This window comes from Lujinxingia vulgaris (genome assembly GCF_007997015.1).
Taxonomy (GTDB): domain Bacteria; phylum Myxococcota_A; class Bradymonadia; order Bradymonadales; family Bradymonadaceae; genus Lujinxingia; species Lujinxingia vulgaris.
On sequence record NZ_VOSM01000003.1, the window covers coordinates 458,349 to 516,019 of the forward strand.

41 protein-coding genes and 2 tRNA genes (2 of these 43 cut by a window edge) are annotated in these 57,671 nt (G+C 64.5%); 25 read left to right on the top strand and 18 right to left on the bottom strand.

What is annotated here, in order from left to right; translation table 11 throughout:
* The 4 genes from FRC98_RS08835 to galE all read left to right on the top strand — a co-directional run.
* Window positions 1-1,006, top strand: partial view of a M16 family metallopeptidase gene (locus FRC98_RS08835; protein WP_146980932.1) — the 3' portion only. The gene continues 539 nt to the left of window position 1, outside the view; the window shows 1,006 of its 1,545 coding nt (coding positions 540-1,545); the start codon falls outside the window, past its left edge; it ends in the stop codon at window positions 1,004-1,006.
* Window positions 1,007-1,117: 111 nt separating this feature from the next.
* Window positions 1,118-2,377 (top strand): glycosyltransferase family 4 protein, encoded by a 1,260-nt coding sequence (locus FRC98_RS08840; protein ID WP_230467443.1) that lies wholly within the window; start codon window positions 1,118-1,120, stop codon window positions 2,375-2,377.
* Window positions 2,378-2,390: 13 nt separating this feature from the next.
* Window positions 2,391-3,521 carry a hypothetical protein gene (locus tag FRC98_RS08845; protein WP_146980934.1) on the top strand — a complete coding sequence of 377 codons (1,131 nt, stop codon included), beginning with the start codon at window positions 2,391-2,393 and terminating at the stop codon, window positions 3,519-3,521.
* The gene (gene galE / locus FRC98_RS08850; protein ID WP_146980935.1) at window positions 3,518-4,495 is read left to right on the top strand and encodes a UDP-glucose 4-epimerase GalE; all 978 of its coding nucleotides are present in this window, start codon (window positions 3,518-3,520) and stop codon (window positions 4,493-4,495) included. Before FRC98_RS08845 ends, galE begins: the two co-directional genes overlap by 4 nt.
* A gap of 83 nt (window positions 4,496-4,578) precedes the next feature.
* Here galE and FRC98_RS08855 read toward each other — a convergent pair whose 3' ends face one another.
* Entirely contained in the window at window positions 4,579-5,814 is a 1,236-nt protein-coding gene (locus FRC98_RS08855; protein ID WP_146980936.1) for a glycosyltransferase, read from the bottom strand.
* A gap of 281 nt (window positions 5,815-6,095) precedes the next feature.
* Between FRC98_RS08855 and FRC98_RS08860 the strand changes: the two genes are divergently transcribed.
* From FRC98_RS08860 to FRC98_RS08885, 6 genes are all read left to right on the top strand, one after another.
* Window positions 6,096-6,713 carry a P-loop NTPase family protein gene (locus FRC98_RS08860; protein WP_146980937.1) on the top strand — a complete coding sequence of 206 codons (618 nt, stop codon included), beginning with the start codon at window positions 6,096-6,098 and terminating at the stop codon, window positions 6,711-6,713.
* Entirely contained in the window at window positions 6,691-8,139 is a 1,449-nt protein-coding gene (locus tag FRC98_RS08865; RefSeq protein ID WP_230467444.1) for a Y-family DNA polymerase, read from the top strand. The genes FRC98_RS08860 and FRC98_RS08865 overlap by 23 nt, the downstream gene beginning before the upstream one ends.
* Window positions 8,140-8,153: 14 nt before the next feature.
* Complete coding sequence (locus FRC98_RS08870) at window positions 8,154-11,249, top strand: error-prone DNA polymerase (protein ID WP_146980939.1); 3,096 nt, start codon at window positions 8,154-8,156, stop codon at window positions 11,247-11,249.
* A 280-nt stretch (window positions 11,250-11,529) separates the two neighbouring features.
* Window positions 11,530-15,186 carry an amidohydrolase family protein gene (locus FRC98_RS08875; protein ID WP_146980940.1) on the top strand — a complete coding sequence of 1,219 codons (3,657 nt, stop codon included), beginning with the start codon at window positions 11,530-11,532 and terminating at the stop codon, window positions 15,184-15,186.
* Between the two features lie 368 nt (window positions 15,187-15,554).
* Window positions 15,555-18,443, top strand: coding sequence for a sensor domain-containing protein (locus tag FRC98_RS08880; RefSeq protein ID WP_146980941.1), 2,889 nt, complete (start codon window positions 15,555-15,557; stop codon window positions 18,441-18,443).
* 248 nt (window positions 18,444-18,691) lie between these two features.
* Window positions 18,692-20,671, top strand: a complete 1,980-nt coding sequence (locus FRC98_RS08885; RefSeq protein ID WP_230467445.1) for an Ig-like domain-containing protein — start codon at window positions 18,692-18,694, stop codon at window positions 20,669-20,671.
* Window positions 20,672-20,782: 111 nt separating this feature from the next.
* On the opposite strand, the gene FRC98_RS08890 is transcribed toward FRC98_RS08885, so the two are convergent.
* From FRC98_RS08890 to FRC98_RS08935, 9 genes are all read right to left on the bottom strand, one after another.
* On the bottom strand, window positions 20,783-20,998 hold the full coding sequence (locus FRC98_RS08890) for an RNA polymerase sigma factor region1.1 domain-containing protein (RefSeq protein ID WP_146980943.1): 216 nt from the start codon (window positions 20,996-20,998) through the stop codon (window positions 20,783-20,785).
* A 96-nt stretch (window positions 20,999-21,094) separates the two neighbouring features.
* Window positions 21,095-22,390 carry a bifunctional folylpolyglutamate synthase/dihydrofolate synthase gene (locus FRC98_RS08895; protein WP_146980944.1) on the bottom strand — a complete coding sequence of 432 codons (1,296 nt, stop codon included), beginning with the start codon at window positions 22,388-22,390 and terminating at the stop codon, window positions 21,095-21,097.
* On the bottom strand, window positions 22,387-23,019 hold the full coding sequence (locus FRC98_RS08900) for a Crp/Fnr family transcriptional regulator (RefSeq protein ID WP_146980945.1): 633 nt from the start codon (window positions 23,017-23,019) through the stop codon (window positions 22,387-22,389). The genes FRC98_RS08895 and FRC98_RS08900 overlap by 4 nt, the downstream gene beginning before the upstream one ends.
* Window positions 23,020-23,082: 63 nt before the next feature.
* Window positions 23,083-23,823, bottom strand: a complete 741-nt coding sequence (locus FRC98_RS08905; RefSeq protein ID WP_146980946.1) for a TIGR04282 family arsenosugar biosynthesis glycosyltransferase — start codon at window positions 23,821-23,823, stop codon at window positions 23,083-23,085.
* A complete protein-coding gene (locus tag FRC98_RS08910; protein WP_146980947.1) occupies window positions 23,820-24,578 on the bottom strand; it encodes a glycosyltransferase family 2 protein in 759 nt (252 codons plus the stop codon). The genes FRC98_RS08905 and FRC98_RS08910 overlap by 4 nt, the downstream gene beginning before the upstream one ends.
* A 167-nt stretch (window positions 24,579-24,745) precedes the next feature.
* Complete coding sequence (locus FRC98_RS08915) at window positions 24,746-25,234, bottom strand: hypothetical protein (RefSeq protein WP_146980948.1); 489 nt, start codon at window positions 25,232-25,234, stop codon at window positions 24,746-24,748.
* A 435-nt stretch (window positions 25,235-25,669) separates the two neighbouring features.
* On the bottom strand, window positions 25,670-26,650 hold the full coding sequence (locus FRC98_RS21435; RefSeq protein ID WP_230467447.1) for an energy transducer TonB: 981 nt from the start codon (window positions 26,648-26,650) through the stop codon (window positions 25,670-25,672).
* Window positions 26,640-27,068 carry an ExbD/TolR family protein gene (locus FRC98_RS08930; protein ID WP_146980950.1) on the bottom strand — a complete coding sequence of 143 codons (429 nt, stop codon included), beginning with the start codon at window positions 27,066-27,068 and terminating at the stop codon, window positions 26,640-26,642. The genes FRC98_RS21435 and FRC98_RS08930 overlap by 11 nt, the downstream gene beginning before the upstream one ends.
* A gap of 14 nt (window positions 27,069-27,082) precedes the next feature.
* Window positions 27,083-27,706: a MotA/TolQ/ExbB proton channel family protein gene (locus FRC98_RS08935; RefSeq protein ID WP_146980951.1), complete on the bottom strand. Its 624-nt coding sequence runs from the start codon at window positions 27,704-27,706 to the stop codon at window positions 27,083-27,085.
* A 165-nt stretch (window positions 27,707-27,871) separates the two neighbouring features.
* Between FRC98_RS08935 and FRC98_RS22285 the strand changes: the two genes are divergently transcribed.
* The 3 genes from FRC98_RS22285 to FRC98_RS08950 all read left to right on the top strand — a co-directional run bounded on the left by FRC98_RS22285 (window position 27,872) and on the right by FRC98_RS08950 (window position 29,179).
* Entirely contained in the window at window positions 27,872-28,867 is a 996-nt protein-coding gene (locus tag FRC98_RS22285) for a hypothetical protein (protein WP_230467448.1), read from the top strand.
* A gap of 141 nt (window positions 28,868-29,008) precedes the next feature.
* A tRNA-Ala gene (locus FRC98_RS08945) sits at window positions 29,009-29,081 on the top strand.
* A gap of 25 nt (window positions 29,082-29,106) precedes the next feature.
* A tRNA-Ala gene (locus FRC98_RS08950) sits at window positions 29,107-29,179 on the top strand.
* A 171-nt stretch (window positions 29,180-29,350) separates the two neighbouring features.
* Here the strand turns inward: FRC98_RS08950 and FRC98_RS08955 are convergent.
* Complete coding sequence (locus FRC98_RS08955; RefSeq protein ID WP_146980952.1) at window positions 29,351-30,070, bottom strand: Bax inhibitor-1/YccA family protein; 720 nt, start codon at window positions 30,068-30,070, stop codon at window positions 29,351-29,353.
* Between the two features lie 241 nt (window positions 30,071-30,311).
* Here FRC98_RS08955 and FRC98_RS08960 point away from each other — a divergent pair, with 241 nt between their 5' ends.
* The 10 genes from FRC98_RS08960 (at window position 30,312) to FRC98_RS09005 (ending at window position 46,228) form a co-directional block, all read left to right on the top strand.
* Window positions 30,312-31,076, top strand: a complete 765-nt coding sequence (locus FRC98_RS08960) for a DUF4159 domain-containing protein (protein ID WP_146980953.1) — start codon at window positions 30,312-30,314, stop codon at window positions 31,074-31,076.
* A gap of 24 nt (window positions 31,077-31,100) precedes the next feature.
* Window positions 31,101-33,434 (top strand): glutamine amidotransferase, encoded by a 2,334-nt coding sequence (locus FRC98_RS08965; RefSeq protein WP_146980954.1) that lies wholly within the window; start codon window positions 31,101-31,103, stop codon window positions 33,432-33,434.
* Between the two features lie 196 nt (window positions 33,435-33,630).
* On the top strand, window positions 33,631-37,314 hold the full coding sequence (locus FRC98_RS08970; protein WP_146980955.1) for a hypothetical protein: 3,684 nt from the start codon (window positions 33,631-33,633) through the stop codon (window positions 37,312-37,314).
* Window positions 37,315-37,336: 22 nt separating this feature from the next.
* The gene (locus FRC98_RS08975; protein ID WP_146980956.1) at window positions 37,337-38,026 is read left to right on the top strand and encodes a hypothetical protein; all 690 of its coding nucleotides are present in this window, start codon (window positions 37,337-37,339) and stop codon (window positions 38,024-38,026) included.
* A 532-nt stretch (window positions 38,027-38,558) separates the two neighbouring features.
* Window positions 38,559-39,020, top strand: coding sequence for a hypothetical protein (locus FRC98_RS08980; protein WP_146980957.1), 462 nt, complete (start codon window positions 38,559-38,561; stop codon window positions 39,018-39,020).
* Between the two features lie 44 nt (window positions 39,021-39,064).
* Window positions 39,065-39,244: a hypothetical protein gene (locus FRC98_RS08985; RefSeq protein WP_146980958.1), complete on the top strand. Its 180-nt coding sequence runs from the start codon at window positions 39,065-39,067 to the stop codon at window positions 39,242-39,244.
* Window positions 39,245-39,601: 357 nt separating this feature from the next.
* Entirely contained in the window at window positions 39,602-41,836 is a 2,235-nt protein-coding gene (locus FRC98_RS08990) for a hypothetical protein (RefSeq protein ID WP_146980959.1), read from the top strand.
* Window positions 41,837-41,977: 141 nt separating this feature from the next.
* A complete protein-coding gene (locus FRC98_RS08995) occupies window positions 41,978-42,979 on the top strand; it encodes a galactose-1-phosphate uridylyltransferase (RefSeq protein WP_146980960.1) in 1,002 nt (333 codons plus the stop codon).
* An 11-nt stretch (window positions 42,980-42,990) separates the two neighbouring features.
* On the top strand, window positions 42,991-44,526 hold the full coding sequence (glgA, locus tag FRC98_RS09000; RefSeq protein WP_146980961.1) for a glycogen synthase GlgA: 1,536 nt from the start codon (window positions 42,991-42,993) through the stop codon (window positions 44,524-44,526).
* Between the two features lie 151 nt (window positions 44,527-44,677).
* Entirely contained in the window at window positions 44,678-46,228 is a 1,551-nt protein-coding gene (locus FRC98_RS09005; RefSeq protein WP_146980962.1) for an acyl-CoA carboxylase subunit beta, read from the top strand.
* Window positions 46,229-46,442: 214 nt separating this feature from the next.
* On the opposite strand, the gene FRC98_RS09010 is transcribed toward FRC98_RS09005, so the two are convergent.
* Window positions 46,443-47,708, bottom strand: coding sequence for a citrate synthase (locus FRC98_RS09010; RefSeq protein WP_146980963.1), 1,266 nt, complete (start codon window positions 47,706-47,708; stop codon window positions 46,443-46,445).
* Between the two features lie 204 nt (window positions 47,709-47,912).
* Window positions 47,913-50,201: an ArnT family glycosyltransferase gene (locus FRC98_RS09015; RefSeq protein WP_146980964.1), complete on the bottom strand. Its 2,289-nt coding sequence runs from the start codon at window positions 50,199-50,201 to the stop codon at window positions 47,913-47,915.
* A gap of 272 nt (window positions 50,202-50,473) precedes the next feature.
* Here FRC98_RS09015 and FRC98_RS09020 point away from each other — a divergent pair, with 272 nt between their 5' ends.
* Window positions 50,474-51,175 (top strand): lytic transglycosylase domain-containing protein, encoded by a 702-nt coding sequence (locus FRC98_RS09020; RefSeq protein ID WP_146980965.1) that lies wholly within the window; start codon window positions 50,474-50,476, stop codon window positions 51,173-51,175.
* On the top strand, window positions 51,172-51,807 hold the full coding sequence (gene pgsA / locus FRC98_RS09025; protein ID WP_146980966.1) for a CDP-diacylglycerol--glycerol-3-phosphate 3-phosphatidyltransferase: 636 nt from the start codon (window positions 51,172-51,174) through the stop codon (window positions 51,805-51,807). The genes FRC98_RS09020 and pgsA overlap by 4 nt, the downstream gene beginning before the upstream one ends.
* A 28-nt stretch (window positions 51,808-51,835) precedes the next feature.
* Here the strand turns inward: pgsA and FRC98_RS09030 are convergent, their stop codons facing one another.
* The 5 genes in view from FRC98_RS09030 to FRC98_RS09050 are tightly spaced (at most 4 nt apart) and all read right to left on the bottom strand, a layout consistent with a single transcriptional unit that may run on beyond the window.
* A complete protein-coding gene (locus FRC98_RS09030; protein ID WP_146980967.1) occupies window positions 51,836-53,431 on the bottom strand; it encodes a DUF58 domain-containing protein in 1,596 nt (531 codons plus the stop codon).
* A gap of 4 nt (window positions 53,432-53,435) precedes the next feature.
* On the bottom strand, window positions 53,436-54,494 hold the full coding sequence (locus FRC98_RS09035) for an AAA family ATPase (RefSeq protein WP_146980968.1): 1,059 nt from the start codon (window positions 54,492-54,494) through the stop codon (window positions 53,436-53,438).
* A complete protein-coding gene (locus FRC98_RS09040; RefSeq protein WP_146980969.1) occupies window positions 54,427-55,839 on the bottom strand; it encodes a DUF4350 domain-containing protein in 1,413 nt (470 codons plus the stop codon). The genes FRC98_RS09035 and FRC98_RS09040 overlap by 68 nt, the downstream gene beginning before the upstream one ends.
* Window positions 55,836-57,656, bottom strand: a complete 1,821-nt coding sequence (locus FRC98_RS09045) for a hypothetical protein (protein ID WP_146980970.1) — start codon at window positions 57,654-57,656, stop codon at window positions 55,836-55,838. Before FRC98_RS09045 ends, FRC98_RS09040 begins: the two co-directional genes overlap by 4 nt.
* A protein-coding gene (locus tag FRC98_RS09050; RefSeq protein WP_146980971.1) for a tetratricopeptide repeat protein crosses the window boundary here: on the bottom strand, window positions 57,653-57,671 show its end. Its footprint extends 2,957 nt past the window's final position; only the last 19 of its 2,976 coding nucleotides appear in the window; its start codon lies off the right edge, out of view — the gene reads right to left on this strand; its stop codon occupies window positions 57,653-57,655. The genes FRC98_RS09045 and FRC98_RS09050 overlap by 4 nt, the downstream gene beginning before the upstream one ends.

The window sequence follows — 57,671 nt, forward strand, 5'->3', positions numbered from 1 at the left end:
GCCGGCCTTCCCCGAAGAGGAGGTCGAGCTGCAGCGCACCCGCCAGATCGCCTCGATTGAGAGCATCAAAGATGATCCCGATGCCCTGGTCGGTGAGCTTGTGAGCGACCTCTATTTTCGCAACCACGCCTACGAAAACCGTCAGATCGGCACGGTGGAGTCGGTCAGCGCGCTGAGCACCGACGAGCTCAAAGCCTGGCAGCGCAGCCTGCTTGAGCCCGAGCGTATGCTGCTTGTGGTGGTGGGCAACATCGACCACGACCTGCTGGTCGAGCGCGTCGCGGAGAGTTTCGGGCGCCTGGCGCCCGCCGAGGGCGACGTGCCCGGGGTGGCCGAGGTGGAGCATACCGAGCCTGCGCTGGAGGTGATCGCGCAGGAGCTTCCCACCAACTACATCATGGGCTACTTCGAGGCGCCGGCGCTCAACGAAGCCGATTATCCGGCGATGCTGCTGGCCACGCGTTATCTGCGCGATCGCCTCTTTGAGGAGGTCCGCACCCGTCGCAACCTGACCTACGCCGTCTCGGCGGGCATGGCCTCGCGTAAAGAGAATTTTGGTTATCTCTACGTGACCGCCACCGACCCGGCCGCCACCCTGCCGGTGATGTTCGCCGAGGTGGAGCGGCTGCAAGACGAGATGGTCAGCGACGCGGCGCTCGAGAAGATCCGCAACGTCTTTTTGACCAGCCACTACATGAACCTGCAGACCAACGCGAGCCAGGCTGGCATGCTCGCCGACCACGAGCTCCTGGGTGGCGGCTGGCAGGAGGCCGACGCCTTCCTCGACGCCATCAATGCGGTGACCCCGGCCGATATCCAGCGTGTGGCGCAGGTCTACATGGGCGACTACCAGTTTGCGGTGGTTGGTAACCCCGAGGCCGTCCCCGGCGAGCTCTTCGGCGTGGAGGACGACGCCGTGGAGGAGACGCAGACCGAAGAGGTGGTGGGCGAAGAGGCCGATACCTCTGACGAGTCCGCTCCTGCGGAGGCCGAGCCCGAGTCCTGATGTAACACTTTAAAAACAAGCGCCACCCCCGACGATGACGGGGGTGGCGTTTTTTGTTTTTTTCGCTTTTGTTTCATGCGCTTCGGCGTCTCCTCCCTCCCCCATCGTGCCATGCCTTTCTCCCCCGCTCATGCCATTCGCCAGCGCGTTCCGCTGGGACTTGATTCGCCCTCATCGGCCGACGTGCTCATCGACGCCACCGCCCTGGACACCGGTCACCGCGACCGGGGCATCGGGCGCTACGTTCACGGCCTGGTTCAGGCCATGGGAGCGCTGGAGCCTTTGCCAGAGGCCGCGCTCCTGAGGCTGCACCCCGAGGCCACTCCCCTGCCTCAGAAAGCCGAGAGCAAGGCCCGGGGGCCCTCCGACGGCGAGCTCGCCACGCCATTTGCGACCTGGAAGCTGCGCCGCCCCCGCACCACCCACCTCGGGCGGTTTTTGATCAATGAGCTCCGGCTGGCCCGGGAGCTGCGCCAGTCCGGCGCAAAGCTCTACCACGCCACCGAGCCCTGGTCGGCGCCGGTGGGGCCGGGCTTTAAGACGGTGATCACCTGCCACGACCTGATCCCGCTGCAGTTTCCAGAGCATTATATGGGCAAGGGGCATCGCTACTGGCAGGTGTATCACCACTACATGAGGCTGCGGGAGCGGTGGGGTGCGCTCGACCACATCATCGCCATCAGCGAGGCGACAGCCACAGAGCTAAAGCAGCGCTTTAACGTAGCCGATGAGCGTATCACGGTGGTGCCCAATGGCATCGATCACGGCCATTTTAAGCCCTCTGCGCCGGAAACGATCAAAGCTCTCAAGCAGCGCTTTAATTTAGAAAACCCATTCGCGCTCTATGTGGGGGGCTATGATTTTCGCAAAAACACCGAGCTTTTGATCCGCGCGCTGGCCCAGCTTCCCTCCTCCACCGAGCTCACGCTGGTGTTGGCCGGGGGGGGCGACGCACAGGCGCGTAAGGCCCACGACGCGCTGGCGGAAAAACTCGGCCAGGCCCACCGGCTGCGCTGGCTCGGCTTTGTCGATGATCGCGATCTTCCGGCGCTCTACGGCGCGGCCGAGTTTTTCGTATACCCCTCGCTGGCCGAAGGGTTCGGGCTGCAGGCTCTGGAGGCGATGGCCTGTGGCTGCCCGGTGATCGCCAGCGAGCGCTCCAGCCTTCCGGAGGTCGTGGGCGATGCGGCGCTCCTGGCCAACCCGGGCTCGGCCTACGGGTGGGGTGAGTCGATGAGCGCGCTCTTGAAAGACGACGCACTTCGCGAGAGGCTGCGCCGGGCCGGGCTTGAGCGCGCGCAGAGTTTTTCCTGGGAGCGCTGCGCCCGAGAGACCGCCGCGGTCTATGAGCGCCTGCTGGCCTCCACCTAATGAGCTGTAGACGATGACTTCTTCAACGATGGCGCTTCCCCCCGAGGCCCGGGTGGCCTTTGTGGCCGACCAGTTCGCCGACGCCCCGCGCACCCCCGATGAGCCCTACCCGGGCGGGGCCGAGCTCACCGACGCCGCCGCGCTGGAGGCCGCGCCGGTGGAGGTGACCTGCCTGCGCAGCGCCGAGCTTGAACCTGAGCAGGTTGGCGAGTTTGATCTTTTGATCCTGGGAAACACCGAGGCCCTGGGAGCAGCCCAGGTGCAGGCGCTGGTCGCCCATGGCCGCCACGTGCTCTTTGAGCATGACCTGCGTCTGTGCCGCTGGCGTGGCAATTTTCCGTCTGCCCCCGACCGCATGCATCGGCTGGGCGCGACCTGCACCTGCCCCCACCCGGTGGCACACGCCCTTCTTGACTCGGCGCTGGGCGCGATCTTTTTGACCGAGAGCCAGCGCCGCCATTACGCGAAAAATCCCTATTATAAAGGCGTGCCCTACGCCGTGCTGGGGAGCTCGCTGATGAACCGGGATTTTTTCGATGAGGTAGACCGCCGTCGCGCGGAGGGCAAAAAGGAGCGCGAGCATCGGGTCACGGTGTGTTATTCGGGCTCGGCGTCGAAGGGTTTCGAGGAGGCTCGGGCCTTCTGCCGGGAGCAGGGCGAAGAACCCTTTGTGATCCGCCACCTTCGCCCCGATGAGGTGCTGGAGGTCCTGGCGAACTCCAGAAACTTTGTGTACCTGCCCCAATCCTTTGAGGCGGCCGGCCGCCTGCCCCTGGAGGCCCGTTTTCTGGGGGCGAACGTGATCACCAACCGGGTCACGGGCATCGCCCGAGAACCCTGGTGGCAGCTGGATGACGCCGCGGCGCTGCAGCATGTGCGCCGGGCGCCGGAGCGTTTCTGGGAGCACGTGGCGCGTTTCTACCAGCGTCCAGCGCGCGCCGGGCGGCCGGCAGAGACGCTGGCCGCACTCACCATAAAAAGCGTGGCGCGGCGCCCCCTGGCCACCCTGCTTGCGGCCAGCCGCGCCGCCCTGGAAGCCTCACCCCTCTATCCCAATCTGGGCCTTGCTGCAGAGACGCTGGAGCGTGCTCAGGCAGACCACCGCCGCGCGCTGGCCCCCCTGGAACCCTCGGAGCTCGTATGACCATGCTCGTCACCGGCGGCGCCGGCTATATCGGAAGTCACGTGGCCTGGGCGCTGATCGACGCCGGCCATCAGGTCTTAATTCTCGACAACCTCTCCACCGGCGTACGCGAGAACATCCCACCTGCGGCCGAGCTCATCGAGGGCGATGTGGGCGACGCGGCCCTGCTCCGGAAGATCTTTTCGGAGCACGGCATCGAGGCAATCCTGCATTTTGCCGGCAGCATCGTGGTGCCCGAGTCGGTCGAAAATCCGCTCAAGTATTACGATAATAACACCGCCCGCACCCGCACGCTGATCGAGGAGGCGGTGCGCGCCGACGTGCCCCGCTTTATCTTCTCGTCGACCGCCGCGGTCTACGGCTCCCCCGATGAGCTTCCGGTCACCGAAGACTCACCGGCACAGCCCATCAACCCCTACGGGCGCTCCAAGCTGATGACGGAGTGGATGCTCAAAGACGTGAGCGCGGCCCACCCGCTGAACTTCGTGGCGCTGCGCTACTTCAATGTGGCCGGGGCCGACCCGGCCGGGCGCACCGGGCAGTCCACCCCTCAGGCCACGCATCTGATCAAAGTGACCTGCCAGCTTGCCAGCGGTCAGCGCGAGTCGATGGCGATCTTTGGCACCGACTACCCCACCGCCGACGGCACCTGCATCCGTGACTACATCCACGTCAGCGATCTGGCCGACGCCCACCTGCGCGCGCTCGACTATCTCTCCGGGGGCAACCCCAGCGCGATCTTCAACTGCGGCTACGGCCACGGCTACTCGGTGCGCGAGGTGATCGGGGCGGTGGAGAAGGTCGCCGGCACCCCGCTTAACGTGCGCGAAGAAGGCCGCCGCGCCGGAGACCCCGCCGAGCTCATCTCCGACCCCACGCGTCTGCGAGACGCCACCGGCTGGACGCCCCGCTACGACGACCTGGAGCTGATCGTGAAAAGCGCCCTGGCCTGGGAAGCCAAAACCTCCCCCTGATCTTTTCAACCAGAAAACAAGAGCGAAGCTGTGGTGGAGAGGGGGTCTGGGGGCTTTTTGCTCCGACACGCCCCCCCACTGCTTCAGCTGGCCGCGAGGGCTTCGAGGCGTTCTTTTAAGTGATCGTTGAGCTTTTCGATCGAAAACTCCGCCTCGACGATCGCGCGCCCCTGCTGGCCGAGCGTCTCCCAGAGGTCGGGATCTTCAAGCAACACTTCAAGGTTTTGAGCCAGCCCCTCCACGTCGCGCTCCTCGGCGATGAGGCCGGATTCGCCGTGGCGCACAAGCTCCGGGATGCCACTGTGGCGCGTGCTCAAGACGGGCATTCCCGTGGCCAGCCCCTCCATCAGCACGACCGGCAGGCCCTCTTTATCACCGTTTTTCGCGGTGACGCTGGGGGTGAGCAGGATGTGGTGATCGAGCAAAAGCGCGATGATCTCATCCTGATGTTTCCAGCCTAAAAACTGCACCGAGTCGCCCAGCCCCAGGGCCTGCGCGCGGGCTTTGAGCTCGTCGCTTAAGGGCCCGTCGCCGGCGATATGGTAGCGCGCGTCCGGAAAACGCTCGCGGACCCGGGCGAAGGCCTCCAGCCCGTAGGCGATGCCCTTCTTTTCGACCAGGCGCCCGATGGTCAGCAGGCGCACCTCGCCATCGGCCTCGGGCCGGCGCACCTTGAACTCAAAACGCGTCGTGTCGATGCCCATCCGGTGCACGGCGATCTTCTCGGGGGGCGCGCCAAGCTCAATGAGCCGCTCTTGCCAGTGCTCGCTGATCGGCAGAAGCAGCTCCGCGCCTTTAAAGAGCTCGCGGTAGACGCCGGGGCCGCGTTCGATGGGAAAGACGCTCATGTCGTAGCCGTGAAAGAAGACGGCGAGTTTGCCGCGCAGCGCGCCCATCTCCCTCAAGATCTGGCACTCGCGGCCCAGGTTGCCGAAGTGGCAGAGCACCACATCAAAAGGCTCAAGCCGGCTTAAGTGCGCGGCCTTGACCATCAGCGAGGCCGAGAGGGTTTCGTCGTGGCGGCGGGCGGCGCCCACACCCTTGATCATGCCCGGGAGCAGGCGGCGCTTTTTGGTGCGCAAAAACGCGCGCACGCCGTCCAGGGCCTGCTCTTTTGCCGGGCGGCCGTGGCGCGTCCAGTACACGGTGCGCGTCATCAGGCCGTAGCGCTCCACATCCGGGTGCACCTTCTCGGCGCGGGCGGGCGGATCGGCCAAAATCGTCACATCGCAGCCCCGATCGATGAGGCCGGTGATCTGGTTGAGCACAAAGGTCTGACTTAAGGCCGGGAACTGCCCGGTGACAATGGCAACGCGCATACAAACTCCTGGGTGAATCGCCAGGGCCTACCTACCAACCGGACCGTCGGCGGCAAAGTCCAAAGCGCGGGCTTTTTGAAGATCCGGCGATCGCCGCAGCAGCAAAGGGCGAGTCGGGGAGGAGGGATCTTTTTGCGAAAAAGACGTTGCCAGAAACCTGAAAGCACCTACAGTTACTGAACACCTGTAGCGCACCCTGCAGGATGTCGATGCATGCCGCCAGGCATGTCGAATGCCGTGTTTTTCGCTGATGCAACATCTGAAATGAATGGGGTCGTGTAATGGCCAGCCTGACATCGCTTCCACATATTCAACGCGCCACCGATCTGGAGCGCCCCGAGCACGAGGCGCGCTGGGAGCTGAGCACGCTCAAGGGCAAGCTCAGCGAGTTGAGCGGGCACTCTGCGGCCGGGGTCTCGGTGGCGCTACGCCTGATCGCCCAGACGCAGCGGGGCGGCGAGCCTGCGGCGTGGATTGGGTCGACCTCGCGCTTGTTTTATCCGCCGGATGCGGTGGGCTGGGGCATCGACTGGGAGGCTTTGCCGATCATCGGGCTTGGCGACGCAAGGCAGGCAGCGCGCGCCGCGGATAAGTTGCTGCGCAGCGGGGCGTTCGGGCTGGTGGTGGTCGATCTTCCGCCCCGCGCCTTTGTGCCCGCGCCCCTCCTGGGCCGGCTGATGCATCTGGCCGAGACCCACAACAGCGCGCTGCTCTTTCTGACTCAGAAATCGCCCACCGAGGACTCCTTAAGCTCGCTCATCGCGCTGCGCGCTCAGGCCCGCTGGGCCAGCCTTGATGCGCGGCGGCTGCGCGCGCAGCTCGACATCATCAAAGACAAACGACGCGGCCCCGGCCACCAGATCCTTGAGGACTATCATGGACCGCTGGGCCTGCATTAACGCCGCCGACTTCGCGCTGCAGGTCCTGTTGCGCGCGCATCCGGACTGGCGCGAGGAGCCGGCCGCGCTCCTCGATCGCGACCACCCTCAGGGGAAGCTCGTGGGGCTGAACCTGGTCGCGCGCCAGGCCGGGCTGCGCTCCGGGATGCGCTACGGTGAGGCGCTGGCGCTGATCCCGGCGTTGCGCGCCGGCACCATCGCCCCGGAGGAGGTCGAGGCGGTGGCCGACGCCATCGCCCGCGCGCTGATCGACTATGCCCCCCAGGTGGAGCGCCACGAGGAGCTCGCCGGGCTCTTCTGGCTCAACGCTTCGGGGCTGAGCAAGCTCTACCCGAGCTGGCGGCTGTGGGCCGAGCCCCTGCGCGATCGTTTGATGGAACGCTTTGAGATCCGGGTTACCCTGGTGGTGGGTTTTCGCAGAGCGCTGACGTATGTGATTGCGCGGACATCGCGAACCTCCGGGGCCTTTGATACGCCGGAGGCTGAGGCCCGGGCTGCGGGAAAGGCCCCCTTGAGCGAGCTCGACTTAAGCCGCTCCGACCGCGATCTTCTGGCGCACCTCAACCTGCGCACCCTCTCCGATCTTCTAGCGCTCCCGGCGCACGGGCTGGAGCGGCGCTTGAGCCCGGCGCTGGTGGCGCTCTACCACCAGGCCCGCGGCGATCGGGAGCTTCCTATCCGCCCCTTTCGCGTCGAAGAGCCCACGCAGAGCTCCCAGCACCTCGACTACGCCGAGCGCGACACCCACCGCCTGCTCTTTCTGATCAAAGGCCACCTTCACCCCCTTTTAAGGCGGCTGGAGGAGGCCAACGACAAGCTCATCGCCCTGGAGCTGCACCTGGAGCTGGAGCGTCACCCTGCGCTGACCGAGCGCATTGAGCCGGCCCAGCCCACCCTCGACGCGCTCACCCTCTCGGACTTGATCCGACTTCAGCTCGAGCGGCTGGATCTTCCCGCCGGGGTCACCCAGCTCACGCTGACGGCGCATAGCGAGAAGACGCGCACCGAGCAGCTTCGTTTGTTTCTGGGGGGTGACGAGCCGCCTGCGCGTGACATTGAGGCAGCCAATCGCGCGCTGGCCCGCCTGCGCGCGCAGTTTGGCGTGGAGGCGGTCCAGCGCGTGCGGATGCGGCAGGCCCACCTGCCGGAGGGCCGCTTTCTCCTTGAACCTTTTGATGCGCTGCCCCTGCCGACCCCCACAGCGCTGAAGACCTCTCAGGCGGTGCGTCGCTTCTACCCTACTCCGCTGCGCCTCCGCGGGCTGCCGCCGGCCCGCGAGCGCGAGGGGCCCCACACCATCTGCGGCGGCTGGTGGGTACGCGAGCTTCACCGCGACTACCACCTCATCGCCACCAACGACCACCGCCTGATCTGGGTCTTCTACGACCACCGACGCCACCGCTGGTACGTGCACGCCGAGTTCTAAACTCGCCACTCGCCATGACCTACGTCCCCCTCTTCAACAAATCCAACGGCTCCTTCCTCGAAGGGGCAAGCCACCCCGAGGAGCTCGTCGATCAATGCGCCGAGCTCGGCCTCCCAGCGCTGGCGATCTGCGACCGTGACGGAGTCTACGGCGCGGTACGTGCTTTTCAGCGCGCTCAACAGCTCAACATCAAACTCATCGTCGGCTCGCAAATCACCCTCGACGACACAAGCACCATCATCCTCCTGGCCCAGACCCGGCAGGGCTACGCCAACCTCGGCGCGCTCATCACCCGGGGGCGCCTCCGCTCCGAGAAAGGCAAAAGCCAGGTCAGCTGGCAGGAGGTCGCCGACCACGCCGAAGACCTCATCGCGCTCTGGGGCGGCCCCGAGAGCCTGATCTGGCAAAACGAGCTCCCCGACGCCGTAGCCTCACTGCTGCGCGAAGCCTTTGGCGATCGCCTCTACGCGCTCATCACCCGCCACCAGACCGAAGACGAACACGCCCGCGAGCCCCTCATCCTCGCCAGGGCTGAGCGCTACGGCTTGAGCTGCGTCGGCGCCACCGAGGTGCTCTACCACCGCCCCGATCGCCGCCCCCTCCAGGACATTCTGACCTGCATCCGCCACACCACCGAGCTCTCAAAGGCCGGCAACCTCCTGCGCCCCAACGATCTCTATACCTTGACTCCGCCGACCGATATGGCGCGGCGCTTTGCCGACCGCCCCGACCTCCTTGAGCGCACTCTGGAGGTCGCCCGCCGCTGCACCTTCAGCATGGGCGAGCTGCGTTACTCCTACCCGATTGAGGAGCTCCCCGAGGGTCACACCCCCGACTCCTGGCTGCGCGCCCTCACCCTGCGAGGCGCCCGCCAGCGCTACGACGGCATCATCCCCCACGAGGTCCTCACCCAGGTGGAGCGCGAACTGGGCATCATCGCGCAGCTCCACTACGCCGGTTATTTTCTGACGATGAAAGAGATCGTCGAGTTCTGCCGCGCGCACAACATCCTCTGCCAGGGCCGCGGCTCAGCGGCCAACTCCGCGGTCTGTTTCTGCCTGGGCATCACCGCGGTCGACCCGGTGCGCATGGGCCTTCTTTTTGAGCGCTTTATCTCCCCGGAGCGCGCCGAGCCCCCCGACATCGACCTGGACATCGCCCACGAGCGTCGCGAAGAGGTCATTCAACACGTCTATGCCCGCTACGGCCGCCAGCGCGCGGCCATGGTCGCCAACGTCATCCGCTACCGCCCCCGCTCGGCGGTTCGCGATGTTGGCAAAGCCCTCGGACTCCCGGAGGCCCTCGTCGACAGGCTCGCCCGCCTTCTCGGCCACCGCGGTCAGCTCGGCACCGAGACCTGGGAGCAGGCCGAGCTCGACCCCACTCTCCCCCTTCACCGCCACCTGGAGACACTCACCAACGCCATCCTCGACTTCCCCCGCCACCTCTCCATCCACCCCGGTGGCTTTATCTTGGCGGAAGAGCGCGTAAGCGACCTCGTCCCGGTCGAAAACGCCTCCATGGAAGACCGCACCGTCATCCAGTGGGATAAATACGACGTCGAGGCGCTGGGCCTCTTTAAAGTCGATCTTCTGGGCCTGGGCGCGCTCACCATGATCGACCGCGCCTTCAAACTTCTGGAGCGCCACCACCAGCGCTACCTCGATCTGGCCAGCATACCCACCGAAGATCCGGCAACCTTCGACATGATCTGCCGCGGCGACACCCTGGGCGTCTTCCAGATCGAGAGCCGCGCCCAGATGGCCATGCTTCCTCGCCTCAAACCCCGCACCTACTACGATCTGGTCATCGAGATCAGCCTGGTGCGCCCCGGCCCCATCACCGGCGACATGGTCCACCCCTACCTTCGCCGCCGCCAGGGGCTTGAGCCCGTCGACTACCCCCACGAGAGCCTCGTGCCAGTGCTTGAGCGCACCCTCGGCATCCCCCTCTTCCAGGAACAGGTCATGAAGCTGGCCATCGTCGCCGCCGACTATACCCCTGGCGAAGCCGACCAGCTGCGCCGCGACATGGCTGCCTGGAAGCAGCATGGCCGCATCGAGCGCCACCGCGAACGCCTCATCACCCGCATGATCCAGAAGGGCATCGAGCCGGACTTCGCCGAGCGCGTCTTTAGCCAGATTCAGGGCTTTGCCGACTACGGCTTCCCCGAGAGCCACGCCGCAAGTTTCGCGCTCCTGGCCTATGCAACCTCCTGGCTGCGCTGCCACCACCCGGTGGTCTTCGCCGCCGCGCTGCTCAATTCCCAGCCCATGGGCTTCTACAGCACCTCCACCATCGTCGAAGACGCACGCCGCCGCGGCGTGGAGGTTCGTCCCATCGACGTGCACCTCTCCGAGTGGGACTGCACCCTGGAGCCCACCGACACCCCGCCCTTTGCCTTCGCCCTGCGCATGGGGCTTCGCCAGCTACGCGGCTTCTCCCGTCAGGCCGCCGAGCGCCTCATCGAAGCCCGGCGAGTCAAACATTTTGAGAGCGTCGAAGATCTGATGCGCCGCGCCAACCTCGCCACAAACGACCACCAACGCCTCGCCCGCGCCGGCGCCCTCTCCACCATCGGGGTAACCCGCCGCCAGGCCCTCTGGGAGATCACCGGCCGCCCCACAGAACTCGACACCCTCTCACTACCGATCGACGCCCGCGATCCCGTCCCCACCTTCGAGAAGCTCAACCGCCTGGAAGCCATCGAGTGGGATCACCGCACCTCCTTTCACAGCACCCGCGGCCACCCCCTCCAGGAACTTCGTCCCCTGCTCCGCGCCCGCGGCCTCCCCAGCGCCGAGCAGCTCAACGATCTGCCCCACAAGACACGCACGCATTTCGCCGCACTCGTTATCTGCCGCCAGCGCCCCTCCACCGCCTCCGGCGTCGTCTTCATGACACTCGAAGACGAGACCGGCCTGGCCAACATCGTCATCTACCCCCGCGTCTTCGAGCGCTTCGCCGTGCTCGCCAGGACCACACCCTTTATCGGCATCTCCGGCACCATCCAACACGAGCAGGGCGTCACTCACCTGATCGCCGACCAACTCTGGCGCCCTCGCCTGGAGAGCGGTCCTCCCAAAGTCCGCTCGCGGGACTTCCACTGATCGTATCTCCCGCGATTTAACCCCGGCGCCCTCCCCTTGATCCTTCGACCTCAACTCGCTACAAGTCACCTCGCAGGCTGCAGCCCGGCCTCCCTCCCACCCCTTCACCCCACCCAGTTCACACAGCTGTGACAGCAAAAGCCCCCCGCTTGCGCTACACACCCCCCGTTCACCTGCGAGCCAGTCGAGCTCCCTGATATGAACTTCGACTGAGATTTCGCTAAGTTAACATCAGCAAAACGCGTCGCCCCACGGAATGACTCACTTGAGGTATCTCCCCATGTTGAATGCCCGGTCCGTACGCTCACCGCTGCTCTTTCCTCTAACGCTGCTGCTCGCAGCCTCACTGGCCCTGGGTGCCTGTGGCGACGATCCCGAACCCGAGGATCGTCCCGACGTCGAAACCGACGCAGGCCCCGACGCCGATGTTGGCCCTGACGCAGACGTCGACCCGGATCCCGACGCTGACGTCGATCCCGATCCCGACGTCACCGACCCGACCGATCCCCCCGAAGGCGCCGTCGCCTGCGACGAGCGCATGCCCGCTCCCCCCACCGGTGAGCGCTGCATCGTCATTCCGGGTAGCTCCGACAACATCCTGATCCGCGGCACCATCCTGGCCGGCGGCGAAGTCTACCACGAGGGCTCCCTGCTCCTCGATGACCAGAGCCCCAACCGCCAGATCACCTGCTCCGGCTGCGGCTGCGCCGATGAGCCCGAGGCCCAGGACGCCACGATCATCTCGTGCCCCACCGGCGTCATCTCCCCCGGCCTCATCAACCCCCACGATCACATCACCTACTCCCTCTCGCGCCCCCAGCCCCACGGCGAAGAGCGCTTTGACCACCGCCACGACTGGCGCCGTGGTCTTCGCGGGCACGACCAGATCGACACCAGCCCCGGCTCCGACAACAGCCACGAGGGCATCCTCTATGGCGAGCTGCGCATGCTCTTTGGCGGCGCCACCAGCATCGTCGGCTCGGTGGGAAGCGGCGACGCCGACGGCATGCTGCGCAACCTCGACAACACCAGCTACACCGAGGGCCTGAGCGGCGTTGACGTCCTCTACCGCACCTTCCCCCTGGGCGACGTCAACGGCACCCTGCGCGCCTCCGGCTGCGACTACCCCGGCATCGACGACGAGAGCCGCCTGAGCGCCGGCACCTACCTGCCGCACGTCTCCGAGGGTATCGACCCCGAGGCCCAGAACGAGTTCCGCTGCCTCTCCGGCGGCTCCGGAAGCGATCTTATCCAGGACAACACCGCCATCATTCACGGCATCGGCCTCTCGGCCCGCGACGTCGCCCTGATGGCCCAGCGCGGCTCCACGCTCGTCTGGTCGGCCCGCACCAACGTCGACCTCTACGGCAACACCGCCCAGGCCCCCCTCTTCAAGAAGTTCGGTGTCCCCATCACGCTCGGCACTGACTGGTCCGCCAGCGGCTCGATGAACATGCTCCGCGAGCTGCAATGCGCCGACTACCTCAACCGCCTCTACTTCGATGAGACCTTCACCGAGCAAGAACTCTGGGAGATGGTCACCGCCAACGCCGCCGACGCCATGGGCGCCGGCGACCAGATTGGTCGTCTTGAAAACGGCTACATCGCCGACATCACCATCTTCGACGGCGCCGACCGCCTCCCCTATCGCGCGGTCATCGACGCCGAAATCGCCGACATCGTGCTCGTGATGCGCGGCGGCGAGCCCCTCTACGGCGACGCCGAACTCATTGAGGAGCTTGTCGACAGCGCTGAACTCGACGGCTGCGAGATGATCGACGTCTGCGAGCGTGACCGCCGCCTCTGCGTCGAACTCGACGCCGGCAAATCCCTGAGCGACATCCGCTCCGCGGTCAGCTCCAACGCCTACGAGCTCTTCTTCTGCGGTGAACCCGAAGATGAGCCCAGCTGCATGCCCTTCCGTCCCAACGAATACACCGGGCTCAGCGACACCACCGACACCTCCGGCGACGGCATCCCCGATGCGGTCGACAACTGCCCGGCCTTCTTCAACCCCATCCGTCCCATGGACGGCTCAACACAGGCCGACACCAACGGCAACGGCCTCGGCGACATCTGCGATCCCTGCCCCTTGAGCGAAGATCCCAGCTGCACCGGCATCGACCCCGACGACCTCGACGGCGACGGTCAGGCCAACGACGTCGACAACTGCCCGGTCCACTACAACCCCGACCAGGAAAACTCCTCCGGTGATGAGTTCGGCGACGCCTGCAGCCCCTGCCCCGACACCTTCCTGGGCGACGGCGCGGCCTGCCCCGGCTCGATCTATAGCCTCAAAGACGGCAGCGTCGCCCCCGGCGCCCTCGCCACCTTTGAAGGTGTTATCGTCACCGCCGTAGCCGAGGGTGAGAGCTTCTTCGTCCAGGTCGACCCCAACAACGAAGACGACTACGAAGGCGCCGAGTACAGCGGTATCTACGTCTTCAACCGCGGTGGCACGGTTGAGCCCCAGGTGGGCGACCGCATCAACCTCACCGGCTCCACCTCGCTCTTCTTCGGCCAGATTCAGGTCGCCAACGTCGCCAACATCGAAGTCCTTGAGAGCGACTACCCGCTGCCTGAGCCGGTCGTCGTGTCCCCGGCCGACGTCGCCAACGACGGCCCCCTTCAAGAAGCCCTCGAAGGCGTGCTCGTCCGCGTCGAAAACGTCACCGTCACCGACAACGCGCCCGCCGCCGGCCCGGGCCAGGGCGACAACGCCTTTGAGTTCGTGATCGACGGAGAGGTCCGCGTCAATAACCTCATCTACACCATCAATCCCAAGCCGGACGTCGGCGAGGAGTTCGCCAGCATCACCGGCGTGCTTCGCTGGGCCAACGAGAACTCCAAGATCGAGCCCCGCTCCGAGCTGGATGTCATCTCCGGTCCGCCCTACCTGGCCTCCATCGAGCCCTCCCCCATCTTCGTTTCCACAGACGAGGGCGACGTCACCACCGTCACGCTCACCTTGAATCGCCCAGCCGAAGCCGACACCGATGTCACGGTGAGCTACTCCGACGAGAGCATCATTGCCGGTCCGGTTGGGGTTGTTTTCACGGAAGGCGCAGATCGGCTGGAGATTGAGCTTATGTCCATTACCCCGGACACCGAGACGACCATCAGCGCCACAGTCGATGACGTCACCCTCACCGCGCCGGTCTTCACCTACAACAGCGCGAGCCCCCGTCAGATCGAGTCCTTCTCAGCCTCCACCGAGACCGCCTTCATCGGCGACCAGGTGCAGTTCGACCTCGCGCTCAACATTCCTGCGGGCGATGCTGGCGAGACGGTGAGCATCAACCTGCTCCCCATTGAGACCACGCTGACCTACCCGGCCGATGTCACCATCGCCGCCGGCGAGCGCAACGCCAGCTTCTCGCTGACCTTCGATGAGGGCGCTGGCGACTACACCGTCGAAGTCACCCTGGGCGGCGACACCCTCAGCATACCGGTCTCCATCGTTGAGCCCCCCAACGAGCTCACCGAGTCCTTCGACAACTTCGACGGCCCGGGCAACACCTATGCCTCCGGAAGCTTCGAAGGCGATGCAGGGTTTATCTGGAACTACACCGAATCACGCCTGACCGATGACATTGTTAATGCTGATGAGAGCATCGACGGCACGGGCGTCATGTTCGCTCGCTCCGGCGACAGAGCCCTGAGCGCCGAGGGTATTGAAGGCGGCATCAGCTCGATTCGTTTCGACATGCGCAAGGCTTACACCGGCCAGGGCGCGCGACAGGTTGAAGTCTTCATCAACGGTGCCTCGATTGGCACCTCCGAGACCTTCGGAAGCGGCAGCGGCGCCGACCCCACCATCGTTGAGTTCTTCGTTGAAGACATCAACGTCTCCGGAGACTTCGATCTGGAGATTCGCTCCATCGGCAGCGGGCAGCTCACCATCGACAACCTCGTCTGGACCGCCTACCTCCCCTGAATCTTCAGCCGGCTCGCCAGCAGGCGGGCCGGCTTCAGGGGTAGCATCATCGAAAAAGGCCACGCGAACATCGCGCGGCCTTTTTCTATTCCCCCATCAAGAAAGAAAGTTGCACCGCGCTCACATCGGCGTTAAGACTCACCCGGCGGTCCGCTGTTTCCAAACTCGATGGGATACCTCTCATGGCCATGACCTGAATTGCTCCCGACCGCTCTAATTTGCGATGGTGTTGATTGTATAAACCCGGCCCTCGCCGGGTTTTTTTGTTCTGAAGCCCACCTGCGCAGCCGCTCGCGAGTTGACCGCACGCCGGCTTTCCTTGCTATGCTGCAAGTGCCCTCTGAGCCTACCCGCACCGGCCCGCCCCGATGAACGCTAAAGACCCCGCGCCCACCCCCGATTCGCGCTCCCCGCGCGATCCTCGCGCCACCGGTCGACTCAGCGCGCTCACGTCTCCTGCCGAAGCCATCAGCTCCCCCCAGCCTCGCGAGACATCGCGGAGGTTCAATCGCCGCCTGGCACTGGCCTATATCCTGCTCGCGGCCCTCTGGATTCTCTTAAGCGACGCCCTGGTCAACGCCCTCTTCACCGCCCCGGCCTCCCGCGAACTCGCCCAGACCCTCAAGGGACTCTTCTTCATTATCTCCAGCGGGCTTCTCCTCTACGTCCTACTTCGTCGCCACCTCGCCGCACTCCACACCGTCGAACGCCAGCTCGTCACCCGCGACGCGCACATCGGGCGAATCATCGACACCATGGCCAACGGCGTGGCGCTCATCGATCTCAATGGCGCCCTGGTCGACGTAAACCCCGCCCTCTGCCGCCTGCTCCACCAACCTGCCGACGCGCTCCTCGGGACCACACTGGGTCCGCTGATACTTCTTGAGAGTCGCGACACACTGACACTAAATCTCGCGCTCGAGCGCGCGCGTTCCCGGGGCACCTTCGCCGCTGAGCTCGCCTACCCCTCCGACAACGACCGTCACGTCGAAGTCCACCTCACGCTCGCTCCCCTCTTTGATGATGACGGTCAGCTCACCGGCTACGTCGCCGACTTTCTCAACATCGGCGAAGTCCGCCGCGCCGAGGCCCACCTCGAGGGCATCGGCGCCGTCATCGAAGAACTCGCCAGCGAAAACGACATCGCCACCCTCGGCGACAAAGCGCTCCGCGCCGCCTCCGACCTGACCGAGTTTGAGCTCGGCGAGATCGCGCTCTTTACCCCCGACTCGCCGACCTTGCGCGTGTTCTGGAGCCGCGGTCTTACGCCTTCCGGCGACGCATCCGCCCGGAGCGCCCTCGACTTCGCCACACACCTTGTCGAACGCGGCACCTTCGCCTCGCGCGACCTGTCCGACCTCTCCAGCACCTACCGCGATCAGGGCGTACGCCACATCGCGGGCGTCCCCATCGTGCGTGACGAAAAAGCCTGCGGAGCGCTCATCGTCGCCACGCGCGATCCCCGGCGCCAGCTCGCGCCGCGCCACATCACCATGCTCAACGCGGTAGCCCGTCAGCTCGGCGTCGCCCTGCACCGCCACGCCCTCCTGCTGGAAGCACGCACCTCCGAGGCCCGCTTCCGCGACGTCATCGACACCGTCCCGGACATCCTCTACCGCACAAGCCTCCCCGACTTCGCCACCACCTTCATCAGCCCGGCCACCGAGCGCCTGCTCGGCTACCCCGCCCGCGCCTTCTACGAAGACACCCAACTCTGGCGTTCCCGCATCCACCCCGACGACCGCGACGTCATCACCCACACCATCGAGCACGCCATCGACCACGACGAGACCTACGTCGTGCGCTACCGCAGCATCCACCGCAACGATGAGCGCACACGCTGGTTCGAAGACCGCGGCCACGTCGAACGCGACGCCAACCACAATCCCATCGCCATCACCGGCGTCATCTCCGACATCACCGCCCAGAAGATCGCCCAGGATCGCCTCACCTTCCTGGCCTACAACGACAGCCTCACCACCCTGCCCAACCGCCACGGCCTCATCGAAGCCATCGAGGCCCACATCGCCCGAAATCCCGACGCCAGCGCCGCTCTCTTCTACGTCGACCTGGACCGCTTCCACCTGGTCAACGACATCCTGGGCCATGACGCCGGCGACGCGCTACTCCTCGATGCCCGCGACCGCCTCCAGTCGCTGCTGCCCGCCGACGCCGTCCTCGCCCGCATCGGCGCCGATGAGTTCGTCGTATTTATGCCCTCCTCAGACGACCTCTCCCTGGAGTCCCACGCCCACACCATCCAGAGCGCCTTCAGCCGTCCCTTCAGCATCAAAGGCCAGGACTCGTTCCTGAGCGCCAGCATCGGCATCGCCTCCTACCCCCGCGACGCCGCCGACGCCACCACGCTGCTCAAGCAGGCCCACCGCGCCCTCTCCCACGCCAAAGACACCGGCCCGGCCAACTTCTCGCTCTACGCCGGCGAACTTGCCGAGCGCCAGCAACGCCGCCTCGCGCTGCAATCCCAGCTCCACGGCGCCGTCGAACGCGGCGAACTCCGTGTGGCCTACCAACCCATCATCGATCTTCAAAGCGGACGCATCACCGGCGCAGAAGCCCTCCTGCGTTGGACCGACGCCCACGGCCAGCATATCTCGCCAGCCGAGTTTATCCCCGCCGCCGAAGAATCCGGGCTCATCGTTCCCCTGGGCGACTGGGTTCTTGAGCGCGTCTGCCGGCAGATTGCCACATGGCACGGCCGGGGCCTCGACGTCTCCGTCGCCGTCAACCTCTCCCCCCTGCAGTTTCTGCGAAGCGACATCGTCGACCGCATCCTCGCAGCCATCGCCAACGCGAAGATCCCCGCCCACCGACTCGCCTTGGAACTCACCGAATCGGCCATCCTCGCCGACCCGGAGCACACCGCACGGGTCGTGCGCCAACTTCGCGACCACGGCCTGCGCGTGGCCATCGACGACTTCGGCACCGGCTACTCCTCCCTGGAGCGCCTCAAGCAGCTCCCGGTGCAGACCCTCAAGATCGACCGCTCCTTCGTCAAAGACCTCCCCGGCGATGAGCGCGACACCAGCATCGTTCGCTCCATCGTCACCCTCTCCCAGAGCTTCTCCATGCACTCTCTGGCCGAAGGGATCGAGACCCTGGAGCAGTGGCACCTGCTCCGCGAGATGGGCTGCCACTACGGCCAGGGCTTCTACTTCAGCCCGGCCATCCCGCCGGAGCGCCTCTTCGAGCAGGCCACCTCTCCTCCGGCCTGGGCTGCGCTACCCGAGCCCCTCTAACCATCTCATTTTCAAGACGATCCTCGTCTCAACAAGGTTTTACGCGAACCTCATCGCCGCCTTGACCGCCGACACCCCCTCGGTATACTCACGGCTAACCTACAGTATAAGCTCAGCAGGCAGCGACCTTTTCTGCCCGCGCTATGCTTCGCTGCTGCACTTGCACCTGGATTTACGTTTGCGCGTCGTACGACGCGCCAATTCACCACGAACAACACGCCGCTCGCGGCGCGTTGCGGAGGAAAGAGATGATGGGAAGCTACACAACAAAGTTGCTCGCGTTGCTGGCCGCCGGCGGCCTCTCGCTGACAATGGCCTGCGGTGAGAGCACGGTAAACGTGCCCACCGACGAAGATCCTCGCGATCACGAGCAACCGGACATCCCCGGCACCAGCCGCCTGGAGCACGTCGAGCCCTGCGACCCCGCACAGCTCGCCTGCACCCGCACCCTGGCGGTGGAGGACTCGGCCACCATCTCCGTGCGCCTGGTCGACGCCGACGGCAACCCCATCCGCAACGCCATGGTCGGCTTCGCCCTGGAGACCGTCGTCGGCGCTCAGGGAGCGACCCTCTCGGCCGCCAACGACATCACCGACGACAACGGCATGGCCTCGACCACCGTGCGCACCGGCGGCGACCCCAACACCGCCACCGGCACCATCCGCGTCGAAGCCACCGTGGACCAGGAAGGCGTCAACGCCCTTGAATTCAACATGGGCATCAACGCCAAAGACTCCGCCTCCTACATCGTAGAGTACGAGCACGCCGGCTCGGCCGTGCTCGACACCGTCGAGACCCTCTTCCTCCCGCCCACCGTCACCTGTGACGCGGCCGAGGAAGCCTTCAACCGCGACGGCCTCTGGCCCAGCGCCGACTTCGTGCGCAACGCCACCGTCAACGCCGATGGCTCCATCAACGACGTCATCCTGCCCTCGGTCGCCAACAACACCGCCTACACCATCATTGGTTCGGCGATTCAGAACGTCGGCACCCGCGAAGTCAGCGTCGCCGTCGGCTGCTCCGAGAACAACCCGCCCGTGCAAAACGGCGTGAGCACCGTCGTCGAGATCGAGCTCTTCGACTACTTCCCCACCATCGCCGGCACCTACCAGGTCACCCACGCCTTTGACCTGCGCAGCGGACTTCCGCCTTCAGTGCGCGACGTCATCGACCTTATTGGCACCCTGGCGGAGAGCCCCGCTCGCTTCATCCTGGGTTGCCCGGCCACCATCGATTACTGCGAAGGTGGTACCCGCGGCCTGCTCGACTTCCTGCTCGACTTCGCCGGCGATTCGCTGGGCGGCTTTGCGGACACGCTTCGCGACTTCCAGAGCAACGGCACCCTGCTGGCGCTCGCGCTCGACTTCCTCGACGATACCCTCGAAGGCCTCCTGCCCCAGTGGGCCGTGGATGGTCAGCAGATCATCGGTGACGTTGTCAGCATGCTCGAAGCCTTCGTCGTTGAAGGTTCCATCATCATCGACGAGCAGCCCGTCATCGACCTGGCCAGCGGTCAGGCCACCGCGGTCCTTCTCCCCGAGAACAACCGCCAGCTCTGGAACGACATCGTCCTGACCTGGAGCCGCGGCTGCGAAGGCCAGCCCGCTTCCTGCTCCGAGGTCCGCATCCGCTCCTTCGATGTGGGTGAAAACGGCAGCGCCGTCTTCGGCAACTTCGGCGCGACCATGATCGGCGCCACTGCCCTCGAGATCGACAAGCACCCGCTCACCCTTCAGTACGGCAACCTCATCCTTGCCGTCATCGAGAAGGTTCTGCTCCCCCGTCTCTTCGCCGACGCCCCGACCCCCATCGACTCGCTTGAGGCGATGCTCGGTGAGCTCATCGACTGCGAGGGTCTCGCTGATAAGGTCTCCAACCCGGGCGACACCATGTACAACGCCATCGTCCAGGCCTGCGAAGTCCTCCAGGACGAAGCGGCTGACACCGTCCGCGACTACGTCAACGACAGCCTGGTTGCCGACTCCGAAGACAACTTCCGCATCGGCACCCCTGCCGGCGAGCCCTGCGAGATCTACCAGCCCGCCGTCTACCCGCCCGGCTCCTCGGCGAGCAGCGGCTGGCCTGGATACCCGCTGCCCTTCATCCAGACCCTGGGCACCCCCGAGCTTCGCTGCAAGTGGGAAGCTGAGTTCCGCTTCAGCACCGAGAGCCAGCCCTCCATCCTGGACGGCACCTTCTACGGCAACCGCTCCGACAGCGGGAACTGAACGCATCACACCCACAACCTCCTGAACAGGAGGTTGTGAACCCAACAAAAAAGCCGGCCCTCTCGGGCCGGCTTTTTTGCTCTGAGATTAATCGAGATTTCAGCAGCGCGCTCAGCTCGGCGCGCCCTTCACCTCAATCCCCATCTGACGGCAGGTGAACAAAAAGACCTCCATCTCCACCTCACCGAGATGCTCCTGGGGAAGCGCCTCCAGAATCTCACTCCAGGTCAGCTCGCCCTTCTCACGACCACGCCGCAACAACTCACGCTTGTTATCGTGGTAGGCGGTCTTCTCGGGATTCGACTCAAACTCGCTCTGCTCAACCATGGGACACTCCTTTAGGGCGAGCACGAAGGGTGGCTCATGCTCTCCGCTGCAATCCAACTGTGGACTTGGGCGAAGATAAGCACCGGAACTCCCTGTTCAATCACCCGCCACAGCGCGCTCGGTGACCATATCGGCTGCCCCCAGTCCCAGCGCCTCATAGAGCTCGCCGAGCAGGTAAATCGACCCGAAACAAAGCACCGTTTTGCCCGCTTTACAGCTGGCCATCGCCTCGCGCAGACACCACCCGGCATCCCCCACGCCCCGCAAATGCAACTCCGGCACACGAGCCCGAAGCCCGGCCTCATCAAGCGCCCGCGGCGTAGCGATCCTCACAGCCCAGACCCCCACTCCCAGCTCCGAGAGCAACGCCTCCAGCCCCTCCTGCTTCTTATCTTCGAGAGCCCCCCACACCACAGCCCCCACCTCCCCGGTGCTCCCCGCCCCCAGCTCCGAGCGCAACGCCGCAATCCCGGCCGGGTTATGCGCCGCATCCAGCAGCAGGTCGTTCACGCGACCGTCCGACCCGACGATCCTGCGCCGCTCCATGCGTCCCGGCCACTGCCAGCGCTCTAAACCTCGCTGCGCGACGTTTTCATTGTACGCTTCCCCCAGAAACACCTGCGCCGCGCATCGCGCCGTCACATGATGCCGACGCGCCACCCGCGAGCGACCTTCGTGTGTGACCTGGCCCGCGTCCCAGGCCAACGTCGGCGCATAACGCGACCCTTCTGAGGCCCGCGCCCACAGCACCTCAAAGGCCTCCGAGTGCTCCTGCTCCCCGATCACCACTGGCACCCCCGCCCGCATCACCCCGGCTTTCTCGCCAGCGATGGCCTCGAGCGTATCTCCCAGATACGCCTCATGATCGCGGTCGATGGTCGTGATGATACTCAGCGCCGGCTCAATCGCGTTGACCGCATCAAGCCGCCCGCCCAGGCCCACCTCGTAAATCGCCACATCAACGCGCTGCGCCTCAAAGAGTCGAGCGGCCATCAACGTCGTCAGCTCGAAAAAGGTCAGCGCATCTTCCCCAACGTGCGACACGTCGCCGTAGCGCGCATACACATCCTCCAGCACCGGCATCACCTGCGCCGGTGTCAGCGGCACCCCACCCACTCTGAACCGCTCTTCAAACCCCACAAGATGCGGGCTCGTATACAACCCCACCCGAAGCCCGTGCGCCCCCAGAATCGCGCTCAACGAAGACGCAACCGTACCTTTGCCGTTGGTCCCGGCCACCACGATCGCCGGCGCACAACGCTCTGGATGCCCCTCGGCCTCCAGCGCCGCGCGCATGCGCTCCAACCCCAGCTTGATCGTAAAGCGATTCTGCTCAAAAAGGCGTTGCTTTAACGCCTCCCAGCGCTGCAAATCGCTGCCTGCGTCGCTCAATGGAACGCGAAGCGGTCTTGCAACTCCAGATAGCGCAGGTAGCGGTCGTAGGCCTCGCAATCCAGAATCTCAAAATACCCGCGGCGATCGATGAGGATCAGCTCATCACGCACCAGCTCGTTGAGGATCTGCTTAACCTCACCGATCTCCAGGGCGAGCACGTCGGCCAGGTTCGCAGGAATCGGCGCCGACTCCCCGGCCCCCTCCACGCGCTTAACCCGCTGAGTCTCCGCACGAAGCTGATGCAACACACGCGCCTTATTGGTGCGCAGCACAAGGTTCGAGACGCGGTACTGCGCCTGGGTAAGACGCTGGGTCAGCTTCTTGAGCATCCGCAGGGCGATGTCGGAGTTGCCCTTGATCATCCCCTCGAATTGCTCCGTATCCACCTGAATCACGGAGGCATCTTCGGTCACCACCGCGCTCACCGGCCGACGCGGCTCACCGAGCATCGCCAGCTCTCCACAAAACTCGCCAGCGCCGAGGTCTTCAACCACAACCTCGGTGTCATGAATCCGCTTGGTCAGGCGCACACTCCCGGACTTAATGACATACATCCGGTTGCCCTCCTCGCCTTCACGAAACAAGACCGTCCCTGCGGCGCACTGACGAACACCTTTTTCACTCACGAGCTACCCTGACCGATGGAGGAAGTTGAAAAGCCTGCTGACTCAGGACAGCCAACGCGTATCTCAGCGCGTTAACCGACCGCTTTTACGCCACGTTAAAAGCACCTCTCGGGTATGTCGAGCCCCTTCAAACCCCTGGCGCTCTAAGTACTCCAGGAGATGAAATTCGAGCATTTTGACGTCCTCGAAGGTGTCGACATCGTACCAGAAGCCCAACAAATCCGACAAGAGACCCGCCTCGCTGGCCCGCTCCCAACTCTCGGAGAGCACCGACGCTGTACTCCAGGAAACATCCTCAAAGATAACGCGCTCCGCATGCCCCCCTCCCGGCTTATCCTCGGTGTTCACGCCCACCAGATAATAGCCTCCGTCAAACGACGGCCCCCACACCACCTGCCGCCGCCCGAGCACATCAAACGCCAGTTCGAGATGCTCCCGCGAGAGCGTCGGTGAGTCTGTGCCCACAATCACCACTCGCCCCGCGCCCCGCGCCCGCGCACCTTCCACCGCGCGCCGCATCCGCGCGCCCAGATCCCCCTCCCCCTGAGCGACGGTTGCGATGCCGAGCTGCTCGGCCCACCGGAACGTCGCGCCATCATCCGCTCCGCTCCACGCCAGCGTCGCACGCCGACGCTCCGCTTGAGTTGCCCAGCCGCCCACCATCTCAAGCACGTCGTTTAAGAACGCCCGGTACACCACCACGCTCTCATCCGCGCTGAGTTCGGGCTGCAACCTCGTCTTTACTCGCCCCGCGATCGGTGACTTTGCAAAGATCACCACCTCGTCGTGCATCACCTCACTCATCGCTTCCTCCTACGCTCGACCGCGCTGACCTCTAGCGCATACTGCGCAAAGAGCGTGTAGAGGATCTTGTAGCTCGCGAGCACGCTCCCCTTAAGCGTCCCGGTGACCTTCGACACGCCGATACGCTTGCGATAACTCACCGGCACCTCCACCGCCCCGATGCCCTGGCGTGCGGCCTTGATCTGCATCTCCACCGTCCAGCCAAAATCCTCATCGCGCATCCGCAGCGCCTGCAGCGCCTCCCAGGTGATCGCGCGAAAAGGCCCCAGATCTGAGAAGCGGTAGCCGTACATCAGCTCCATCAGCACGCAGGCGAGCTTGTTGCCCACCACCGCCTGGACAAGCAACGCGCCCTGCTCTTGCGCCCCCAACGTACGGCTGCCAATCACAAGCTCGGCTTCCCCCGTCAAGATGGGCTCAACCACCCGCGGAAGCTCCGCAGGAAAGTCGCTAAAATCACCATCGAGAAACACCACAATCTCGGGCGGATCCTCGGCCATATAACGAAGTCCCCTCAGACACGCCGCCCCGTAACCCCGCTGTGGCTCCTCGACAACTTCAGCGCCGCGCTCCCGCGCGCGCTCCGCGCTGCGATCATTGCTGCCGTTATCCACCACCACCACCCGACGCACCCACGCTCCGGGGATCGCATCGAGCACGAGGGGCAGACTCTCTTCCTCGTTGAGCACCGGGATCACCACATCGATCGTCGGAAGCTCCCGGGGGCGCTCTACCTCGCGATGCGGCCACCACACCCCGCCCCGCCGCAACCGTTCATTCTCTCCCGCAACGCGTGCCACTGTCTCACCTCATCTTCGGAAACTCAGGCGCGGCACCCTGCCGCGACCCGGCGCATCCTAGACGCGAGACGTCCCACCCTCAACCCGGCGAACCCATTGTTTCGCAAGGCTCAACGAGCGCTTCAGGCTACCGCGTCGCGCTCCGAGAGCCGCGCGGTCAGCGCGATGAGGCTGAGCAGATCGACCCTGGCCCGACGCTGACGTCCAGCGCGAGACTCATCGGCAACCCCGCCCTCTCGGGTCACACCCAGCACCCCCTGCTCCAGGGCCTGAAGTCGCGAAGGGCTCACCTCGATCGCAAGCTCCGCCAGCGGCTCGCCATTCCCCAGGGTGCTCAGCCCCACGCTTCGAGAACGGCCCGAAGAGCGCGCCTGCCACCAGGCCTCCAGCGACTCATCATCGCCCTCGATCCACTGCTCGACCGTGAGGAAGTAGTCTTCAAACCTCCCGACCGTCACGACCTCACCAAGCACCTCATCACGCACGCGGCTGACAAAGATGGCCTGCTCCAACCAGCGCTCCCCGAGCGTGGTGTAGGCCTCGCCAAGCGTCACCTCACCGTGGGTGTAGTCCGGGGGAAACTCCCACGTTCTGCGCTCCTCTCGCTTCATTTGACGCTCCAGGATTGCCCCCAGCGAACGTTTCGGTCGTGCGATCTCGGCTGCTCGCTCTTGATTCTCGGTTTGCATCTTGACGCCTCCATCCGTGGATTCACGAAGATACCGCTCACTCGCTCAGTACTGAACAAAGAATTACTGCACATATCCACAGAGTCAAACAAAAAGTGGAACCTTTGTTCAGGTATTGCGGCGTACAGCGTCACAACACGCCGAAAACCTCCTCGCTCAGACGACTCAGACGCAGAAATCCCCTGCGCTGAACTCGCACTCCAGACAACGGCGCAGTCGAAGTCGCTCATGGCGACCCGACGGCGTACAACCCCGGAAACTTCTTGAATGAAGCGACCTTAGCAGGACCTCACCGCCGAAGCAACGCCTCCACGGATCGACTCGCCCCCCCTTACTTCATGTCGTTTCGAGCGATGTTCAGTACTCGGAGATCACAAACTCGTACGCCACGCGACGCCGCGACGTCACGGGCTCGCAGTTGCGTGTCGCAGGCTCAAACCTCCACTGACGGATCGCCGCCTCGGCCGCCTCATCCAGCCCGAAGCCCAACCCGTCGACCATCTCCAGCGAGGATGCGCGACCATCACGACCGATGGTCACCAGGAATACGACCTGCCCCTCAACACCCCGACGCCTGGCGAGCACGGTGTACTCCGCCTCCACCTGATTGAGCACTTTCGCCTCAGTGTCCTCACACCCCTCCGACGAGGCCGTACCATCACCCATTCCCGTGCCTCGCCCATCACCACGCGCGCCGGGACGGGTCTTTATCTTTCCAAAACGGTTCGGATCCACATAGCGGTCTGTAATCCGCCCGGACTCAATCCCCTGGCCAATCTTCATCGCCGGCCCCTCGCCACCTTCCACGGTCGACTCCATCGTCAACCCCTCCAGGTGCACCGGATCCATGGCGCCCGCGGCTTCATCTTCCACGTCCTCAGCCTCAGCCTGTGGCTCTGCCTCGGGTTCGGGCTCAGGCTCGGGCTCGGGCTCGGGTTCGGGCTCAGGCTCGGGCTCGGGCTCGGGTTCGGGCTCGGGTTCAGGTTCCGGCTCGGGTTCAGGTTCGGGCTCGGGCTCGGGTTCGGGCTCGGGTTCAGGTTCGGGCTCGGGCTCGGGTTCGGGCTCGGGTTCAGGTTCAGGCTCGGGCTCGGGTTCCGGCTCGACGTAATCAAAGTCGACTTCAACGAGCTCGTCCTGGGGCTCTTCGACAGCTGGCTTGACGTTGAGCAGAGGTGCAAAAGTCACCAGCCCGAACCCCGCCGCAGCGTGCGTCAGCAGCGTCAGAATCACGCCCACCACAATGCGGCGAGTGCGCTGACCTGCGCCGACTCTGGACTCCTGGAGCGGGTCCGCCAGATGGTGCAGCGATCGCGTCTCCGATGACTTCTCAGCGCTCACCGTCTGCCTGCTCTTTGCGGTCGATGTTAAGGGCGAACTTCGCGATCCCGTTGAGCTTAATCGTGTCCACAAGGTCGATCACCTTGCCGTACTCCACCTTCTTATCGGCAGCGATCACCGCACGAAGCTCTTCATCCTCGCCAGCCTGTGCCCGCACCTGCTCGGCGATGGCCTCCAGGCTCAAAAACTCGCCGTCCATCGCGTATTGCCCGTCCGCGGTGACCTGAAAGGCCAGCGTCGTGCTCACCTCGGCCTGCCCCGAGGCGGCCTTGGGAAGGTCGATCGGGATCTGCGACTGCACGATATACGTTGCCGTCACCATAAAGATGATCAGGACCACCAGGATGATATCGACAAAAGGCGTGATGTTGATCGCGGAGATGACGTCGTCGTCATCGCCTCCAGACATGCCTGCCATGACCTCTCCTTACCTCAGTCATTGCGGCGCAGGTGCGCCAGCAAGGTCCGCGACATCAACTCGGTCTGTGCCCCGCTCTTCTTCACGCGCTGGCGAAAGACGTTGAACATAATGACCGCCGGGATCGCCACCAGCAGCCCCACCCCGGTCGCCACCAGCGCCTCGGAAATGGCCGCCATAACTTCCTGGTTGGCCTCCTCGGAAGCCTCGCCCAGCGCGGCAAATGCGCCGATGATCCCCAGCACCGTGCCAAAGAGACCGATAAAGGGGGCGTTGTTGCCCGTGGTCGCCAGCAGGCTGATCAGCCGCTCATAGCGCGTACGCTCCGAGGCCATCGCCCCGTTCATGAGGTCTTCAACAGCCTCCGGCCCGCGGTCCAGCCCACGCATCCCGAAGAGCACCACGCGGGCCTCCATCGCGTCGTTGCCCTCAAGCAGCTTCGCCGCCGCATCGAAGTCGTCGGCACGCAGGCGCTCCTCAAACTTCAAGCGCAGCTCATGCACATCCACCTTGCGCTGATGGAAGAAGCGCAACTTCTCAATCACCACGTAGATGTTGGCAAAGCTCAACAGGATCAGCAGCCACAGCACCCACTCCGCGCCGATCAGCGCGAAATCCAATAAGATCTCGGTTAACATAGTCCTCTCTCAACGCCTCTCGGCGACTTCCTCAAGGGAGACGATCCGCACACGCTTTCTTCTCAAAGGTGCATCGGGATACCATAGTGCAACGCGGATCGTAATCCGCCGGGGTGAAGATTTATTCACCCACCTGCCGCTGTCGAACACATTTGTGGAGTTTGCATGCATTCCCCCAGACCTCCGGCCCCCCCCGCCATGTCTCCTGCCATCGCGGTGGCCCTGGCGGGCTGCGCGCTGCTCATCATCGGCGCGCTGCTCTGGAAAGTCTTCGGCCCCCCTCCTCAACCGCAATGGGCGCCCGAAGACACCGCCCAGATCCGCAGCGGACTGGACTTCCCCGCGCTCACCATCGACGCCGAGGAGCTTCAACGCGCCCGCAGCGTGCATTATGAGGAGAGCGAACTTTCTGGCGATCTCGACGCCCGGCGCCAGGCCCTGCTCGACGCCATCAAAGAGGCCAACCGCGCGCAGTTTACCGATGCCGACCCGATCGACGCTCGCACCCTTCAGGCCCGCATCGACGAGCTGAGCGCTTCGCTGGTGCCCGCCACCGGACCGCGTGGTTTTGTACCCCTGGGCACGCCCATCTTCGAGGCCTGTGCGACCTCCCTCGAAGCGCTCCTTGAGGCCGTGCGACGTGGCGCCCTCACCCTGGAAGAGGCTTCCAGCGCCCCGGCCCTGCCCCGCTTCGCCTCTTACCGCGAGAGCTGCGGCAACGTCATCCCGGTGCTGCGCCAGCACAACCTGCTGACCGACAAAGCCGTCTGGAAGAGCCCCTCCAGCCACCTGCTCTTCGACATTCTGCAGCGCTACCGCTTCGCCGAGATCATTCACACCATCCAGCCTACCCGTCTTCAGCTTGCCCCCTACGAGTTTGAGATGCTCACGCGCTGGCGCATCGAAGACCCACAGGCCTTCGACGTGCGCACCCGTCGCCGCTTCCTCTCGCGCGTCTCCACCATCATCCCCGACTACGATATTGCGCTCGCACACGCCCGCCTCGATGTTCATGGCAAAAGCCCCGAAGAAGCCCTCCCTCGCTTCCAGCAACTCGTGAGCGAACACCCCGACTCCGCACGCTACCGCGACCTGCTCACCGAGCTCCGCCGCAGCGCCGGCCTGCCCGCCCGTTCCACCACCTCCGCACCCGCCCCCTGAGCTCGCTGACAGCCCGGCGTCAGCCACCGCTGCGCCGGGCATTCCACCTTCGAAAAAAACTCCTCAAAAACCCGTTGACACCCCGAACGCCCATCCGTATACATGCTCCCCGTTGGCGCACCGAGCCAACCATCCCTTACCGGGGCCGTAGCTCAGCTGGGAGAGCGCGTGACTGGCAGTCACGAGGTCGTGGGTTCGATCCCCATCGGCTCCATACAACTTAACACCTGTTCCAAAACGGGGCCGTAGCTCAGCTGGGAGAGCGCGTGACTGGCAGTCACGAGGTCGTGGGTTCGATCCCCATCGGCTCCATAAGAGATTCAACGAAGAGGGCGTCTCGCATTCAAGCGAGACGCCCTCTTCGCGTTTTGTCGCGATAAGCCCTCCCCTTTTAGGGGGCTGCAACACACAAAAAAGCCCCCGGCGCCCTGAGCACCGGGGGCTTTTTCATCGTGATAAGGCCACGAACGCTACTTAGCCGCGTTAGTCGCGCGTAAACATCAAGATGCGCAGGATGTACCAGAAAAGCATCCCGATGGAGCTGAAGAGCGCCAGCGCCGCAGCAACATGCTGATCGGTCCGATAGACGTGCACCATATTCGAGGTCTGGTACACGATCATCGCCGCCGACAGGCCCACCATCGCGATCGAGAAGCCCAGCCCCAGGTTAAAATCAAAGATCGTGCCGGCCACAATCGCGCCCAGCGCCACCAGACTTCCTACGGCAAGCCCCACCCGTAAAATTGAAAAGTCTTTGCCCGTCACAAACACCACCGCGGTCATCCCGGCAAAGACCACCAGCGTCAAAAACGCCGCCTGCATCAGGATCGGCTCCCTGACCGTAAGTTGAGCGATAAGAATCATCGGCGTCAGCAAGATCCCGTAGGCCGACACCCCGATCGCAAGCCCCAGATACTGCAGCCCTTTCGACTTCACGTTCAGGGCCATCCAGTCCCCCAGCCAGCTCGCTCCGATAAAGAGCCCCAGCACGAGCAGCCAGTTCGACGAGATCATGAATTGAATCGCCGGCTCGGCAAAAGGTGACTTCAAGAAGAGCGCGATAAACGCCACGCATCCAAAGATCGCGCCGGCCAGGTGCATGTAGGTGCGGCGCAAAAAGCTCAACCGCTCCTCCGGCAACGCCTGGCTCACAAGGCGTCCACTCCCACTGGAACCATCATATCCAAAGTCTTGACTGTGCATATCTACCCTCGCTGAATCGGTCGATGAGCGGCGTTTTGCCACCCGAAGTAGTCTTTTATTGACGCACACCGGCTATCATCTGGCGCAAAACCGGGTCGTGCAGACACTTTATTTCGCTGCTATGACGAGTTCAGCCAATGCCATACCACGCCGGCGCCCCGGCGGGGAATGCCCCCGCGCCGATCCGACGTTGTCCTCGCCAGACGCAGCGCTCCTCTCGCTACTCTCAGGCTCTTAACGCATGAACCGTCGAACCTTCCTTCATCTCTTAGGCGCCGCAGGCCTCAGCCTCACGATCGCGCCGACAGCCCTGGCCCTGGACGAACAGCACCGCGTGGGACTCGCGCGCCTTCGCTACCGCGGCGGCAACGATAACCCGCGTCCCGGCGCGCTGCGGCGCATGCTCCAGGAGGTCGGTCGCCACACCAGCGTCGAGATCAACCCCGACGTCGCCGAAATCTGGGGAGAGCGTGAAGAGCTCTTTCTTCATCCGATGATCGTGCTCGCCGGCGACCGCGCCTTCGAGCCTTTTCCCGAAGACGTCATTGAGAACCTGCGCCTCTACTTAAGCTCCGGCGGCTTCCTCTACATCGACTCGGCCGAGGGGCTCACCGATGGCCCCTTTATCAACTCGGTGCGACGGGAGCTGCAGCGCATCTTCCCCGACCGCCCCCTTCGCACGGTGCCCCGCGAACACACGGTGCATAAGTCCTTCTACCTTATTGACCGACCGATGGGGCGACTCGACATCGCCGGCAACTTCGAGGGCATCTTCGATGAGGAGCGCGCCTGCGTGCTTCTCAACGCCAACGATCTTCTCGGCGCGCTGGCCCGCGACGCCTTCGGCGGCTGGGAATTTCAGGTCAGCCCGGGCGGCGACCGCCAGCGCGACATGGCGCAGCGCCTGGCCGTCAACATCGTGCTCTACGCGCTGACGATCGACTATAAAGCCGACCAGGTGCACATCCCCTTCATCCTGCGCAGGCGCCGTTGGCGCGTCGACTAAGTCCCCTGTAGGCCGGACGCTTGCATGCTTGAACTCTCCAAATACAACACCCGCGACCTGCTCTGGCTGGGCGACTGGAGCCTGGGCTGGATCATCGCTCTGGGCCTGCTGGGCCTGGCCGTGCTGCTCTTCAGCGCCTACGATCTGCGCGATATGCGCCCGCATCGTCGTCTCACGCTGCTGGGACTTCGCGCGGCGGTGTTTTCCCTGGCGGTGCTCATGCTCCTGGAGCCCGCGCTCGATCTCAAACAGGTCTCACGCGTTAAGAATCACGTCGCCGTGCTCGTCGACACCAGCCAGACGATGAACCTCAACGTCGCCGGCGAGAAGCAGCGACGCATCGACCGCGCCCGAAAGGCCCTCGAAGAGCTGCGCCCCACCTTTGAAGCTCAGGCCGAAGATCATCACTTCGACATCTTCACCTACGGCGACGCTCTCACCCCCACCACTCTTGAGGCCGCCCTGACCACCGAGGCCGATGCCACCGAAGCCGATCTGAGCGCCGCTCTCCAGGCTCTCCCCGAGCATTACCGCGGCAAAGATCTCGGCGGCGTCATCGTCTTAAGCGACGGCATCGACACCGGGTCCATCGGCCGCCGCGTGCGCCGCGGCGAAGACCTCGATGAGGCTTCCAAAGACATCCTGGCCAGCCTGCAGGCTCCGGTGCACACCCTGGCAGCAGACGCCGACGCCGGCATGCGTGATGCGGCCATCACCCGGGTGCGCCACGATGATTTTGCCTTCGTGCACAACTCGATCACCGTCGAGGTCGACCTCTTCTTCAGCGGTATTGAACCCCAGCCGGTCCCGGTGACGCTGCGGCGAGATGGTGAGATCCTGCAATCCCAGAGCGTGCAGATCGACCCGGAGGAGCGCCGCTACACGGTGCAATTCGAGTTTGTCCCGCGTCAGATCGGAAAAGAGGTCTACACCGTCGAGGTGCCCCACTTCGAAGACGAAGCGCTCTTACAAAACAACACCGAGCACTTCGTGCTGAGGGTGATCCGCGACAAGGTGCGCGTGCTCCAGGTCGTCGGTCGCCCCAGCTGGGATCAGCGCTTTCTGCGCCAACTTCTCAAGCGTAACCCCAACGTCGACCTCATCAGCTTTTTCATCTTACGCACCGACGACACCCCGCAGCTTGTGCCGCGCGATGAGATGAGCCTGATCCCCTTTCCCACCGACGAGCTCTTTAACAGCGAGCTGGGAAGTTTCGATCTGGTGATTTTTCAGAACTTCAACTTCGGCCCCTACAACATGGCGCGCTACCTGCCGGCGATCGCCGACTACGTGCGTCAGGGCGGCGCCTTCGCCATGCTCGGCGGCGACCTCTCCTTTGCCAGCGGCGGCTATGCCCGCACCCCCATCGAGTCGCTGCTGCCGGTCGAACTTCCACCTGCTGGCCCCGGCCAGAAGATCACGCACAGCGAGCACTTCTCCCCCCAGCTCACCGAGGCCGGTGATCGTCACCCCATCACCCAGCTGGCCTTCGACCCGGCCCAGAACCGCGAGCTCTGGGAGGCCCTCCCCCCTCTTCGCGGCACCAACATCGTCACCGGCCCCTCTGAGGGCGCAACCGTCCTGGCCACTCACCCCACGTTGACCTACGGCGGTCAGCCCATGCCCGTGATCGCGGTGGCCGAGCGCGGGGAAGGCCGCGTGCTGGCAGTGACCAGCGACTCCACCTGGCGCTGGGGCTTTGAACACCTGGCCGACGGCGGTACCCCGCGCGAGTACCAGATGTTCTGGAACAGCGCGATCCGCTGGCTGATTCAGGATCCGGAGCTCAAGCTGGTGCGCCTGGACGTGCACGCCGACATCGCCGCTCCGGGCGCCCCCATCGACGCCTCGGTGCGCGTCTTTAAGAGCGACTACAGCCCGGCGGCCAACGCCACAGGCAAAGTCCTCGTTCGCCATCGCCCCCTGGGGCAGAACGCCGACGACGCGCCCTCCGCACAGGAACCTCGCCAGGTCGACTTTCAGACCGATGCGTCTGGCGAGCATGCGCTCGACCTGAGCTTTGACGAGCCGGGCATCTACCAGATGGAGGTCGAAGTTCAGGGCCCCGGCAGCCCGCTGCGCGACGAGAACCTGGTGCTTGTCACCCCAAACGTCGCTCAGCTACGCGACATCGTGCCGCGCAACGCGCTGCTGGAGCAGATCGCAGCGCACACCGAGGCTCACCATACCCTCCTTCCCGAGCTCGACGCCGACGAGCTCCACTTCAACCCGCCGCGCTTCGTCGAGATTCATCAACGCCGGGTGGTCCAGCTCTGGGACAGCGCGCTGCTCTTTCTTATCGTGCTGGGGCTGCTCGCTGCCGAGTGGTCCCTGCGCCGTCGCTGGGGCAGGCTCTAGGCCATCGCCCCTTCCGACGATTTCATTGAGCACACCCCATACGTGGTGTAGAGTGGCGCCGAGGTGACGACCCGCTCTGCCCTCGTTGCAATGTCTTTGCGGGTGCGCATCCCTCACCAGCCGTTGGCGAGTCCCGGTCCTGAGCCCCTCGCGGCCAGGTCGGCCCATCCTAATCTTCGCGCAGCAGGTACCGTTCATGGGAGAAACCACTCCCGACGCCGTTGAGCTCAAATGCCCTGGCTGTGAGACGTACTTCCGACTCACCCCCAAAAAAGGGCGCCTTCCCACCGGGGAGGTCTCCTGTCCGAAATGCTTCACGCAGATCCCGGTCGAAGATGGCCGCAAGATCTACCGCTCCGACCAGAGCGGTGTGGCATCAGAAGATACCAAACGCACCAGCGCCGCGCCGGGCTTTGGCGTCATGTCCAGACGCTCCTCCGAGGAGCCCCTGGACGACGCATCCGAAGACGCGATTGAGCGGCTCACCCGCCTCGCCGGCGATCTTCCCGGAGGCTCCAAGGCGACGATGGCCGGGATCCCCGGCGGGTTTGCCAACCCCTTTTCGCGCGGCGGCGAACTCGACAAAACCGCTGCGGTGGATGCCTCTATCCTCAGCGCCATCGCCGAGCAGCACGGCAACACCACCAAAGGCCCCTTTGACACTCCGAAGGCCCCCGAGCCCGTTGTCGAAGAAGCAGACGATGGACTCGCCGAGAGCACCGACGCCGGCGCCTGGCGCCGGGCCCACGAACACCAGACCTCTCCGGGGCTCAGCGAAGTCTCCGATGTTCTCACCGCCGAGAAGGCCGCCAACCAGGCTCAGACCCGAAAGACCGTCGATCTGACGCGCCAGAACCGGCCGAACCCCGCCCAGCTCCGAGAGACCGCCGAGAACAAACGCGTGCCGCGTTCGATGATCGGTCTGCGCTCCGGCAAAACCCCCGACGAAGACACCGTCGAGGGCGAAATCGGCCTCTCCGACGCCGAGCTCAAAAGCCAGGTGCTTGCGCGCATCAAGAAAAAGCGCGTGCTCTCCCGCGCCGGCGACGATGTCACCGGCACACCAGCTACCGGCGCCGGAGGCACCAAAAAGCTCAAGCTCGACAAACTTCGCCCGGCCCTCTCCGGCTCATCCGCAGCCGAAGATGGCCCGGAGAGCGACGACTCCGGTGACGACGAGACGCCCTCCCTGGCGCATCTTTTCAAAAAGGCTCAGAAGCGCCGCACCAGTCAGGTGGGCGGCACCCCTGAGGATCTTCCGGCCCCGCGAAGCGAGAGCCCCGCACTCCCGCAGCCGAAAACAGCCGCCCCGGCGCGCTCCCCGGAGTCGTCTGCAACCCCTGGCATCGACCTGCAAGACAGCGAAGCCCGCGAACTCGCCGAACTTCTTCGCGACGTCCCCGATGATGCCGTCGCCGCCACAAGCGACGAGCCCCACTCCGGCCTCTTCGACGGCTTCGGCGCCCCCGAAGGCGCATCGTCCCCCGGACGCGCCCCCCTTCCGGGCATCTCGCGCGAGCGCGGCCAGGCCACAAGTCAGTCGATGCTCGCCAGACTCCAGGCCCGCCGCCGCGGTCCCAACGTCGACCCCATCGAGCTTGGCGCCGCCGGCGAGAGCCGCGGCAGCGGTTACATCCGCCTGCCCACCGCCGAGATTCAAGACGTGCTCGGCCGCGGCCAGTACCGCCTGCGCATCGAAGACGTGATCTACGAGCCGGTCGATGAGGCCGGACTCACCCAGCTCATCAAAGGCGGCGTGCTCCTCGGTGCTGAAGAGCTCGCCGAGGCCGATGGCGACTGGATGCCCGTCTCCGAACACCCCGTCTTTGGCGAACTTCGTCGAAAGATGGCCGCCGAGGCACACGACGTCCTCTCACGCATTGGGACGCCTCGTCGCAAGGCGCCGGCCCGCGAAGCGGCCGCGCCGGAGCCTGCGGCCGAGCCCTTCTCACCGCCACTTCCGGTCGACGCCTCGTCCAACTCCCTGGATTTCAGCCTGCTCGATGTTGAGCAACAGGGCGCCGACAGCGAAGAGGCTCCTGCCGACCACGCTCCCGAGCCTGCCGCTCCCGTCGAGCCTGCCGCTCCCGTCGAGCCTGCCGCTCCCGTCGAGCCCTCCGAGCCTGAGATCGATCCCTTTATGGCGCTGGAGAGCCCGGAGCCCGAACCGGCCTACGCCGCGGAGGCTTCCTCTGCCGAGGTCAGCGTCAGCGACATTGTCGCCGAGGAAAACGACGCACCTTCGCCCCTTCGGGACGTCTCGGCCGAGGTCAGCGTCAGCGACATCGTCTCCGAAGACGTCGACGCCACAAACGACGATGTCGCCAGCGCTACGGCCGCCGCCGAACACGCCATAACTGAGGATGTTGATCAGGCCTCCGTGGCACCTGCAAGCGTCTCCGCAGAGTTCCAGGCCGCGCCCGCACGCAAGAAGTCGGCCGGTGGACTTGTCGCCGGCCTCGCACTGGGCGCCGGTTTGCTCGCCGTGCTTGGCGCCGGCCTCACCGCCCCCGGTCAGGCCATGGTCGAGGACGCAACTGGTTGGAACCCCGCCTCGCTCTGGACCACCACCGGCGGCGGCGAAGATGCCCCCCTTCCGGATCGCCCCGAAGTCGTCGACAAACCGGAACTAGCTGCAGCCGACGCCGTCGTTACCGACGAGAGCAACGCCCCCGAAGAGGTCGCCTCTCCCGAAGCTGAGGCCGAGGCTACCCCGGACGAACGTTTGAGTGACCTACAGCAGCGCTGGCGCTCCGGCGAGGCTTCCATCGACGAACTCGCCGAACTCACCGAGCTCGCGAGCGCCCAAGAGCAGTGGTCACTCACCCGCCAGGTGAGCCTGGCCGCCATGGCCATCGCACCGGACGACGAGCGTTTCACTGCTGCGCACAAACGCGCCGTCGAAAAAGACCCGGAGATGGGCGCCTACCAGCCACAGGTCCTCGACACCTCTTCCGGACTCTCCTTCGCTGGCAACTACAGCGTCGACACCCATCGCGGCTGGATCTTCAAACTTCCCGACTCCGACGATGAGGTCATCTTCAAACCCTCCCGTCAGGGCTGGGAAGATGGCTGGCAGATGGAGATCGCCTCCTGGCGTCTCTGTGAACTCATCGCCTGCAACTTCGAGATCATCAAAGCCACCCCGGCGCTTCTCCACGAAGACGCCCTGCTCGCTGCACTCGAAGCTGCGCCTGAGGAGCTCGACTCCGCCCAGGCTCAGCAACTTCGCGAGCTCGCCAGCTGGCAAGAGGGCGAAGGTGAAAATGCATCTCGCGTCGTCCGCGGCAGCCTGGAGCGCCTGCCGGCGTCGACCCGCGCGCCCTTCCCCATCGAATACCGTCCGCTGTGGATCGACTGGCTCACCGCCACCTCCTCCCCGGCTCCCCTGGAGCGCCCGCTGGCCGAAGAGCTCACCAGCATCGCCTCACTGGCCGACGGACAGTTTCAACAGCCCCTGGTCGACGCGATCGGAGCGCAACCCACCGCCGAGGTCGCCCGCGAAGTCTCCAGTCTGCTGCTCTTCGACTACTTGACCAACAACTGGGAGCGCTTCTCCACCCGCTCGGAGACCTACGGAATCAACAACCCGGTCATTCGAGGTGGTATCGTCTCTCGCCATAATGGCGACGCCTTCCAGCCCCGGGCCTCACGCCGGGTCCAGGGCCGATTTGAGTGGACGACCCGCTTTAGCCGCAGTACGGTCGCCACGATCCGGCTCCTGGAGCGCGAGACCCTCGAGTCGATCCTCTTCCCGGAGGCCGGCCCCGTCGATCGCGCGCGCCTCAATGTTCTCTGGTCCCAGCGCGATGATCTTCTGGAGCGCGTCGACCAGCTCGTCGCCCAGCATGGCCGGGACGACGTCCTCTACTTCCCCTGATTTCTCTGAGCACCTCTGGCTTATGACAAAGTTCTATTACGCCTGCGACCCTGTCCCCGGAAACTGGGGCGATACCTTTGCCCTCTGCAACGCCGCCGAAGTCGATCTGGCGCGGCTCGACAACGCCCCCAAGATCGCCACGCTCAACCGCTGGCGCGTCGACTCCCCGAAAGGCTTTGGCTTTGTGCTGCACGCACCGCCTGTCATCGGCGAAGCGCTGGTGGATGGCTACGAGCGCGACAACGCCGAGCTCAGTGTAGCGCTGCGCGACGCCTGGACGCTCGCCAGCGAACAGGCCCACGCCCTGGCAGCAAAAGCACTGCTCTTCTCGACTCCCCTTGAGTTTCGCCCCGGAAGCACCAGCCGCGCGCTCATCGCGGCGCTGGGCGACACCCTGGCTGCCAACGCCGGCCGCCCGGTCATCTGGCAGGCCGAAGGCATCTGGGACGTCGAGGCCACCAGCGCGTTTGCCCGGGAACATAACCTGACCCTGGCCTTCGACCCCTACCTCGCGCTGCGCGATGAGATCGATCTGGGCCGCGGCGACGGCGCCTTCATCCTCAATGAGCGCGCCGGAATGCGACGCGAGTTCGACCGCTACGACCTCGAAGAGCTGCTCGGCGAGATGCGCTCTTTTAACCGTGTCTTCCTGCTGCTCCGCGGCCGCTTCCAGCGCAAGCACGCCGAGCTTCTGCGTGAAATCCTGGGATGATCGCAGCGTAAACATCCAAACGACCTCTTTCAGGCCGCGACTCTTCGGAGCGCGGCCTGTTTTTTTAACGCTTGCTCGGCGTTTCGACGCGAGCCCCTAAGCCCCTCCCGTGGCATCTGTGCCCCGGGTTGCTCCGAACACCTGCGTCCCCCCTTAAATGAGCTGACGCCTTTCAGCTTTGCTTCCAAATGTCACAGCGCTGATCACATGACCCCGCTATCCAATATCGACCTTCAGCCTTACCCTTTTCGAGTTAACCCCAAAGCTCGCGCGGCACGCTTTTCATGATGTAAGGTTCCGATGCATCTGGCAGACGACCTCAAATATGATGCTTAATCATCGACATATGTCATATAATCGGTTGACACCTCTTGCTTCAGGGTGCACATTCCGGCCGAGAGATGCCGTAAAGTCATAACTTCTCTGGATAATGATCAACACTTTTCAACCTCGCCGACGGCCATCAACGAAGTCGATATAACGGATACGACATCCACGATAGCCCGCAGCGTGCTAACCCCGAGGATTCCAAATGAGTGTAAACTTTGGCGACGAGCTGAAAAAGTTTGAGACCGCCCTGGCTGAAAAGCGCCAGGAGCTCGAAGAGCTTCGTAAAAAGCGCGACACCCACAATCTACAGACCACCGAAGCCCGTAACGCGATTGAACATCTGCGAGCGGCCCTTCGAGGCGAAGCCCCCCCCGGCCGCGGGCGAGGCCGCAAAAAGGTCCGTGGCGTCAGCTCCCTGCCGGTGGACCCCGAGACCCAGCGTCCGCCCCGCGGCGCGCGGCGTCAGCAGATCCTCGAGATCTGCCGTCAGCTCGGCACCAGGCATGAGCAGTTCCGCACCGCGGATGTCCTCAAATCACTGGGACGCATTGAAGGCGAAGTCACCGACGGCATTCGCAGCTACACCTACAGCGTCGTCAATACCTTCGAGAAAGAAGGTCTGATGGAAAAAATCGGCCGCGGCCGCTGGAAGTGGAACGGTTGATCCCCTCCCCGCCCACACGCCCTCAACGTTAAGGAATTACGACCATGTCTCAGTCCAACGAGATCCTCGAAGCCGCCCTGGCCAGCGCCGAAAAGAAACTGCGTGATCTGGAAGAGTCCCAGGCCAAAGTCGAAGAAGATATCGAGCGCACCCAGCGCGAGATCGCGAGTCTGGAGAACGCTGTCAAAGTCTTCTCTGACCTGCAGAACCAGATGGACAGCTGAACCTCCGCCTTCAAGCGGTCTTTTGACGCCCGGTGAGCTTGAGCTCACCGGGCGTTCTCGTTGAAAGGCGGGAACACCCACCTCCCGCTCCTCCCCCTGAATTCGGGGCCGGCCGCTGGATTTTCAAACCCCTTCACATTATGCTGCACCCAACTGGAGCATCGCGACCGCACTATCTCCGCCAGATTGAGACATGTTGACACACCGACCGGTTAGTCAGCCCTTCTCAACGGGTGTTTCACCGGTCTGGCGCGGACTTTGCTTTTATATGCCCTAACGCAGCGAAGACACACGTCTCCTCGCTGATCCTGACTGATTTCAATGAACCTGTTGCCTGTAACGCCCTGGAGGTTCTCCATGCTTTTCCGCCCTTCATCTCCCGGCAGCGCTCGCCATGCCTTCTGGCTGGCGCTTATCGCCGCAGCCTCCCTGACGGCCGCCTGTGGGGAAGTCGAGCTCAGCCGCGGAACCATCGACGGACAGACCGCGCCTGGTCAGTCATCACCCGATGATGATGAGCCCGGTAACGGAGACTCTCCCGACGCCGGGACACCGGGAGACACCGGCAACCTGGAGCCCGACGACGACGGCGTCGTCATGGTCCCCTGGTCCCACGAGATCTCCAACGAGCTCCTGGCTCAGGCAACACTCGCCGATGGCTCCATCGCCTTTCCCCTGGAAGGCAACGACTTGTTGCTCGATGTCGCCATCGCCGACATCATCTACAACTTCGACAGCGTCGATCCCGAACCCTTCATCTATCGGGTCGAGGCGATCGATAACACTCCGGACACGATCACGTTTTTCGTGACCGACGCTCCCCTCACCGATCTGATCATCAACGCTAAAATCAACGTTGATGACGACGGCGCGGACGACACCTCCGATACCGCCAGCCGCGCTCAGGGGCTGCAGCCCGAAGGCGGGGCCATCGGCCAACGCCGCCAGCGCGTCGACGAAGAGCAGTTCGAGCCGATTCAGACCACGGTGAGCTTCCCCACCGTTGAAGCCCGCATCTGCGACAACCACTCCGGTGTCTCGGTCGAGGTGGACCTTTCGGCAGACGCCATTGAGGGCACCGTCGGTTCGGTTGAGCCGGGTATCGGACTTGGCGTTGGCGAAGAATGCCCCTCCAACACCATCGGCGGGCGCATGAAAGCCACGCCCACGCTGACCATCGACATCTACGATGTGGACGCCGCCCTCGACATCGACACGTCCTGGTTCGGGGAAGACAGCGACATCAATGAGAACAAGTGCGAGTGTTTTGCCAACAACTACCCCAACTACAGCGTCTGCGGCATCCCGGCGAGCATGGAGGATGAGTATAAGCGCGGGTGTAACGGACGGCTCAAAGAGTTCCGCTTCCTGGTCAACGCCAGCTTCATCACCGCGCTCTCCGACCTTCTGCTCGAGCTCTATTACGAGTTCGAATTCGAGAAGACGCTCTTTGAGGTCAACCTGGTCAAGGTCCCCTTCGCCCTGGGCCCGATCCCGGTAACCGCCAACGTCGACTTTCTGATCAAGTTTACGGCGACCACCGATGGCGGCCTTAGCGCCTCCTGGGAAGGTAAGAACGCCCCGGGCTTCCAGATGGATACGATGTTCGGGATCGAATACGTCGGCAACGACTTCCGAGAAATCGAACAGGAGCCACTCTCGGAGCCCTACGTCATCGACGACCCCGATCTGCTCGGACAGGTCAACGCCTCGCTCAAGCTCTCCTCGGACATCAAATTCTCCGGGTTGATTCTCAACTTTGCCGGTGTCAACGCGACCCTGCCGAGCGTGTACGCCAAGCTCGAAGCCGGCTTTGAGCGCAACTTCACAACGGGCGAATCCGAATGCACTCTGGAGCTCTCGATCGGCGCCGCGGTCAAAGTCGGACTTGAAGCGGATGCCGGCTGGCTCGGCGACCTGATTGGCCTGAACGCCTCCGTCGACTGGACCCTCTTCGATACCTGCGAAGAGCCCGAGGGCTCATTCTTGCGCAACCTCTGCTTCTACCGTGACTTCAGCGACAGCCTCGACTTCATCTGCCCTGAGCCGATGCCCGCGCGCATCAACCGCGTGCGGCTTCGCGTCGATGATCCCGACTACCCCACCGGTCAGAACACCCCGGGGAGCGTCCCGGTCGATGCCCTCTTTGTGCAACGTGTGCCTGTGAGCAGCGCGCCCTATTACATCGCTCCGACGCGTGTAACAGTCGACGGGGTTGAGAGCGCCGAGGCTCTGGCGAAGATCCACGGCATTCAATTCCTGACCTGCGACCCGGTGCTCTGGGAAGATAAAGTTATCCTCTTCGACGATGAGATCGTCGTCGATTACGCCGACCCCTTTGAAGCCGGTGACCTTATTCGTGTGCACCGCCAGGGCTTCAACCCGGGCAATGCCGCCAATAACCCCACCAATCCGGAGGACCACGGCAAGCTCTGCGTTCCCAACGGAAGCTTCCACATCGACGTGGGCCGCAGCGACAAAGAGCAGTGGGAGAACCTCATCCTCAACGTGCATAACTCCAGCGACCACCGCATCACCGAAAGTTTCCTGGAGCTTTTCAGCGAGGAAGACGCGGGCTCGGTGGGCAACTAAGCCCCACGCTCGTTGAGCATCAATAAAAGCCGCCGCCCCATTTCGGGGCAGCGGCTTTTTTGATCGCCCTCCCCGATTGCTCCCATCGCCCCACTTCGATAGCGTCTGGCCACAGGCCCACCCGAGCCCCGAGCCCGCCCGATGCCCTCATCCATTCGCACCAACATCGTCTCCGGCGACCGCGTCATCCTGGCGCCCGAGCGCGCCCGACGCCCCCGCGACCATAAGCTCGTCTCACCCGCCGCCGCACAAACTGCCGGAAGCTGCCCCTTCTGCCCCTCGGAGCCCTCGCGCATCCCCGAGCCCATTCGCACCCGCAGGAGCGCGAGCTACCCCAACCACGAACACGCCATCACCGTCGTCCCCAACCTCTACCCGGCGCTCACCCCGGACGGTGACGACCTCGCCATGCCTCACGGCCCCTACGACGCCTTCGGCGGTGTGGGCGCCCACGAGGTCGTCATCGAGGCCCCCGAACATATCGAGCATTGGACCGAGCTCGACGCGGCGCACATCGCCAACATCTTCGAGACCTGGCAGGAGCGTGTGAGCGACCTGCGCAACGACCAGCGCGTCAAAGACATCATCCCTTTCAAAAACGTCGGCCCTCGCTCCGGGGCGACCCTGGCGCATGCGCACAGCCAGATCATCGCGCTCCCCCAGGTCAGCCCCCGTCAACTTCAACTCCTGGAGCGCGGCCAGCGCTACTTTGAGCTTCATCACCGCTGCCCCCTCTGCGACGCGCTCCACCACGAACGCCTCAGCGGCGAACGCCTCATCCTCGACGATGAACACACCGTGGCCTGGACACCTTTTGCCTCCCGCGCCCCCTTTGAGGTCTGGATCGCACCAAAAACACATGGCGCCGACTTCACCCGCGCCTCCCGCGACCAGATTCAGGCCCTGGCCGAGCACACCCTGCGCATCCTCGAGCTCTGGGAGTTGGCCATCGGCCGCGTCGACCATAACCTCGTCCTGCACAGCGCCCCCTTTGCGTTCGCCGACAAAGCGTACTATCACTGGCACCTGGAAATGCTCCCCCGATTGAGCACCCACGGAGGGTTTGAGTGGGGCTCGGGCGCCTACATCAACGCCACCGCCTCGGAGGTGGCCGCGCGCCACCTGCGCGAACTGAACAGCTGACGGAAAATACGATGGATTTGAGCCGCTACATCCGAACCAAAGACACCAACTCCCAGATGGGCCGCCGCCGGCTCAACGTGCTCTTCGCCTCCAGCGAAGTCGCCCCCTTCTCCAAGACCGGGGGCCTGGCCGATGTCGCCGCCAGCCTGCCTCAGGCGCTGGCGCGCCGCGGCCATAACGTCTCCATCGTTACCCCGCTCTACAAGCACCTCGATCCGGAGGCGATGCGCCTGAGCCGTCGCCTCAACCCGCTGGAAGTTCCCCGCAAGAGCAAAAACCAGTCCAAGCTCGAAGTCACCGTCTGGGAATCTCGCCTCGACAGCGGCGTGCGCGTCTTCTTCATCGACGCCCCCGAGTACTTCGATCGCGACGGCCTCTACGGCTACGACGACCAGAGCTTCGACGATAACGCCGAGCGCTTTGCCTTCTTCAGCCGCGCGGTCGTCGAGCTCGCCATCAGCTCGCCAATGGCCATCGACATCATCCATTGCAACGACTGGCACACGGGCCTGGTGCCCATCTACGGCAAGCATTACTACGCCGAAGAGCTCGCGCAGACGCGCTACGTAATGACGATTCACAACCTGGCTTTCCAGGGCAAGTTCGATGCGAAGCAGTTCAAGGCCACCGGCCTTCCCCGCAAGTACAACGCCGATGGCGAGCTTCAGGACGAGAGCGGCTCGCTGAACTACCTGGCCGGCGCGCTGCGCTACGCCGATCTGATCACCACCGTCAGCCCCACCTACGCCCGGGAGATTCAGACCGAGGAGGCCGGCTTTGGCCTCCACGAGATCCTGAAGTCGCGCAAAGAAAGCATCCAGGGGGTGCTCAACGGCGCCGACTACGGGGTGTGGTCGCCCGATATCGACCGTTTCATCGAGGTGCGCTACACCGTCGAGACGCTCAACGGAAAACGTCAGAACAAAGCTCACCTCCAACACAGCCTGGGCCTACCGGTTCGCCCCACGCTGCCGCTGGTGGGCATGGTCAGCCGCCTCACCGAACAAAAAGGCATCGATCTCGTCGTCCCGGCGATTCGCTCGCTGCTCTCCGATCTCAAGGACGAGCGAGACGGATTCCAGCTGGTGATTCTCGGCGACGGCCCCGACAAGGTGCTCAAAGAGCTCAAGCAGCTCGAAGAGGAGTTCCCGCGTCGTGCTCGCATCATCGGCGGTCACGATGAAGCGATGGCCCACCGCATCCAGGCCAGCGCCGACATGCTGCTCGTGCCCAGCCGCTTTGAGCCCTGCGGCCTCACCCAGATCTACGCGATGCGCTACGGCACCGTCCCGGTGGTGCACGCCACCGGCGGCCTGGCCGACACGGTGACCGATCTTCGCGACGATCCCGAAAACGGCACCGGCTTTGTCTTCACCGAGCATAACGCCGACGCCCTGGCCGGAGCCATCGAGCGTGCCGGCTCCGCCTACCGCAACTACCGAAAGTGGCGCCCCCTGATGGTGCGCGACATGGCCCGGGACTTCTCCTGGCGCGAATCGGCGATTCGTTACGAGGAGCTCTTCCTCACCACGATCACCGCCGAATAACTCCCCAGAAGACTCCGCTCACCAGCGCTGCCGGGCCTTTTATGGCAAAGGAAGCTGATGAGCGGAGCTCTCCCCCCGCATCGAATTCATCAGACATCTTCGAATCCACTCACGGTATCTGTCCACGTCTCTCTGATCAGAGGTTGTGCCCATGACCACCAAGTCCAACGCCGAACGTCTCCAGGAGCTTAACGACGCCGCCGAGCTCGGCGGCGGCCAGGCCCGCATCGACCGACAGCACGAGGCCGGCAAGCTCACAGCGCGCGAGCGCATCGACCTGCTGCTCGACGCGGGCACTTTCGTGGAGCTCGACAAGTTTGTCACCAACCGCTGCAACGACTTCGGCATGGCCGACCAGAAGATCCCCGGCGACGGTGTGGTCACGGGCTACGGCAAAGTCGACGGCCGCCTGGTCTACGTCTTCGCCCAGGACTTTACCGTCTTCGGCGGAAGCTTAAGCGGCGCCTACGCCGAGAAGATCTGCAAGGTCATGGACCTGGCCACCAAATGCGGCGCGCCGGTCATCGGGCTCAACGACTCCGGGGGTGCGCGCATCCAGGAAGGCGTCGCAAGCCTGGCGGGCTACGCGGACATCTTCTACCGCAACGTGCGTGCCAGCGGCGTCGTCCCGCAGATTTCGGCGATCATGGGCCCCTGCGCCGGCGGCGCGGTCTACAGCCCGGCCATCACCGACTTTATCTTCATGGTGCAGGACACCTCCTACATGTTCATCACCGGGCCGGAGGTCGTAAAAACGGTCACCAGCCAGGAGGTCACCAAGCAGGAGCTCGGCGGCGCGCACGTACACAGTGAGACCAGCGGTGTCTCGCACTTCGAGACGCAGACCGAAGAGGAGTGCATCGCCAAGATCCGCGAACTCCTCTCCTTTGTGCCCTCCAACAACGCCGAAGACGCCCCCTTCGTGCCCACCGACGACGCCTTTGACCGCCGCGACGCCGCGCTTGATACGCTCGTGCCCGAGAACCCCTCCAAGCCCTACGACATCAAAGAGCTCATCGGACATGTCGTCGACGATGGCTACTTCTTCGAGGTTCAGGAAGCCTTTGCCCGCAATATGGTCGTGGGCTTTGCGCGTCTGGGTGGCCGCTCGGTCGGCATCGTCGCCAACCAGCCCGCCCACCTGGCCGGCTGCCTCGACATCAACGCCAGCCTCAAGGGCGCACGTTTTGTGCGCTTCTGCGACGCCTTTAATATCCCCATCGTCACGCTCGTCGACGTCCCCGGCTTCCTTCCGGGCGTCGACCAGGAGTACGGCGGCATCATCAAGCACGGCGCGAAGCTCCTCTTCGCCTACGCCGAAGCCACCGTGCCCAAGGTCACGCTGATCACCCGCAAAGCCTACGGCGGCGCCTACGACGTGATGAGCTCCAAGCATATCGGCGCCGACATCAACTTCGCCTACCCCACCGGTGAGATTGCCGTGATGGGTCCGGACGGCGCTGTGAACATTATTTTCCGCAAGGAGCTGGCCGAGGCCGACGATCCTGTCGCCCGCAAAGACGAGCTCGTGGCCGAATACCGCGAGACCTTTGCCAACCCCTTCAAGGCCGCCGAGCTCGGGTACATCGACGAGATCATCTTCCCCCGCGACACTCGTCCTCGCCTCATCCAGGCCCTGGAGATGCTCGAGAACAAGCGCGCGGAAAACCTGCCCCGCAAGCACGGCAACATCCCGCTCTAAATTTTCAACTTAGCTCAAGAGAAAGCCGCGACCCTGCAAAGGTTCGCGGCTTTTTTGTTGCTCTGTGGCGCTATCGACATCGACCGTTCCGTTACTTCCCCACCCTGGCAATGCTCCCAGGCGGCGGTACGACGCCCGATCCATGGCCGAAAAAAACGGGCCCCGATGAGTCGGGGCCCGCTTCTTGTGTTTCTAAACCTCAATCACCGGCGACTCAGCGCTCGGAGATCGGGGTGACGGCGCGCTCGGTGGCGCCGGTGTAGATCTGACGCGGGCGGTGGATGCGACCGGTCGGGTCGTTACGCATCTCGTGCCACTGCGCGATCCAGCCCGGAACGCGACCCAGGGCGAACATCACGGTGAACATCTCGGTGGGGATGTTCAGCGCGCGGTAGATGATGCCGCTGTAGAAGTCGACATTGGGGTAGAGCTTACGCTTGACGAAGAACTCGTCTTCGAGCGCGACCTTCTCGAGCTTCTTGGCGATGTCGAGGAGGGGATCGTCAACGCCCAGCGAGTCGAGAACGTCGTCACAGGCCGCCTTGAGGATCTTGGCGCGCGGGTCGAAGTTCTTGTAGACGCGGTGGCCGAAGCCCATCAGACGGAAGCCCGACTCTTTGTCCTTGGCCAGACCGACGTACTTCTCAAAGTCGCCGCCGTCGTTCTGGATCTCTTCGAGCATCTCCAGAACAGCCTGGTTCGCGCCGCCGTGCAGCGGGCCGGAGAGCGCGCCGACACCGGCGGAGATGGAGGCGTAGAGCGAGGCGTGGGCGCTGCCGACCATACGCACGGTCGAGGCGCTGCAGTTCTGCTCGTGGTCGGCGTGCAGGATCAGAAGCTTGTTGAGCGCCTGCTCAACCGCCGAGTTGATCTTCGGCTCACCGGTGGGCTCGCCCCACATCTGGTGAAGGAACTGACCGGAGTAGCTCAGGCCCCTGGCCGGATAGACGTAGGGAAGGCCGCGGCGGTAGCGGTAGATGTAGGCCGCCAGCGAGTTCATCCCGGCGATGATGCGCAGGATGTCTTCCTCGGAGTCACCGGTGGTCTCCACAAAGGAGCCAAACGCCGCCATCACGGCGCCGAGCATCGCCATCGGGTGCGCGGTGCGCGGGAAGCCCGAGAGGATGGTTTTGACGCCCTCATCAACGATGGCGTACTCCTCAAGACGCGCCGTAAAGCTCTTGAGCTGGTCGGCGTTGGGCAGCTCGCCCCAGATCACCAGGTAGGCGACCTCTTCAAAGGAGACCTTCTCGGCCAGCTCCTCAATGGAGTAGCCGCGGTAGCGAAGGATGCCCTTCTCGCCATCGATGAACGTGATCTCGCTCTTGCAAGAACCCGTGTTGCCGTAGCCGCTGTCCAGGGTCACCGCCCCGGTGGTGCCCCGCAGCTTGGCGATCTCGATCGCGACCTCACCTTCACTGCCCACGAAGGTGGGAAGTTCGTATTCGTTGCCGTTCAGGGTCAACTTCGCTGTGCTCATTGACTATCTCCGTCGAAGACTGTGTCACTAAAACCAACAGATATGCTTGCTTGCGCGGGCCCAACAGTAGGGACCAAATTTGGGTGCGCCAGGGCGCGCAGAGCGTAACAGCAATGCCCCCGATTGGGAAGGCGCCCTAAGCTGTTGAGAACATTGACATCGCTGCGATTAACGCTGCGCGTCACTTTTAAAAACGCGGGCCTTTTAACGCTCCGCGTCACTCTCCTTATCGACGCGCGCCGGGTCGTCAGGCGCACACGGGATCTTGGCCAGCACGAACTTCAGGTTCTCGTCGTGCACAAGGCAGGCCTTGCCCTTCCAGCGGGCGGGAAGTTTGCGCTGAAACTCCCCGCGGTAACGCACGTTCTGCATGATGGCGTAGATCGGTCCTTCGGTCTGCTCTTTCTTATACTTCTCCCAGTCCTCATCGCTGCGGATGGGGATGACCAGGTTATGGGTGTGGTAGACCTCACCACGCCAGTTGAGACGAAACGCAACGACCGGCTCTTCGCAGTAAGTCTTGCGGGTATCGGCGCCGGGCGGCGGCTCCACCTCGGTGCAGAGCTCGTAGTAGCGGTCCCAGAGCTGCTTCTGGCTCATCGTCGAGCTGATGGTCGGCATGTAGATGTTCAGACAGAAGAAGGCCATCGAAAGCGCCCCGAGCGCCGTTACGCCCAGCGCCACTTTGCGCACGCGTTCGGTGCGGGCAAGACCCAACCCCAGCGCGCCGACCACACACACGGTCACAATGGGTTTGAGCCAGGTCTGGAAGTAGGGATCCCACTCCGCGTGATTCCACTCGCGATCGTAGCGGTAGGAGAAGAGGTTTTTGATCTGCTGCGGGTCGAGCACAAACTCCACCGCGATCACCGCCGCGATCACCGCCCCCACCCCGAAGAGCGCGCCCCCCAGGGGAAGGTCGCCGTCGAGCAGGTCGTCGATCGCCAGGGCCACGAGCATCGCCAGCGCCGGCACCACCGGGAAGATATAATGGTGGAACTTCGTGCTCGAGAGCGTAAAGAGCGTAAAGGCCACAAGCGCCCACATCAGCAGCATCAGGCTGGCGCGCCCCTCATCGCTGTTGAGGCGCACTTTATGGCCGCCGAAGAAGCGCGCGATGGCCGCCGGCACAAAGCCTACCCAGGGAAAGAGTCCGTAGCCCAGCCAGCGCAAGAAGTGCTCAAAAGACCCCGTGGTCAGCTGGTGCACGCCGCTTGTGAGGCGCTTGAAGTGGTCGTGCACAAAGAAGCGGTTCCAGAAGCCCGGGTGATGGCGAATCAACATCGCCGCATACCAGGGGAAGGCCACCGCGATGAACACCAGCACGCCGCGCCAGAACTCCACGCGCTTCATCAACGACCACTCCCGGGTGGTCAGGATATAGAGGAAGAGCACCGCGCCGGGCAGCATGAAGCCCAACAACCCCTTGGCCAGCGTGGCAAGCCCGATAAAGGCATAAAAGGTGAGCATGTAGATGCGGCCACGTCGCACCGTGGGTCGCTCCAGCGTCAGGTAGAGCACACCGAGCACACACGAGGCGTAGAGGGCAGCCTGCGTCGGCCCCCACACAAACCAGCCGAGCAGCGCGCGGGGGCGGTCCTCGGCGGTGATCAGCACGCCGAGCAGGGTCGCAAAGAGCGGCGCCCAGGTCAGCAGCACCCCGGCCAGCGCGATCTTCTTTCGTCGGGGGTGGTTCCAGACCAGCCCGGCGACGATGAGCAGCGCGCTGAGAATGAAGATCACGCCAAAGACGATCACCACCAGGTTGACCGAGTCGCCCAGCGCGTCCATCAGCGCGTTTTGCGATCCTCGCCAGCGCGAGAGCCCGATGAGCACGAGCGATATCTGCGGGATGGTCAGCGCGCCGATCCAGCCCAGGCCTAAGGCGTAGGTGAACTTGCTGGCCGGAAGGTCGCGATCTTTACCGAAGGCGCCCATCATAAAGAAGCACATGCCCACGGTCATCATGCCCACAAAAGGCATGTCCGTCTGGGCCTGACGCCCGAGCATAAACCAGAAGGGGGAGCTTGCCAGCACCAGCGCCATCAGCGCGCCGACGCGGCGCTTAAAGACCGTGGCGCCAAAGGCGTAGACCGAGATGATGCCCAGCGCGCCGGTCAGCGCCACGCCCAGGCGCACCGCGAAGGCGTTGACGCCAAAAAGCTCCATGCCAATGGCCATCATCCACATCAGGAGGATGGGCTTGGAGTAGAAATACGAGCCCTCGGTGCCGCCCTTGGAGTCGACCCAGTGGCTTCCCCACCAGGTGCTGATCCAGTCGTTGCGCTCGGTGATCTGGCGGCCGACCTCCCCGTAATGCGTCTCCCAGGGGTCCCAGAGCCCGAAGCTGCCGACGAAGGGCAACACCACGGCCAGGGCCAGAAGAAAGACCCAGCCGTGGGTTTTAAAGAAGTCGGTCGGGCGTTGTACAAAGCCGTCGAGCTCTCGCCACCACTGTCGGGCGGGGGTGGCGTCAGAAGAGCGCTCAGTCATCGGTGTGTCCGTCGCTAAAATGCGTTGCAAAATGCGCCCTAATTTTCGCCGGGCGAGAAGCCTGCGGAGTGTAGGGAAGCGCCCGAGGCGGTGTCAATCACGCCTGCCTGCCGGTGTGATGTCTGCGTCTTCCAGCTGCGCTCAACAATCGCGACAATCATGGACCTTTTCTTGCCCGGGAAGAGATGGTGCCCTCTAATGCATTCTGCGGAGGCAGGCATCGGCGCTGCCGCTCGCACGAAAGCATCTGTTTTTGACGTTGGAGAGAAGGAATGGTCGGTCGACATCTATTCGCCATCAGCGCCGCCGCGATGCTGGTGTTCGGGGCATCTTCGGCCTCGGCGCAGCTCTACTCCTACGAGACCCCGTCTGGCGAGGTGCTGATCACGAGCGAGCGTCACCCGGAGTATAAGCTGCTCGAAGTTCTCAGCGAGGGACCGTCGGCGCGGGCCCAGCGCGCCTCGTCCGCGTCGTCATCAAACACCTCTCCTCGCCAGGCACCCGAGGCCGACCCGCGGCTCTCCGGCGCCCGGGAGGCGGCCCGTCGCGGGCTGCCGGACTCCTTCAGCGCGCGCGAGGCCTACTTCGACGATCTCATTGAAGAAGCCGCCCTGGCCTACGACCTGCCCTTCGGATTTATCAAGGCGGTCATCCGGGTGGAGAGTGCCTTTCAGCCCCACGTGGTCAGCCACGCCGGCGCCATGGGGCTGATGCAACTGATGCCCCGCACCGCCGAATCACTCGGGGTGACCAACGCCTTCGACGCCCGACAGAACGTGTTTGGGGGCGCAAAGTTTTTGCGCATCTTGATCGAGCGCTACGATGGGGATATCAACCTGATCCTCGCCGCCTACAACGCGGGCGATGTGGCCGTGCGTCGTTACGACGGCATCCCCTACCCGCAGACCCGCGAATATGTCGCGTCGGTCTATTACTGGTATCAGCTCTACTCAGCCCAAGCGGAGACGCCGTGAGCGCCTCAACCATCCGGCAAGACATCGTCAACATCCCCAACGTGTTGACGCTGATGCGCATCGCGCTCATCCCGATCGTGGCGATGTTCATCTACTACGGCGACCCGCTCAGCTGCGTGATCGCGGTGGTGCTCTTCGGGGTCGCCTCGTTCACCGACTGGGTCGACGGGTACCTGGCGCGCAAGCTCAACCTGGTGAGCATGACCGGGAAGTTTCTCGACCCGCTGGCCGACAAGCTTCTGGTGATGACGGCGCTGGTGATGCTGATCCCGCTGGGGAGGTTGCCGGCCTGGATCGTGATCGTGATCGTGGCGCGCGAGATCTCCATCTCTTCTCTACGCAGCCTGGCTGCCGGCGAGGGGCTGATCATTGCGGCTGGCGAGGGCGGGAAGTTTAAGACGGCCTTTCAGATGCTGGGGCTGGTCTTTCTGATCCTGCACTTCACCTACGAGGTGAACTACGGGATGGGCGCGGTGATGCTGAACTTCCACGCCATCGGCTTCTGGCTGCTGGCGATCTCGGTCTTCTTCAGCCTCTGGAGCGCCTGGGAGTACTTCTGGGGCTTTCTGAAGGCCATCGGCGCGCGGGCAGACGATGCCGCCCCGTCCGCCCCCGAAGAACTCGCGCTCTAAGCTCACGCGTCACAGGCCCCATTGCGGCTCAGCGCGCGCCCTCCCCTCTCAGCTCATCGGGCCCGACCAGGGCCACGGGCACGCCGAGCGCCTCAACCCGGGACGCGATGCGCGCGCGATCATCGGCCTCGGCGATCGAGAATATCTCGCGGATGCGCTCATGGTGCGCCTCAAAGGGGATATCTTCGCGGCCAAATGCCGGCGTAAAGGGAGCCACCACACGCGCATCGACCCCGCGCCGGCGCGCCAGCCGCACGTAGCGCTCCAGCGCGTCGATCTCGTTAAGCCCGCAGAGGTCGCTGTAGATCACCAGCTGCAGCGGGCCGCGCCCCATCCTGAGCGCTTCTTCAAAGACAGCCTGCAGGCCGCTGACCTTGGTGCCGGCGCGCATCTCCGAGGGAGGCGGCAGCTCCAGGCCGCGCAGCCTGGCGAAGCGGCGCGCGTCGCTGACCTGACTGGCAATCACGCCGTGCGACTCGGCGTCGCTGGCCCAGCGGGCCAACTCCCAGGGGAGCTGGGCGCGGAGCCAGCGCCTTAGAAGACGCGTATCTACCGCGGCCTCAAGCCCCTGCTGACGCCGAAAGTCCAGGCGCTCCTGGATCAGAAGATAGTCGGCGATAAAACGCTCCACAGCCGCCTCATCCCAGGCGCTGCGCTCGGCGTCGACGATGGAGCGAAGTCCCACGAGATGGCGCAACATCCGCTGCAGGTGGGACGCGCCCGATCCCGAGTCCACTCGCCCGTAGATGGCGTGATCGAAGGTCAGGAGCGCCACCTCATCGCCGCGATCCAGGTACTCGCGCGCCTGCTCCACAACGTGATGAATCACCTCGTCGAGCTTGCGGCCCGGGGGCGTCCCCGAGTGCATCGAGGTGGAGATGTCCAGGGCCAGCACGCGCCGATGGGTGCGCTCGTCGTCAAACTCGCGGGAGATCAGGCGGCGCTGACGCACCGTCGCCTTCCAGGCGACGGTGCGCAGCGGATCGCCGGGCTGGTAGTCGCGAAGCTCCCGCAGGTCGGTGCCCGAGGCCGACGGGCGAGCGACCGCACGCCGCGGCCGAGCCGCGCTGGCCAGGCCCGCACGCACGCGGCGCTGCGCGCTGCGCGTGAGCTGCGGAAAGATCTCAACGACCTGCACACAGGGCAGATAATCGCGGGTCTCCACAAGCCCCAGTCGGCCGCGCAGCACAACCTCGAAGCCCTGGAGGCTGGCGCGTCCGACATGGCGTGCGTCCAGCTTTACCGGCACGCTGAGCTTGTGGCCGCGAGCAAGCCCCCCGAGCGTCGGGGTGGTCTCCACGCGTATGCCACCGCTGGTGACCGGCTCCAGCGCCAGCGCCCCCAGGCGGTCGCCGGAGGCGTTGGAGACGCTGATCTCAAGGGTGTGCCGCTGGCCGTAACGCATGCGCAGCGGCCCCTGGGCGCTCTCCACCCCGAGCACCACCTGGCGGCGCTGCAAGGCTCTGGACTGCGTCAGGATCAGCATCATCGCGCCGAGCAGCACCCACCAGGGGATCTGGCCCAGGAGCACGAGCACAGGCTCGCGCGCCAGCGCGCCGAAGATCGTAAAGAGCGCGCCGCTGGCAAAGAGCCACTTCCCCGAAGGTGTCAGATAGGGGCTCATCGGCTCATCCGTAGCGCACGGCTTTCAGCGCGCTCTCCACAAGGTCCTGGCCCCGGGTGCCATCGAGCTCGGCGTCGGGGTGAAGCACGATGCGATGCGCCAACACAGCCACCGCCATGGCCTGGATATCATCCGGGAGCACATACCCCCTGCCGCGAATCAACGCGCGCGCCTGGGAGGCCTTCAGTAGCGCCAGGGAGGCACGTGGCGACGCCCCCAGAAGGGCGCGGGTATCGGTGCGGGTCTGGCGCACGATCCCCAGGATGTAGCGCATCAACTCATGGCTGATATGGACCTGCTCGACCAGACCGATGATCGCCTCGGCCTGCTCGGCGCTGATCACCGCCTCGACCGGCGCCCTGCTCTGGCGATGGGTCTTGAGCACCTCCAGCTCCTGGTCGGCGCTGGGGTAGCCGATGGTCAGTTTTAGCAGAAAGCGGTCCAGCTGCGCCTCCGGCAACATATAGACCCCCTCCTGCTCAATGGGGTTCTGGGTGGCAAGCACCACAAAGGGTGAGGGCAGCATGTGGGTGACGCCCTCGATGGTGACCTGACGCTCCTGCATCGCCTCGAGCATTGCCGACTGGGTCTTGGCCGGCGCGCGGTTGATCTCATCGCCCAGGAGCACGTTGGTAAAGACCGGCCCGCGGCGCAGATCAAAGGCGTTCGTGCTCAGGTTGGGCACATACGTCCCGGTAATGTCTGAGGGGAGCAGATCCGGGGTGAACTGCACGCGTCGGAAGGTCGCGTCGATCGTGCGCGCGAAGGCCCGGCAAAGGGTGGTTTTGGCCACCCCGGGGACGCCCTCAAGCAAAATATGACCGCGGGCAAAGAGCGCGACGAGCAGCGCATCGACCACCTCCGGCGCGCCGATGAAGGTCGCACTGACCTGCTGGCGCATCGCCTCACAGATGGCGCGGACCTCCTTGAGTCGCTCCTCTGCGATGGAAGCCGCCGCCCCGTCCGGGGTCTGAACCCGCGGGAGGTTCGACCCCTCAGCGGAGGTCTCCGCCCGGGGGGCGCTGGTGGCGGGAGCTGCGGTGTTGGCGGGTGCGTCGCTCATAGTCGGCCTCTTTGCCCATCCAGCCTAAGATCTCATGGGCCTGTCGATGAAGTCGCGCCAGATCGCGGGCGCTGTAGTTGGCGTCATTCTCTAAAAAGACCCGATGGCGGGTCGGCGCGGCCGCAAGGTGGCTCAGAAGCTCCAGAACGTACGCTCGCCGGCGCTCGCGTTCGGGGGCGGCCAGACGCGTGCAGTGCTTCTGCTCAAAACGTCGCGCCAACTCGGCGATCGGTGGGCGCTGCTTGCTTGTTGAGGGCCAGAGCCCCAGGTCGTCTAAAAAGATCTCCTCAAAGACCTCTTTGAGGATCGCGACCGGAAGCGCGTAATTGATCCCGCGTCGGCCGCGGGAGAAACGCGCCACGTTCCAATCAAATTCTGTCTGCGGCGGCGCGAGCTCACTACGCTCGCGCTGCACAAACTCACTGAGCCGGCGCGATCGCTGCCAGGGGAGCACCGTCGCCAGGTAGGCCGCGCTTCCCAGCGCCAGCAAGAGCCCCAGAAAGTAGAGCAGCTCGGTCTTCGCCAGCTCATCGAGGACCTCGCGCACCCGCTCGTTAAACGCATCGACCTTCGAGACGAGATCGTCACCGGTGAGCGCGTTGGCGCCGGGGGCCTGATAACGGCCCTGCTGCTCAAACGCGCCATGCACCAACCAGACCCGGCAGCTCTCACCGGCGGGCTCGCAGAGGTAATCGATGGCGTTGGAAGCCAGGCGCGCGTTGTCGGCGATGGTCAACATACTGTTGATCAGCACGCTGGGGTCGGAGAGCACAATCGCCCGCCCCTCACCCAGGGTCATATCGTAGACCAGCCCCCCACCCTCATCAAAGCTCAGGACGGGGCCGCCCTCATTGAGCAAGACCGCCGGCACGTTGGAGACGACCTCGCTGACCCCTTCAAGCAGCGGGTGTCGCCCCCGGGCACTGTGGCGCGGCCAGTCGGACTGGCCATCAACAAAACGCCGATGCGGGAGCGCTCCGACCCTCGGTTCCACTCGCCGCAAGGAGAGTCGCTCCATCAGCGCCGCGCCCCCGCCGAAGTCGTCAGCGAGCAGCAGACGACCGCCATCGACTACGAATGAGGCAAAGGACTCCGGCGTGAGCGCATCCTGCGGGTAAACCACGACGATGACGTCGTCGGATGTCACCTCCTCCCAGTCGAGCGTCTCGGTGGCGCGCAGCTCGGCGCCCTGCGCGCTGGCCAGCGCCACAAAGCGGGAGAGCCCCTGCCAGTCGGTTGAGGTTGGCTCATAGTCCTGCGCCAGAGCCGTCGGCGTGCTCACGCTCAGGGCAAGCAGAAGCACGGCCAGCGCAGCCCCGTGACGATGCAGAACAGAAGCGCTCATGGGCCCTCCTTCTGCAGCGCGCCGGGCTCGGTGGCCACCAGTCGATCCAACTCCATGACGATCTCACGCACGCGATGCCAGAGCGCCACATCGTAGTCGTGACCGCTGAAGTTCGTCTCTTCGACCGCCGCCGTCAGAAGTCGCAAAAGCTCGGCGGGTCGATCTTCGGCGCGGAGCTGCGTCCAGCGCTCCAGCCGCGCATACCAGTCGAGGGCGGTATCGGTCGTCGACGCATCCTGGTGCGCGAGCGCCTGTGCGATCTGCGCCGGTGTGAGGCTCCCCCACAGGTCCTCGCCATGGGCGCGTTGAACAAGCCAGCGGTAGAGCTCGCGGATCTTCAGCGGCACCGGACTCATCTTCAAACGCAGGCGTCCGGAGCGCGCGCGCTCCAGCGTGGCGCGTGCCTCGACAAACCCCGGCGCGGTGGCGCGCAGTGTGAGACCGACGGCGCCGGAGACCGAGAGCGCATACGCGCCCTCGCCCAGCTCCCGGGCGTCTTCGATGGTCCCGTCGGCCCCTTCCACCCTCAGCGTGGCGCCCGCAATGGCCCGATCGCGCCACCGATCCCAGAGTTCCACCACAAGCGTCGAGGCGACCTCAGCGCTCTCATCCGGCGCTTCCCGAACCTCTTCGAACTCAAGCTCTTCGTGACCCCGCGCCACATCGCGGGCCATCGCATCTTCGGTCGCCCGTGCTCTGGAGCGCCTGGCCAGCACCCGGCCCCACCACGCCCGCACCACCACCAGGGCCCGCCGCGCCACACCACGCCCCACCCACAAAAGCGCAAGCACCACCGCCACCATCGCCGCCATACGCAGCGCCTTCTCCTGTGGCGCCTCCTTAACCTCCCAGCGCTCTCCGGACCACACAAGCGCCACACCGGCCGGTGGCTCAACCCGGGCTTCCACCGCGTAGACGCCCTGAGCCCCCGGTGGGCTCTCCACAAAAGTGCTCGCGCCGCCGCCGGCGTCGGTCCTCCCCTCCACCTTGACCGGCTCCTCGCCCTCCCGGCTCACCCGCCAGATGACGTCCAGATCGGGCACCCCGCCCCGCTCATCCTCGACCTGCAGGCGCACCTCCCAGCCGCGACGCATCCGCAGAAAGACCCGCTCAACCTGCCCGCTAACCTCGACCCGATCGCCGCGACGCACGTTCTGGGAGACCCGCACCGCCTCGCGGTAGGCGGTGCCCTCGATCACGAACTCAAAGGCGTTGTCGCCCTGCTCCACAAAAGGCTGCAGGTCGAGCGTGGTACGCCCATAGGTGTCGAGCTGAGCCGCGGCCACCGGTTCCCCGGCGCGGTACACCGAGACAAAAGTCGACACGCCCTGACCGGCGCTGCTGGCTTGAAAACGCGCGGGAACCTCCGCCTCCCCGTGCACAAACGAGGGCACCTGCACCTCCAGCGCAACCGGCTCCGCGACCAGACGCACGCTCGCCGAAGCCTGCGATGCCGGCAGATGCTCCGAGCCTGCGAAACTGGCCGTGACCACGTAGCTTCCGGGCACCTCGTCGCTCGACCAGCTAAATCGCCCCTGAAAGTCGGTGTACACACGCGCCTGATTGATCGTGGCGCGTTGCTCATTCTCGACCAGAAGATCCACTCGGCGCTGGGCCAACCCCCGGCCCAGATCATCGACGAGCAACCCGCGCACATTGAGGTTGGTGCCGGCGCCCACGGCCTCCAGCTCGAGCTCCGCGCTGCCCAGAACGCGCACCTCGTAGGCGGCCGCAGCCGGGAGAAAGTTCAGCCCACCCTCACCGAGAGCGATGAGGCAGAAGATGAGTGATGCCAGCGCCTTGAGCACGGTTCTCACTCACGATCCTCCGAA

Bases quoted from the DNA above. Each gene is read 5' to 3' on its own strand.
- FRC98_RS08990 (WP_146980959.1), top strand. From the start codon at position 39,602: ATGCTTTTCCGCCCTTCATCTCCCGGCAGCGCTCGCCATGCCTTCTGG.
- FRC98_RS09020 (WP_146980965.1), top strand. From the start codon at position 50,474: ATGGTCGGTCGACATCTATTCGCCATCAGCGCCGCCGCGATGCTGGTG.
- FRC98_RS08985 (WP_146980958.1), top strand. From the start codon at position 39,065: ATGTCTCAGTCCAACGAGATCCTCGAAGCCGCCCTGGCCAGCGCCGAA.
- FRC98_RS08875 (WP_146980940.1), top strand. From the start codon at position 11,530: ATGTTGAATGCCCGGTCCGTACGCTCACCGCTGCTCTTTCCTCTAACG.
- FRC98_RS08860 (WP_146980937.1), top strand. From the start codon at position 6,096: ATGGCCAGCCTGACATCGCTTCCACATATTCAACGCGCCACCGATCTG.
- FRC98_RS08870 (WP_146980939.1), top strand. From the start codon at position 8,154: ATGACCTACGTCCCCCTCTTCAACAAATCCAACGGCTCCTTCCTCGAA.
- FRC98_RS08855 (WP_146980936.1), bottom strand. From the start codon at position 5,814: ATGCGCGTTGCCATTGTCACCGGGCAGTTCCCGGCCTTAAGTCAGACC.
- glgA (WP_146980961.1), top strand. From the start codon at position 42,991: ATGGATTTGAGCCGCTACATCCGAACCAAAGACACCAACTCCCAGATG.
- FRC98_RS08840 (WP_230467443.1), top strand. From the start codon at position 1,118: ATGCCTTTCTCCCCCGCTCATGCCATTCGCCAGCGCGTTCCGCTGGGA.
- FRC98_RS09035 (WP_146980968.1), bottom strand. From the start codon at position 54,494: ATGAGCGACGCACCCGCCAACACCGCAGCTCCCGCCACCAGCGCCCCC.
- FRC98_RS08935 (WP_146980951.1), bottom strand. From the start codon at position 27,706: ATGTTAACCGAGATCTTATTGGATTTCGCGCTGATCGGCGCGGAGTGG.
- FRC98_RS08845 (WP_146980934.1), top strand. From the start codon at position 2,391: ATGACTTCTTCAACGATGGCGCTTCCCCCCGAGGCCCGGGTGGCCTTT.
- FRC98_RS08970 (WP_146980955.1), top strand. From the start codon at position 33,631: ATGGGAGAAACCACTCCCGACGCCGTTGAGCTCAAATGCCCTGGCTGT.
- FRC98_RS08955 (WP_146980952.1), bottom strand. From the start codon at position 30,070: ATGCACAGTCAAGACTTTGGATATGATGGTTCCAGTGGGAGTGGACGC.
- FRC98_RS08980 (WP_146980957.1), top strand. From the start codon at position 38,559: ATGAGTGTAAACTTTGGCGACGAGCTGAAAAAGTTTGAGACCGCCCTG.
- FRC98_RS09040 (WP_146980969.1), bottom strand. From the start codon at position 55,839: ATGAGCGCTTCTGTTCTGCATCGTCACGGGGCTGCGCTGGCCGTGCTT.
- FRC98_RS08995 (WP_146980960.1), top strand. From the start codon at position 41,978: ATGCCCTCATCCATTCGCACCAACATCGTCTCCGGCGACCGCGTCATC.
- FRC98_RS08905 (WP_146980946.1), bottom strand. From the start codon at position 23,823: ATGAGTGAGGTGATGCACGACGAGGTGGTGATCTTTGCAAAGTCACCG.
- FRC98_RS08965 (WP_146980954.1), top strand. From the start codon at position 31,101: ATGCTTGAACTCTCCAAATACAACACCCGCGACCTGCTCTGGCTGGGC.
- FRC98_RS22285 (WP_230467448.1), top strand. From the start codon at position 27,872: ATGCATTCCCCCAGACCTCCGGCCCCCCCCGCCATGTCTCCTGCCATC.
- FRC98_RS08885 (WP_230467445.1), top strand. From the start codon at position 18,692: ATGATGGGAAGCTACACAACAAAGTTGCTCGCGTTGCTGGCCGCCGGC.
- FRC98_RS08880 (WP_146980941.1), top strand. From the start codon at position 15,555: ATGAACGCTAAAGACCCCGCGCCCACCCCCGATTCGCGCTCCCCGCGC.
- FRC98_RS09005 (WP_146980962.1), top strand. From the start codon at position 44,678: ATGACCACCAAGTCCAACGCCGAACGTCTCCAGGAGCTTAACGACGCC.
- FRC98_RS08960 (WP_146980953.1), top strand. From the start codon at position 30,312: ATGAACCGTCGAACCTTCCTTCATCTCTTAGGCGCCGCAGGCCTCAGC.
- galE (WP_146980935.1), top strand. From the start codon at position 3,518: ATGACCATGCTCGTCACCGGCGGCGCCGGCTATATCGGAAGTCACGTG.
- FRC98_RS08930 (WP_146980950.1), bottom strand. From the start codon at position 27,068: ATGGCAGGCATGTCTGGAGGCGATGACGACGACGTCATCTCCGCGATC.
- FRC98_RS08890 (WP_146980943.1), bottom strand. From the start codon at position 20,998: ATGGTTGAGCAGAGCGAGTTTGAGTCGAATCCCGAGAAGACCGCCTAC.
- FRC98_RS09015 (WP_146980964.1), bottom strand. From the start codon at position 50,201: ATGACTGAGCGCTCTTCTGACGCCACCCCCGCCCGACAGTGGTGGCGA.
- FRC98_RS08865 (WP_230467444.1), top strand. From the start codon at position 6,691: ATGGACCGCTGGGCCTGCATTAACGCCGCCGACTTCGCGCTGCAGGTC.
- FRC98_RS08975 (WP_146980956.1), top strand. From the start codon at position 37,337: ATGACAAAGTTCTATTACGCCTGCGACCCTGTCCCCGGAAACTGGGGC.
- FRC98_RS09030 (WP_146980967.1), bottom strand. From the start codon at position 53,431: ATGAGCCCCTATCTGACACCTTCGGGGAAGTGGCTCTTTGCCAGCGGC.
- FRC98_RS08915 (WP_146980948.1), bottom strand. From the start codon at position 25,234: ATGAAGCGAGAGGAGCGCAGAACGTGGGAGTTTCCCCCGGACTACACC.
- FRC98_RS09010 (WP_146980963.1), bottom strand. From the start codon at position 47,708: ATGAGCACAGCGAAGTTGACCCTGAACGGCAACGAATACGAACTTCCC.